This is a genomic window from Agrobacterium sp. 20P9.1.2 (assembly GCF_057799395.1).
On the sequence record NZ_JBYOKI010000006.1, the window covers coordinates 1 to 57,671 of the forward strand.

Annotated in this window: 47 protein-coding genes and 1 riboswitch (1 of these 48 running past the window's edge); of the genes, 31 read left to right on the forward strand and 16 right to left on the reverse strand. The window is 57.5% G+C overall.

Going from position 1 to position 57,671, the window contains the following annotated elements; translation table 11 throughout:
• The first annotated feature begins 301 nt into the window (after window positions 1-301).
• The 5 genes from AC27VJ_RS16865 (at window position 302) to AC27VJ_RS16885 (ending at window position 7,997) form a co-directional block, all read left to right on the forward strand.
• Window positions 302-1,252 (forward strand): phosphoribosylaminoimidazolesuccinocarboxamide synthase, encoded by a 951-nt coding sequence (locus AC27VJ_RS16865; protein ID WP_488685007.1) that lies wholly within the window; start codon window positions 302-304, stop codon window positions 1,250-1,252.
• Between the two features lie 2 nt (window positions 1,253-1,254).
• On the forward strand, window positions 1,255-1,914 hold the full coding sequence (locus tag AC27VJ_RS16870) for a TetR/AcrR family transcriptional regulator (RefSeq protein WP_488685008.1): 660 nt from the start codon (window positions 1,255-1,257) through the stop codon (window positions 1,912-1,914).
• A 153-nt stretch (window positions 1,915-2,067) separates the two neighbouring features.
• On the forward strand, window positions 2,068-3,270 hold the full coding sequence (locus AC27VJ_RS16875) for an efflux RND transporter periplasmic adaptor subunit (protein ID WP_488685009.1): 1,203 nt from the start codon (window positions 2,068-2,070) through the stop codon (window positions 3,268-3,270).
• Window positions 3,271-3,319: 49 nt separating this feature from the next.
• Entirely contained in the window at window positions 3,320-6,409 is a 3,090-nt protein-coding gene (locus tag AC27VJ_RS16880) for an efflux RND transporter permease subunit (RefSeq protein WP_488685010.1), read from the forward strand.
• A 136-nt stretch (window positions 6,410-6,545) separates the two neighbouring features.
• Window positions 6,546-7,997, forward strand: coding sequence for an efflux transporter outer membrane subunit (locus tag AC27VJ_RS16885; RefSeq protein WP_488685011.1), 1,452 nt, complete (start codon window positions 6,546-6,548; stop codon window positions 7,995-7,997).
• Window positions 7,998-8,142: 145 nt separating this feature from the next.
• On the opposite strand, the gene efp is transcribed toward AC27VJ_RS16885, so the two are convergent.
• Entirely contained in the window at window positions 8,143-8,712 is a 570-nt protein-coding gene (gene efp / locus AC27VJ_RS16890; protein WP_113086169.1) for an elongation factor P, read from the reverse strand.
• Between the two features lie 249 nt (window positions 8,713-8,961).
• Here efp and epmA point away from each other — a divergent pair, with 249 nt between their 5' ends.
• The 3 genes from epmA to AC27VJ_RS16905 all read left to right on the forward strand — a co-directional run bounded on the left by epmA (window position 8,962) and on the right by AC27VJ_RS16905 (window position 11,650).
• Window positions 8,962-10,026, forward strand: a complete 1,065-nt coding sequence (gene epmA, locus AC27VJ_RS16895) for an EF-P lysine aminoacylase EpmA (RefSeq protein WP_488685012.1) — start codon at window positions 8,962-8,964, stop codon at window positions 10,024-10,026.
• Window positions 10,023-11,075: a lysine-2,3-aminomutase-like protein gene (locus tag AC27VJ_RS16900; RefSeq protein ID WP_488685013.1), complete on the forward strand. Its 1,053-nt coding sequence runs from the start codon at window positions 10,023-10,025 to the stop codon at window positions 11,073-11,075. Before epmA ends, AC27VJ_RS16900 begins: the two co-directional genes overlap by 4 nt.
• Window positions 11,076-11,458: 383 nt before the next feature.
• Entirely contained in the window at window positions 11,459-11,650 is a 192-nt protein-coding gene (locus AC27VJ_RS16905; protein WP_113086193.1) for a hypothetical protein, read from the forward strand.
• 125 nt (window positions 11,651-11,775) lie between these two features.
• On the opposite strand, the gene AC27VJ_RS16910 is transcribed toward AC27VJ_RS16905, so the two are convergent.
• Window positions 11,776-12,012, reverse strand: coding sequence for an Lrp/AsnC ligand binding domain-containing protein (locus AC27VJ_RS16910; protein ID WP_113086166.1), 237 nt, complete (start codon window positions 12,010-12,012; stop codon window positions 11,776-11,778).
• Window positions 12,013-12,282: 270 nt separating this feature from the next.
• Between AC27VJ_RS16910 and AC27VJ_RS16915 the strand changes: the two genes are divergently transcribed.
• Window positions 12,283-13,566 (forward strand): NAD(P)/FAD-dependent oxidoreductase, encoded by a 1,284-nt coding sequence (locus AC27VJ_RS16915; RefSeq protein ID WP_488685014.1) that lies wholly within the window; start codon window positions 12,283-12,285, stop codon window positions 13,564-13,566.
• 78 nt (window positions 13,567-13,644) lie between these two features.
• Here AC27VJ_RS16915 and AC27VJ_RS16920 read toward each other — a convergent pair whose 3' ends face one another.
• Window positions 13,645-15,327 (reverse strand): tetratricopeptide repeat protein, encoded by a 1,683-nt coding sequence (locus AC27VJ_RS16920; protein WP_488685015.1) that lies wholly within the window; start codon window positions 15,325-15,327, stop codon window positions 13,645-13,647.
• 261 nt (window positions 15,328-15,588) lie between these two features.
• Between AC27VJ_RS16920 and modA the strand changes: the two genes are divergently transcribed.
• The 3 genes from modA to modC all read left to right on the forward strand — a co-directional run bounded on the left by modA (window position 15,589) and on the right by modC (window position 18,227).
• Window positions 15,589-16,383, forward strand: coding sequence for a molybdate ABC transporter substrate-binding protein (gene modA / locus AC27VJ_RS16925; protein ID WP_488685016.1), 795 nt, complete (start codon window positions 15,589-15,591; stop codon window positions 16,381-16,383).
• Between the two features lie 69 nt (window positions 16,384-16,452).
• The gene (modB, locus tag AC27VJ_RS16930) at window positions 16,453-17,154 is read left to right on the forward strand and encodes a molybdate ABC transporter permease subunit (protein ID WP_113086163.1); all 702 of its coding nucleotides are present in this window, start codon (window positions 16,453-16,455) and stop codon (window positions 17,152-17,154) included.
• Window positions 17,151-18,227 (forward strand): molybdenum ABC transporter ATP-binding protein, encoded by a 1,077-nt coding sequence (modC, locus tag AC27VJ_RS16935; protein WP_488685017.1) that lies wholly within the window; start codon window positions 17,151-17,153, stop codon window positions 18,225-18,227. Before modB ends, modC begins: the two co-directional genes overlap by 4 nt.
• Here the strand turns inward: modC and AC27VJ_RS16940 are convergent.
• Genes AC27VJ_RS16940 through thiC form a run of 6 tightly spaced genes read right to left on the reverse strand, consistent with a single transcriptional unit; the run spans window position 18,221 to window position 23,412 of the window.
• A complete protein-coding gene (locus AC27VJ_RS16940; protein WP_488685018.1) occupies window positions 18,221-18,589 on the reverse strand; it encodes a winged helix-turn-helix domain-containing protein in 369 nt (122 codons plus the stop codon). The two genes, modC and AC27VJ_RS16940, sit on opposite strands and share 7 nt — an antisense overlap.
• On the reverse strand, window positions 18,586-19,608 hold the full coding sequence (locus AC27VJ_RS16945) for a P1 family peptidase (protein ID WP_488685019.1): 1,023 nt from the start codon (window positions 19,606-19,608) through the stop codon (window positions 18,586-18,588). The genes AC27VJ_RS16940 and AC27VJ_RS16945 overlap by 4 nt, the downstream gene beginning before the upstream one ends.
• A gap of 40 nt (window positions 19,609-19,648) precedes the next feature.
• Entirely contained in the window at window positions 19,649-20,422 is a 774-nt protein-coding gene (locus tag AC27VJ_RS16950) for a thiazole synthase (protein WP_488685020.1), read from the reverse strand.
• Between the two features lie 3 nt (window positions 20,423-20,425).
• Window positions 20,426-20,623 carry a sulfur carrier protein ThiS gene (gene thiS, locus AC27VJ_RS16955; RefSeq protein WP_488685021.1) on the reverse strand — a complete coding sequence of 66 codons (198 nt, stop codon included), beginning with the start codon at window positions 20,621-20,623 and terminating at the stop codon, window positions 20,426-20,428.
• Entirely contained in the window at window positions 20,592-21,587 is a 996-nt protein-coding gene (gene thiO / locus AC27VJ_RS16960; RefSeq protein ID WP_488685022.1) for a glycine oxidase ThiO, read from the reverse strand. The genes thiS and thiO overlap by 32 nt, the downstream gene beginning before the upstream one ends.
• 1 nt (window position 21,588) lies before the next feature.
• Window positions 21,589-23,412 (reverse strand): phosphomethylpyrimidine synthase ThiC, encoded by a 1,824-nt coding sequence (gene thiC / locus AC27VJ_RS16965; RefSeq protein ID WP_488685023.1) that lies wholly within the window; start codon window positions 23,410-23,412, stop codon window positions 21,589-21,591.
• 98 nt (window positions 23,413-23,510) lie between these two features.
• Window positions 23,511-23,622, reverse strand: a riboswitch (TPP riboswitch).
• Window positions 23,623-23,791: 169 nt separating this feature from the next.
• Here thiC and AC27VJ_RS16970 point away from each other — a divergent pair.
• From AC27VJ_RS16970 to AC27VJ_RS17010, 9 genes are all read left to right on the forward strand, one after another.
• On the forward strand, window positions 23,792-24,043 hold the full coding sequence (locus tag AC27VJ_RS16970; protein ID WP_113086155.1) for an acyl carrier protein: 252 nt from the start codon (window positions 23,792-23,794) through the stop codon (window positions 24,041-24,043).
• Window positions 24,043-25,224: an acyl-CoA dehydrogenase family protein gene (locus AC27VJ_RS16975; RefSeq protein ID WP_488685234.1), complete on the forward strand. Its 1,182-nt coding sequence runs from the start codon at window positions 24,043-24,045 to the stop codon at window positions 25,222-25,224. Before AC27VJ_RS16970 ends, AC27VJ_RS16975 begins: the two co-directional genes overlap by 1 nt.
• A gap of 23 nt (window positions 25,225-25,247) precedes the next feature.
• Entirely contained in the window at window positions 25,248-26,156 is a 909-nt protein-coding gene (locus AC27VJ_RS16980) for an amino acid--[acyl-carrier-protein] ligase (RefSeq protein ID WP_488685024.1), read from the forward strand.
• A 7-nt stretch (window positions 26,157-26,163) separates the two neighbouring features.
• On the forward strand, window positions 26,164-27,150 hold the full coding sequence (locus AC27VJ_RS16985) for a DUF1839 family protein (RefSeq protein ID WP_488685025.1): 987 nt from the start codon (window positions 26,164-26,166) through the stop codon (window positions 27,148-27,150).
• A complete protein-coding gene (locus AC27VJ_RS16990; protein WP_488685026.1) occupies window positions 27,147-29,618 on the forward strand; it encodes a glycoside hydrolase family 2 protein in 2,472 nt (823 codons plus the stop codon). The genes AC27VJ_RS16985 and AC27VJ_RS16990 overlap by 4 nt, the downstream gene beginning before the upstream one ends.
• Window positions 29,619-29,821: 203 nt before the next feature.
• Window positions 29,822-32,539, forward strand: a complete 2,718-nt coding sequence (locus tag AC27VJ_RS16995) for an ABC transporter transmembrane domain-containing protein (protein WP_488685027.1) — start codon at window positions 29,822-29,824, stop codon at window positions 32,537-32,539.
• Window positions 32,540-32,578: 39 nt separating this feature from the next.
• On the forward strand, window positions 32,579-33,034 hold the full coding sequence (locus AC27VJ_RS17000; protein WP_113086191.1) for a cyclic nucleotide-binding domain-containing protein: 456 nt from the start codon (window positions 32,579-32,581) through the stop codon (window positions 33,032-33,034).
• A gap of 350 nt (window positions 33,035-33,384) precedes the next feature.
• Entirely contained in the window at window positions 33,385-34,086 is a 702-nt protein-coding gene (locus AC27VJ_RS17005; protein WP_488685235.1) for an MBL fold metallo-hydrolase, read from the forward strand.
• 170 nt (window positions 34,087-34,256) lie between these two features.
• On the forward strand, window positions 34,257-35,921 hold the full coding sequence (locus AC27VJ_RS17010) for an adenylate/guanylate cyclase domain-containing protein (RefSeq protein WP_488685028.1): 1,665 nt from the start codon (window positions 34,257-34,259) through the stop codon (window positions 35,919-35,921).
• On the opposite strand, the gene AC27VJ_RS17015 is transcribed toward AC27VJ_RS17010, so the two are convergent.
• Both AC27VJ_RS17015 and AC27VJ_RS17020 read right to left on the reverse strand, forming a co-directional pair.
• Window positions 35,918-36,400 (reverse strand): class I SAM-dependent methyltransferase, encoded by a 483-nt coding sequence (locus tag AC27VJ_RS17015; protein ID WP_488685029.1) that lies wholly within the window; start codon window positions 36,398-36,400, stop codon window positions 35,918-35,920. The two genes, AC27VJ_RS17010 and AC27VJ_RS17015, sit on opposite strands and share 4 nt — an antisense overlap.
• Window positions 36,401-36,413: 13 nt before the next feature.
• Window positions 36,414-37,754 carry a nucleotide sugar dehydrogenase gene (locus AC27VJ_RS17020; protein ID WP_488685030.1) on the reverse strand — a complete coding sequence of 447 codons (1,341 nt, stop codon included), beginning with the start codon at window positions 37,752-37,754 and terminating at the stop codon, window positions 36,414-36,416.
• Window positions 37,755-37,879: 125 nt separating this feature from the next.
• Between AC27VJ_RS17020 and AC27VJ_RS17025 the strand changes: the two genes are divergently transcribed.
• Window positions 37,880-38,977, forward strand: a complete 1,098-nt coding sequence (locus tag AC27VJ_RS17025; RefSeq protein ID WP_488685031.1) for a glycosyltransferase family 4 protein — start codon at window positions 37,880-37,882, stop codon at window positions 38,975-38,977.
• Window positions 38,974-39,708 (forward strand): polysaccharide deacetylase family protein, encoded by a 735-nt coding sequence (locus tag AC27VJ_RS17030; RefSeq protein ID WP_488685032.1) that lies wholly within the window; start codon window positions 38,974-38,976, stop codon window positions 39,706-39,708. The genes AC27VJ_RS17025 and AC27VJ_RS17030 overlap by 4 nt, the downstream gene beginning before the upstream one ends.
• On the opposite strand, the gene AC27VJ_RS17035 is transcribed toward AC27VJ_RS17030, so the two are convergent.
• Entirely contained in the window at window positions 39,700-40,659 is a 960-nt protein-coding gene (locus AC27VJ_RS17035; protein ID WP_488685033.1) for a glycosyltransferase family 32 protein, read from the reverse strand. The two genes, AC27VJ_RS17030 and AC27VJ_RS17035, sit on opposite strands and share 9 nt — an antisense overlap.
• 199 nt (window positions 40,660-40,858) lie before the next feature.
• Here AC27VJ_RS17035 and AC27VJ_RS17040 point away from each other — a divergent pair, with 199 nt between their 5' ends.
• From AC27VJ_RS17040 to AC27VJ_RS17070, 7 genes are all read left to right on the forward strand, one after another.
• A complete protein-coding gene (locus tag AC27VJ_RS17040; RefSeq protein WP_488685034.1) occupies window positions 40,859-42,751 on the forward strand; it encodes an ABC transporter ATP-binding protein in 1,893 nt (630 codons plus the stop codon).
• Window positions 42,748-44,649 carry an ABC transporter substrate-binding protein gene (locus tag AC27VJ_RS17045; protein ID WP_488685035.1) on the forward strand — a complete coding sequence of 634 codons (1,902 nt, stop codon included), beginning with the start codon at window positions 42,748-42,750 and terminating at the stop codon, window positions 44,647-44,649. Before AC27VJ_RS17040 ends, AC27VJ_RS17045 begins: the two co-directional genes overlap by 4 nt.
• 1 nt (window position 44,650) lies before the next feature.
• The gene (locus tag AC27VJ_RS17050) at window positions 44,651-45,649 is read left to right on the forward strand and encodes an ABC transporter permease (protein WP_488685036.1); all 999 of its coding nucleotides are present in this window, start codon (window positions 44,651-44,653) and stop codon (window positions 45,647-45,649) included.
• Entirely contained in the window at window positions 45,646-46,821 is a 1,176-nt protein-coding gene (locus tag AC27VJ_RS17055) for an ABC transporter permease (protein WP_488685037.1), read from the forward strand. The genes AC27VJ_RS17050 and AC27VJ_RS17055 overlap by 4 nt, the downstream gene beginning before the upstream one ends.
• 70 nt (window positions 46,822-46,891) lie before the next feature.
• Window positions 46,892-48,100: a glycosyltransferase family protein gene (locus AC27VJ_RS17060; protein ID WP_488685038.1), complete on the forward strand. Its 1,209-nt coding sequence runs from the start codon at window positions 46,892-46,894 to the stop codon at window positions 48,098-48,100.
• 23 nt (window positions 48,101-48,123) lie between these two features.
• The gene (locus AC27VJ_RS17065) at window positions 48,124-49,371 is read left to right on the forward strand and encodes a glycosyltransferase (protein ID WP_488685039.1); all 1,248 of its coding nucleotides are present in this window, start codon (window positions 48,124-48,126) and stop codon (window positions 49,369-49,371) included.
• The gene (locus AC27VJ_RS17070) at window positions 49,353-50,519 is read left to right on the forward strand and encodes a glycosyltransferase family protein (protein WP_488685040.1); all 1,167 of its coding nucleotides are present in this window, start codon (window positions 49,353-49,355) and stop codon (window positions 50,517-50,519) included. The genes AC27VJ_RS17065 and AC27VJ_RS17070 overlap by 19 nt, the downstream gene beginning before the upstream one ends.
• Window positions 50,520-50,529: 10 nt before the next feature.
• On the opposite strand, the gene AC27VJ_RS17075 is transcribed toward AC27VJ_RS17070, so the two are convergent.
• Window positions 50,530-51,762 carry an FAD-dependent oxidoreductase gene (locus tag AC27VJ_RS17075; RefSeq protein WP_488685041.1) on the reverse strand — a complete coding sequence of 411 codons (1,233 nt, stop codon included), beginning with the start codon at window positions 51,760-51,762 and terminating at the stop codon, window positions 50,530-50,532.
• A gap of 21 nt (window positions 51,763-51,783) precedes the next feature.
• Window positions 51,784-52,476, reverse strand: coding sequence for a phosphatase PAP2 family protein (locus tag AC27VJ_RS17080; RefSeq protein WP_488685042.1), 693 nt, complete (start codon window positions 52,474-52,476; stop codon window positions 51,784-51,786).
• A 132-nt stretch (window positions 52,477-52,608) separates the two neighbouring features.
• Here AC27VJ_RS17080 and dxr point away from each other — a divergent pair, with 132 nt between their 5' ends.
• A complete protein-coding gene (gene dxr / locus AC27VJ_RS17085; protein WP_488685043.1) occupies window positions 52,609-53,808 on the forward strand; it encodes a 1-deoxy-D-xylulose-5-phosphate reductoisomerase in 1,200 nt (399 codons plus the stop codon).
• Between the two features lie 65 nt (window positions 53,809-53,873).
• Here the strand turns inward: dxr and AC27VJ_RS17090 are convergent, their stop codons facing one another.
• Together AC27VJ_RS17090 and AC27VJ_RS17095 are read right to left on the reverse strand one after the other, a co-directional pair.
• Complete coding sequence (locus AC27VJ_RS17090; RefSeq protein WP_353578798.1) at window positions 53,874-55,529, reverse strand: OFA family MFS transporter; 1,656 nt, start codon at window positions 55,527-55,529, stop codon at window positions 53,874-53,876.
• A gap of 356 nt (window positions 55,530-55,885) precedes the next feature.
• A protein-coding gene (locus AC27VJ_RS17095) for a cache domain-containing protein (protein WP_488685044.1) crosses the window boundary here: on the reverse strand, window positions 55,886-57,671 show its 3' portion. The gene runs 236 nt beyond the window's last position; only the last 1,786 of its 2,022 coding nucleotides appear in the window; its start codon lies beyond the right edge, outside the window; its stop codon occupies window positions 55,886-55,888.

Consider the following 57,671-nt stretch of genomic DNA (forward strand, 5'->3'; position numbering starts at 1 on the left):
CTCGCCCAATCTTCAGTTTTCTCTAGAACGAAGGACATCGTCGCTAGCAGCGCCGCCGCCCTCGTCAGTGAGCGGACTTATAGAGGACACCTCCCAAACAAGTCAACAGGGCACCTGTAAAAAAATAGACATATTTGATAGGTCATTGGTTTTGTTGGGTAATTTTGGTATTGAGCCTGTGGGCGGGTCTATAAGCCCCTGAAAAGCCCATACTGGTCCTGCATTCTGAAACATGCGATAGGGTAAGCAGTCCCCCGGCCATCCATGCCGGTCATTGCTATACTATAGGATTGGATATCCCGTGCGCATTCTTACAGAAGCCGTCATTCCCGAACTTCCAAAATATTATCGCGGCAAGGTGCGGGAGAATTATGATCTGCCCGATGGCAACCGTGTGATCATCTCCACGGACCGCCTCAGCGCCTTTGACCGCATATTGACCTGCATTCCCTATAAGGGCCAGGTTCTGATCCAGACGGCACACTATTGGTTCGAAAAGACCAAAGACATTTGCCCTAACCATGTCGTCTCATATCCCGACCCGAATGTCGTCATTGGAAAACGTCTGGATATTCTGCCGGTCGAGATCGTGGTGCGTGGATATCTGGCCGGAACGACGGGTACGTCCATCCTCACTCTCTATAAGAAGGGTGAGCGCAACATGTATGGCGTGACCTTCCCGGATGGCCTGAAGGACAACCAGGTCCTGCCCGAGCCGATCATTACCCCCACCAGCAAGGAATTCGATGGCGGCCATGACGAACCATTGACCCCTGCAGAGATCGTGGAAAAGGGACTGCTGAGCGAAGAACAGTGGCAGACGCTGTCTGCCTATGCTCTTGCCCTCTTCAAACGCGGACAGGAAATCTCCGCCGAGAGAGGCCTTATTCTGGTCGATACCAAATATGAGTTTGGCACCGACGAAAATGGCACCATCATCCTGGCCGACGAAATCCACACGCCTGACAGCAGCCGCTACTGGATAGCCGATAGCTATGAACAGGCCTTCCAGAACGGCACACGCCCGCAGAGCTTCGACAAGGATTTCGTCCGGGCCTGGGTGGCGGAGCGCTGCGATCCTTATAAGGACGATATTCCCGAGATTCCTGATGACCTCGTGCTTCAGACGTCCAAAGTCTATATAGAAGCATTCGAGCGCATTACCGGGCAGAGCTTCGAGCCGGATGACAGCGAAGCCTCGCCGCTTGAACGGGTGCGGAAGAATCTGGAGCCCTTTTTTCAGGGAGCGTGATATTGGCGAAAGCAAGCGGTCAGACATCACCGTCACGAACAGACGAAGCGACTGGGCGTAAAACCCGCCCTCGCCGTTCTGCCGAAGAGACGCGTCGCGATATTCTCGCCATGACCGAGCAGCTTTTTCGTGCGCGCGGCTTTGGTGCCGTTTCGATTGCGGATATTGCCGCAGCGCTCAGCATGTCACCCGCCAATGTCTTCAAGCATTTTCACTCCAAGAATGCCTTGGTCGATGCGATTTTTCTCCAGCAGATTCGGCTGCTGGAGCAGAAGCTCGATCCGCTGGATGCAAGCCATCCGCCCTTTGAAAGACTGCGCCACCTTGCACGCAGCCTGATGGAAAACCATCGCCGCGACCTGAACGACAATCCTTATATTTTCGAAATGATTTTGATGACCGCCAAAAGAGAGCTTGCGTGCGGTCGCCATTATGAGAATGTCATTACCGGCTTCTTGGCCAATATTATCAGTGATGGAATTGAAACGGGCATTTATGCCGAGACGGATGTGGAAAAGTCGGCTCTTACGGCGCTCTATGCTTTGACAGGCATATTGCACCCTGCGCTGATTGCCCATGAAGACATCGACATTTTGGCAACACGCTGCGATGAACTCACCCGACTGGTCGATGCTGCACTGCGAAACGGGATTGATAAGTGACGATAGCGACTATACGTCACTTGTCCTATTCTTCTTGAGCCTTGCGGCTATCCAGCCAGTCAGTTGAGCGAAAAACACGATGCCATTCATGCCCTGATTTTTGCCTTGCACCGCGACGCTACTAAAATTTGCCCGTTGAACATGAGAAAAACAATGAAAAGACGTCTTACACCTCTAGTCACCACATTGCTCATGGCGGGCGTCATTGCAGGCTGCAGTGACAGCGGCGAAAACAAGCAGGCAGGCGCGCAGGGCGGTCAGCGCCCGCCATCTCCTGTTAGCGTCATCACCATGAAGACGAGCGAGCATCCGCTGACCACCGTTCTGCCCGGACGTGCCAGCGCGTTCCAGACGGCGGATATCCGCCCGCGTGTCACCGGCATCATCCGCGAAATTCCTTTCAAGGAAGGCAGCGAAGTCAAACAGGGCGACGTTCTATATCAGGTCGATGACGACACCTATATGGCGGAAGTCGCCCAGGCGCAGGCAAGCCTTGCCAAGGCAGAAGCAAGCATTCCCGGCGCGCAGGCCAATCTTGCCCGTTACGAGCGGCTGGTGAACAGCGGCGCGACGCAGATCGAATATGAAAACGCCAAGACGACGCTCGCGCAGGCGCAGGCCGATGTCGCACAGGCAAAGGCGACGCTGGAAACGGCAACGATCAATCTCGATCTGACCAAAATCCGCGCGCCTTTCGACGGCATTACCTCCTCGACCAATTTCAGCATCGGTAACGTCGTCACGGCCAACCAGACCTCGGCGCTGACCACGCTTCGCCGCATCGATCCGATCTACATCGACCTGATGGAATCCAGCACCAATCTTCAGCGTCTCAGAAGCGCGATTGCTTCGGGGCAGCTCGGCAAGCGTGACGCCACCGCTGGCATTCACCTGACGCTGGAAGACGGCACAGAATATGCGCAAAACGGTGTCGTCGATATGGCCGACATGGCCGTCAGCGAAACGACGGGTACCTATTCCATTCGCGCGCTGTTCCAGAACCCGAACGACGTCATCCTGCCGGGCATGTATGTCCGCGCGACTTTGACTATCGGCAGTGAAAAAGGCTTCCTGCTGCCGCAGCGTGCGGCATCGCGAAATGCCAGCGGTGAGCTGACCGCGAAATTCGTGACCGCCGAAAACAAGGTCGAGACGCGCATCTTCCCAACCAGCAAGGAATCCCGCAATTCCTGGCTGGTGACGGAGAATGTCAAGGATGGCGACAAGCTGATCGTCGACGGTTTCCAGTGGATTACCGAGGGCGCGACCGTCGCACCTGTTGAAGCAACGATTGATGAACGCGGTCTGGTAACGGCTCAAAAGCCCGCTGAACCGGCACAGCCGGCAGCGAAGTAAGCTCGTGTTTTTCCGCTCAAAATTTTGCAATATGTAAGGCGCAGTTCATATGGCCCACTTCTTCATAAGGCGCCCCGTTTTTGCGTGGGTCATTGCAATCGTCATCATGCTTGGCGGCGCGTTGGCCATCTCGACCCTGTCGATTTCGCAATATCCCGATATCGCACCGACCACCGTGCGCATCAGCGCCACATATAATGGTGCGAGCGCCGAGACGGTCGAGAAGTCGGTGACAACGGTCATCGAAGACGGGATGACCGGTCTCGATGACCTGACCTACATGACCTCGACATCCTCCACGGGCAGTGCGTCCGTGACGCTGACCTTCGGCAACAGCATCATGCCGGATATTGCCCAGGTTCAGGTGCAGAACAAATTGCAGCTGGTTCAATCGCAGCTGCCGGATGTGGTTCAGCAGCAGGGCGTCGATGTCAGCCGTTCGACATCCAGTATTCTGATGGTCGGCGCGCTGATTTCCACCGATGGAAAGCGCAGCTCCGCCGATCTCGGCAACGTCTTTTCCAGCACGCTGGAAGATCAGGTCAAGCGCCTTGAAGGTGTCGGCTCCATCAACGTATTCGGCTCCGAATATGCCATGCGCATCTGGCTCGACCCGTTCAAGCTCAACAAATACCAGTTGACGACAGCGGACGTGACAGGCGCGATCGAAAGCCAGAACACGCAGGTTTCAGTCGGCTCGCTCGGCGCTCTGCCTGCCGTGGTCGGTCAGCAGCTCAGTGTTACCATCACTGCACAAAGCCAGTTGACGACGGTTGCGGATTTCGAATCCGTAATCCTGAAGGTCGAGAAGGATGGCGCAGCCGTTCGCCTGAGCGACGTTGCCCGCATCGAAATCGGCCAGGAAAGTTACGGTGGCGACTCGCGCTCCAACAGCCGACCATCGGCTGGTTTCGCCGTAAACCTCGCGACCGGCGCGAACGCGCTGGACACAGCTGCCCGCGTCAAGGGCGTTCTGACGGCGGCTCAAAGCTCTTTGCCGGAAGGCGTAAGCATCGAATACCCCTATGACACGACGCCATTCGTGACGCTCTCCATCGAGAAGGTGGTTCACACACTGATCGAAGCGATCATTCTCGTTTTCGTCGTGCTTCTCGTGTTCCTCCAAAACCTCAGAGCCACGTTCATTCCGATGATTGCGGTGCCAGTCGTTCTGTTGGGTACATTCGGAATTCTGGCTTTGACCGGATATTCCATCAATACGCTGACCATGTTCGCCATGGTTCTGGCCATCGGCCTTCTGGTGGATGACGCCATCGTCGTCGTTGAAAACGTCGAACGCATCATGTCCGAAGAAGGACTGTCGCCGCTGGAAGCGACCGAAAAGTCGATGGGTGAAATCACCGGCGCAATCGTGGGCATCGCCCTCGTTTTGACCGCCGTCTTCATTCCCATGGCGTTTTTCGGCGGTTCGACCGGCATCATCTATCGCCAGTTCTCGATCACCATCGTCTCAGCCATGCTGCTGTCCGCCGTCGTCGCCATCGTTCTGACACCAGCGCTCTGCGCCACCATGCTGAAGCCGATCAATCACGAGAAAAAGCAGAGCGGTCCGGCGGCGTGGTTCAACCGCAATTTCAACCGCACGACAAACGGTTATGTTTCCAGCGTCGGATATCTGCTGAATCGTCCGCTCCGCGTGACCATTCTATTTCTGGTCGTCATCGGTGGCTGCGCATGGTTCTTCACGCGCCTTCCGACATCCTTCCTGCCGCAGGAAGACCAGGGTGTGTTGCTGACCATCGTCCAGACGCCGACGGGTTCGACCATCGAGCGGACCAATGCCGTGGTGAAGCAGGTCGAGGCCTATTACCGGGAAAAAGAAGGCAACAATGTCGAATCTGTCTTCGGCGTTCTCGGCTTCAGCTTCACCGGTTCCGGCCAGAACAACGCCATGGTGTTCACCAAGCTGAAGGACTTCTCCGTGCGCACCGACGCTGCCAGCCATGCGGCAGCCATCGTGCAGCGGGCGCAAGGTGCCTTCTTCGGCTTGCGCGATGCGCAGGTCTTTGCCCTTCTGCCACCGGCCATTCAAGGTCTTGGCAACTCCAGCGGTTTTTCGATGTATCTGGTCGATAGCGGCAAGAACGGCACCGATGCGCTGACGGCGGCCTCCAAGGAACTGATCCGACTGGCTGGCACCAACCCCAATCTCAGCTCGCTGCGCAGCAACAGCCGCGACGACGAATCGCAGATGAAGATCAATCTCGATCAGGAGAAGATGGGTGCCATGGGCGTCGATCTCGCATCGGTCAATCTGATGCTGTCGACCATCTTTGCGGGCCGTGACGTCAACGACTTCACGCTGAATGGCGAGTTGCGCCCTGTCTATGTTCAGGGTGACGCGCCTTATCGCATGCAGCCTGAAGACCTGAAATACTGGTATGCCAGAAACACCAGCGGTGAAATGGTACCATTCTCGTCCTTCAGCGAAGTGTCGTGGATCAACGGTCCGCCCACGCTTGCCCGCTATAACGGTACGAGCGCCATTTCCATGGAAGGTGCCGCCGGTCCCGGTGTCGCATCCGGTGATGCGATGAATGAAATGGAACGGCTGACGGCAAGTCTGCCCGGCGGTTATACGGTCGCATGGCAGGGCATTTCCTATCAGGAAAGATTGTCCGGCTCGCAGGCGCCGATGCTCTATGCGCTGTCTGTTCTGATCGTCTTCCTTTGCCTTGCAGCACTGTATGAAAGCTGGTCCATTCCGTTTTCCGTCATCATGGCCGTTCCGGTCGGCGTGCTTGGCGCTCTGCTGGCCGCGCATTTCCTTGGACAGTCCAACGACGTCTACTTCAAGGTGGGTCTGCTGACGACCATCGGTCTTGCGGCGAAGAACGCGATCCTGATCGTGGAATTCGCCAAGGAACGACAGGAGCATGGATTGTCACTTCTGGACGCGACGCTCGAAGCTGCAAAGCTGCGATTGCGGCCGATTATCATGACATCGCTTGCCTTCATTCTGGGCGTCGTGCCTCTGGCGATTGCCAGCGGAGCGGGTTCTGCGGCGCAAAATGCGATCGGTATAGGCGTTTTGGGTGGTATGCTTTCTGCAACACTCCTTGGAATTTTCTTCATTCCATCGTTTTTCGTCATTATTCGACGCCTATCTAAACGTTAACAAACCAAAAATATGCTAGCAAAGCAGAAAGACGCTGATAGAAATGTTGCGATTATGAACCGCATTTTCTTCAGCACGCAGCTAGGCTCGTTTTGACTGAGGGTGCCAAGTGCGCCAAATAAATTGGGATAACTTCATGCTGTCTATTCGCGCTACCATTCCTCTCACCTTGCTCCTGCTTTCGGGTTGCGTTGTCGGCCCGGACCACAAGGCGCCGGAAATGCAGCTTCCGAACAAATTTGCCGAGGGCGGAAAGGCCAGCAACGGCGACGTTGCGACCGTTGCGTGGTGGAACGCGTTTAACGACAGCCGCCTGAATGGATATGTGTCGACGGGCCTTGCGCAGAACCTGACGGTTCTCCAGGCACTCGAGCGTATCAACCAGGCCGAGTCGCAGATCACCGTCGCAGGTGCTGGCGCTCTTCCAAGCCTCACCGGCTCTGCCAGCCACACGACGTCCCAGACCAAGGGCAGCTTCCCAAGCACCAACCGCAGCGTCCAGAACACCTCTAGCGGTGGCCTCGATGCGTCCTGGCTGCTCGATCTGTTCGGCCAGTATCGCCGCTCCAAGGAAAGCGCCGCTGCTTCGCTCGACGCTGCCTACTCCACGGCAGACGTCCAGCGTCTGACGCTGATCTCGTCGGTCGTTTCAGCTTACATCGACGTCCGTTATTATCAGGAACGTCTGGCCATCGCCCGTCAGAACCTGAAATCTCGCCGCGAAACGTTGGATCTGACCAAGCTTCAGCTGGAAGCCGGTGCGGCGTCCCGCCTCGACGTGGTTCAGTCCGAAGGTCTGGTCAACTCCACGCTCGCCGACATGCCGGGTCTGGAAACCAGCTTCCGTCAGGCTGCACACCGAATCGCCACATTGCTCGGCATGCCGGCATCGTCGCTAGTGGTCGAATTGCAGCGCGGCGCGCATCAGCCTGTCGCCCGCAAGACACCGCTCACAGGTATCCCGGCCGATCTCATTCGCAACCGTCCCGATATTCGTGTGGCGGAGCGCAATCTCGCAGCCGCTGTTGCCGAAATCGGCGTTGCTGAATCGCGCCTCTATCCAAGCATCACGATCAGCGGCTCGATTTCGCCAAGCTACGTGAACCTGTCCAACAATGGTTCGCGCGGCACATCGAACTCCTGGTCCTTCGGCCCAAGCCTTGTCCTGCCGATCTTCGACGGTGGCAGCCTGCGCGCCAATGTCGATATCGCCAAGTCGTCTGCTCGCGAGCAGTATCTGGCATGGAAGGAAACCGTGCTGAACGGTATCGAGGAAGTTGAAAATGCTCTTGCTGCGGTAACCCGCGACAAGCAGACGGAAGATGCGCTGCGCAGAACCGTCAAGTCCTATCAGGAAGCTCTCTCGCTCGCGACAGCAAGCTACCGCGACGGTGCGTCGTCCCTGCTCGACGTTCTCGATGCGCAGCGTCAGGTCTCCACAGCCCAGGCCAATCTCGCAACAGCCGTTCAGACTACCGCGCAGGACTATGTACGCCTGAGCGTTGCTCTGGGTGGCGGCTATGCCGTCGGCGGCCCGACGACATCGTCGAACGCCGTTATGGCAGCCAACACGCCAAAGGGCATGTAAGAGCCGCCATCAGCATCTCGATCCAATCAATCCCGCAACGAAAGTTGCGGGATTTTTTTATGCCGTGCTTCTTTCCACGTCGCTCAGACAGCAAAAAGCCCCGGATCACTCCGAGGCTTTTTTCAATAGACCGATGGTCGCGAAATCAGTTCTTCGCGCGCTCGACGTAAGAATTGTCTTCAGTCGCGATAACAACGCGGATGCCAGCGTCGACATGCGGCGGGACCATGGTGCGGATGCCGTTGGACAGGATCGCAGGCTTGTAGGAAGAAGACGCCGTCTGGCCCTTAACGACCGGTTCGGTTTCAACGATTTCCAGCGTGACATGGCGCGGCAGCACGACTGCCAGCGGCAGACCTTCGTGGATGGATAGAACGCAGGTCATGCCTTCCTGAAGATAGGCCTTCTGGTCGCCCATGGTTTCGGAATCGACAACAACCTGGTCATAATTTTCAGGGTTCATGAAGTGGAAGCCTTCGCCGTCCTCATAGAGGAACTGGAAGTTCAGGTCTTCTACGAAGGCACGCTCGACCTGCTCGGTCGTGCGCCAGCGCTCCGATACCTTCACGCCATCCGAGATGCGGCGCATATCGACCTGCGTAACAGGCGTACCTTTGCCAGGATGAAAGTTGTTGGCACTGAGAACGACATAAAGCTTGCTATCCACGTCGATAACATTGCCCTTGCGGACGGATGAGGCGATAACCTTGACCATAGGATTTCCTTGTAACTCAATGAAATGCGTCGTAAAGGACCGCGCGGCTGCACCGACCCGATGGACGTTATGTATGTTTTCTGGGGCGCAACTATCCTAAATTTGCGGGAATTGCCAGCCTTCAACAGCATGGAACCGAAAACTGTGCGGCGGTTTTCGGATAATTCGATAAAAGACAGAAGCGGCAGCGACCCGGACCACATATTTTCGTCCGTTGCGCCAACCAGTTGACCGTAGGAAACGCAGCATATGGGCTCGACCCTCGACACAACGTCCGCATGGTGGACGCCCGATGTCCATCTGGATCGTCGCCCGTTTCTGCTGGGCCGAAACGCCATACAGGCGGCAATGCGCGGCTTTTTCGCGGCACGCGATTTTCTCGAAGTCGATACCGCAACCCTGCAGATTTCTCCGGGCAACGAAGCTCATCTCCATGCCTTTGCGACGACGGGCATCACCACCAGCGGCGAGCAAGCCCCGCTTTACCTGCACACATCTCCGGAATTTGCCTGCAAGAAACTGCTGGCGGCGGGTGAAAAGCGCATCAACTGCTTTGCCCATGTCTATCGCAACCGCGAGCGCGGCCCCTTGCACCACCCGGAATTCATGATGCTGGAATGGTACCGGGTCGGCGAGACCTACGAGATGCTGATGCAGGACAGCGCCGAATTGCTGGCGTTGGCCGCCGAAACGGCAAAGACGAAAACCTTCACCTATCGCGGCCACAGCGTTGATCCGTTTCTAGAGCCGGAAAGGCTGAGCATCGCCGAGGCATTCCAGCGCTACGGCAATATCGATCTTCTGGCGACCATCGACCAGAGCGGCGAAACCGATCGCGAGCATCTGGCCTCAAAACTGAAAGCAGCCGGTATCCGCGTGGCGGATGACGATAGCTGGGCGGATATGTTCAGCCGCGTCATCGTGGAACGCGTCGAGCCGCAGCTTGGCTTCGATCGAGCAACGATCCTCGATGAATATCCCACCAGCGAAGCGGCACTTGCCCGCCGCTCCCCCAGAGACAGCCGTGTTGCCGAACGCTTCGAGCTTTACGCCTGCGGCGTGGAACTGGCCAATGCCTTCGGGGAATTGACGGATGCCGCCGAACAGCGCTGCCGTTTCGAGGCGGAAATGCACGAGAAGCAACGCGTCTATGACGAAACCTATCCGATAGACGAGGACTTTCTGGCGGCACTCGATATCATGCCCGCCGCCAGCGGCATTGCCCTTGGCTTTGATCGACTGGTGATGCTGGCAACCGGCGCACCGCGCATTGATCTCGTCATGTGGGCCCCTGTCACGGGTTACGGCTCATGAGCGCCCGCAGCCTGAAATCGACAGAAGACCTGCTTGAGGCAGGGCTGATCGATGTGGACGCTCTCGATCGCCTGCGCCCGGTGGCCGAGCGTTACGCTGTCGCGGTCACGCCAACCGTCGCAAAGCTGATCGACACGGACGATGCCCAAGACCCCATCGGATTGCAGTTCATTCCGAGCGACGCTGAACTGATCCAAACGCCGGAAGAGCGTGAAGATCCGATCAACGATGAGGCGCACAGCCCCGTCCACGGCATCGTCCACCGTTACCCGGATCGGGTTCTGCTGAAGGCAGTCCATATCTGCCCGGTTTATTGCCGCTTCTGTTTCCGCCGAGAAATGGTTGGGCCGCAGGGCAATGGCACGATGAGCAGTGAGGAACTGTCGGCAGCGCTCGCCTATATCCAGGCGCATGAAGAAATCTGGGAGGTCATTCTCACCGGTGGCGATCCGCTGGTGCTGTCCCCGCGTCGCCTCTCGGCCATCATGGAAGGCCTCAAGGCCATACCGCATGTCAAAATCGTGCGGTTCCACACCCGCGTACCGGTTGTTGATCCCGAACGGATCGATGCAGAATTGGTGGACGCTTTGAAATCCAGCGGCAAGACCACCTATGTCGCACTCCACGCCAATCATCCGCGCGAATTGACGGATGAGGCGCGGGCTGCCTGTGCGCGGATGATCGATGCCGGGATCGCTATGGTCAGCCAGTCAGTGCTTCTCAAAGGCATCAACGACGATCCGCACATTCTGGGCGACCTCATGCGGGCATTCGTGGAAACGCGCATCAAGCCCTATTATCTGCACCACCCCGACCTCGCCCCCGGCACCAGCCACTTCCGGCTGGACATAGAAGAGGGGCAGCGAATCGTTGCCGCTTTGCGCGGGCATGTCTCGGGGCTTTGCCAGCCGACCTACGTGCTTGATATACCGGGCGGACATGGAAAAGCCGTCATCGGTCAGAATGCGGCGACGAAACAGCCTGAGGGTTGCTACTCTGTTTCCGATTTCAACGGCAGGGATCACCTCTATCCGCCATCTGCGGATTAAGCCGACGCGGGAAATTGCGGTTTTTCAGGGCATTTGACGCAACCGGCCCAGGGAAACAAAAATTTCACAATTCCGCCCCCATCCTGTCATCATAAAGAAAAATATTCTACCTATATTGATAATCATTGATTACGCCGCAAATCCGGAGTATCAGTGATTCAACTGGAGAGCGATTCTCCGGTATTCCGGGTCAACACCAACGCAGGGAGAGTGTCATGTCTAAATCGAAACGCATTGCCGCGATCCTAGGTCTGCGGTTTGTGAGTGCCGGATACACAGCCATGTGTTCCCGCTGCTGTCGAATGTGACCTAACGGTCCAGCCTTCTTTCAAAATTCGATTCGACGAAATGCTGTGTCAGAAGCCACAGCGGGAGTATGTATGATGCAAAAGCAAGTTATTGAATTCGCAGGCGAACCTGTTGGTATCGTCGTACCGGACGAAAACCGTCTGAAGTTCATCGCCGTCAAGTTTCACGTTCACGATCTCGATGAACAGCGCTTCGACAGCGCCGACGATGTGCGCCTGGCGATCCGCAACCTCGTGCGTGACCGCAACGTCGCTGCGCTGGTCTGATCCGACGCTGGATGAATAACGGCGTTATGGCAATCAGGCCAAGTGGTCTGAAGAAGATTCAAAAGCAAGAAAAAAGGCGTTGCCTCCACTGGAGATAACGCCTTTCGTGTATCTAAAAACCGCTTTCAGAACGCGGTGAATGTCAGCGTCGTCAGGGACCTCACGATGCCGGGAATGCTGATGATGTTCTCGTTGATGAACTTGCCGATATCCTGCTCCGGCGAAACATAGATCTTCAACAGAAGATCAAACTCCCCACTGGTCGAATAAAGCTCGGAAACCAGTTCCGTCTTGTAGATTGCATCGGCAACGTCATAGGTCTTGCCGGGCGTGCATTGAAGCTGAACGAAAATGGGCTTCATGATCTGTTTCCCGTCACGAATTGAAAGATGCACACATGGCAGACCGCCCTGCGCGCGTGCTGCACTATTGTCGCAGCCGGGCATGTGTTTCAAGCCTGTTTGCGCATCTTGTGACAAGCAGCCACATTCCCGCCCGGCATGACATGATGACGAGATGTCGGTATTCACTTGCAAGGACCAAGGCTAATCTGTCTTGATAACAGATGAAAGCGGTCGCCATCTTTTCAGATATGGCGCAGCACATGCCGTCCACGTCCTTAGGTGACTTCGATGTATAATGATCCGCGCTCTCACGGCCTCTGGGAAAAAACCGCGCCGAAACCACCGGTCACCACATCGCTCGAAAGCCACGAGAAGGCCGATGTGGTCGTGGTGGGCGGCGGCTTTACCGGCCTGTCCGCAGCCCTGCATCTGGCACAGCGCGGCATCCGCGTCATCGTTGTGGAAGGCAAGGAGATCGGCTTCGGTGGTGCTGGCCGCAATGTCGGCCTGATCAATGGCGGCATGTGGGTCATGCCGAAGGAACTGCCCAACGTTCTCGGCCCCGTCTATGGCGAACGCCTTCTCGATCTTCTCGGCAACGCGCCGTTCCTCGTGCGCGAAATCATCGAAAAACACCAGATCGACTGCCAGCTTGAAAAGAACGGTACGCTGCATTGCGCCGTGGGTGATAAGGGGCTGGCCGAAATCCGTGAGCGCTGCGCGCAATGGTCCGCACGCGGAGCCCCGGTTCGGGTTCTAGACGCACAGGAAACGGCCAACCGTATCGGCTCGTCCGCCTATAGCGGCGCTTTGCTGGATGAACGCGCAGGCACACTGCAACCGCTGGCCTATGTGCGTGGCCTCGCAAACGCGGCACAGACGGCGGGCGCAACGATTTATACCTCCAGCCCGGTCATCGACAGCCAGCCGGATGGTGACGGCTGGGTGGTCAAGACAGCAAAAGGTTCGGTCCGCGCAGACTGGATCATCGTCGCGACGGAGGCTTACAGCACAGGGCCATGGAAAATCATGCGCGAAGAGCAGGTCTACCTGCCCTATTTCAATGTCGCGACCAAACCGCTGGGCGACAATCTGCGCAAAACCGTTCTGCCGAACCGCGAAGGATGCTGGGACACGAACGAAATCCTCTCCTCCTTCCGCATGGATCAAGCAGGACGCCTCGTCTTCGGCAGCGTCGGCGCATTGCGCAACACGGGTGCCAGCGTGCACCCCGCCTGGGCCAAGCGCGCTATGAAGCGGTTGTTTCCGCAGCTGGGTGAGATCGAATTCGAATGTGAATGGTACGGCCAGATCGGCATGACCGACGATTCCGTGCCGCGCTTCCACAAATTCGCAAAAAACGTCGTCGGCTTCTGCGGCTACAACGGCCGCGGCATCGCGCCAGGAACCGTATTCGGTAAAACGCTTGCCGCGCATGTTGCAGGCGAGATTGCCGAAGACGCCCTTCCTCTGCCGGTTACAGACCCGCAGGCCCGTAGCTTCCGCGCGTTGAAGGAAGCCTATTACGAAGCTGGCGCACAGGTTGCGCATTTTGCGGGCGAGCGGTTTTGACTATTGAGTTTAGCGTCCGCTCTCTCGTCAGACGCAAGCAGAACTCGATAAAAGCGCATCTAACCGGACACCGCAGCGCTATTGCAATGTGTGCTTTTTGCTGATGCGTACACGCAATTCATCGAGATCAGCCTGAGCGGACATCAAGTCTTTTTGCGAGCCGCTGCGTTCTGCCATATCGATCCGCCGCCTGAAAAAACCTTCCGCCTCATCAGCCCTCTCTATCCTGAAACTTGCAAGTGCCAGATCCCGAAGCGTTAGGAAAATCAGTTCTTTGTCTTCTAGTTTTTCCGCTAACTTGAGGTTTCGTTCATAAAGAGACACAACCTCTTCGTGATTGTCCAAGGCGAATTCGTTCTGCGCGAGATTTGCCAAGGTTCTCACGAGTATTTTTTCGTCGGAGCCCTCCGTTTTTTCAACACGCTTCAAAAGTTCGCGATTCACCTGACGGGCTTCATCAATGTCGCCAGCTTCATGAAGGCAGTAACCGAGGTCGCCAGCAATGGCAAAATGTGCGATCCTCGAATCATCGAGATGAGCTCTGGAAACATTTTCCGCTTCGACCAATGAAGCGATAGCTGGTCGCCATGCTGCGATGCTAATAAAAAGACGGGCTTTCGCATGTAAGAGCGCTGCCTGTTCAAATGGCATGAGGAAAGGATTGTGCTTTTCAATGCCCAGAGCCGCATCAATCCACTCGGCACAGCCGCGATCACCAATCATCCATTGCGCGTAAGCGCCAATGAGTTTCATCTGACCTTCTATGACGGGTGTCAGTTGGCCAGTCTCCTTTAACATTCCTTCAAGCCGTTTGAGTTCATGCAAAAGCGCACGCACACGAAACCGTTTCTTGGGGTTAAATACCATCTGGCGAAACTCATCGATCCGCTCCAGAGGATTTTCCATGTCAGATAGCTGCTGTCCCATCTTTCCAAGAACGCGATCTATCTCCTCTTCACGGTTTAACCCGTCTTCGCCATGTGCGCGCTCATAAAGTACGAGCGCCTTTTCCAAGTCGGGTTCCACCGAGCTGCCGTGTTCATAAGCCAGCGCCAGCAAAGCATTGGATGCAGGATGATGATGATTGGAACCTCGTTTAAGGAGTGAGACGGCCCGACCGTAATTTTGCGGCAGATCACCGCCGAAGTAATAAAAACAAGCGAGATTGTAACAGCCATGCGGTTCATCCGCTTTTTCCGCTACCCGATACCAGTATAGTGCTCTCAGTAAACTTTGTTTGCAGCCTTCACCTTCACGGTATCGATAGCCTAGCGCGACGGCGGCGTTGGCATGACCATGCCGCACAGCTTTCTTGAACAGCAGAAGTGCCTTGCGTTTGTCGGCGCTGAGGCTGCCTTGTCCCCGCCAATAAAAATGCCCAAGATTGTTCATGGCAGCGGCGCACCCGGCTCCAACTGATCTTTCGTAATATTCTCGCGCCCTTTCCATATCCACTTCAAGCACGCCGTCGCCGTGCTCATACATGCTGCCAATATTGTTAAGAGCATCGCCTTGACCGTCTTCGGCGGCCTGATAATACCATTTCAGCGCAAGTTCCCGATCTTGCTGCATACAATTATAGCCTTGGTCGTAGATGTCACCCAGAACAAAGGCTGCGTCGGCATTTCCAGCCTCCGCCAAAGATTCAAGTGTCTCAACCGACTGATCGTAAAGTTCGGCATAGCTGCGCGTTTTCGTCTTCCATTTGACTGTCCATTCGAACACTGCATCCGCAATCCGAGCAAGAGTTTTTGAAATCATTCGCGATATTCTCCCTGAATCTGTTTCATGCACTAGCGGATCACAACTTCCGAGCGATTATTTTATATTCAGTCATGCAGCACTCAACGGCAAGGGGCAGCGCTGTAATCTCGTTGTCCTATTACCGGTGACCACTTTCAGGGAGAAAGCTGAAATCACATATTGTCTTCGCAGAAATCGATATATTCTTGAAAATATAATGCTTGACCTCTATGACCGATATATCGATTGGGATATTTCGAGTGAGAAGGGTTGAGGAGTATGGGAATGTTTCGCCGCACGATTATGACAACAATATTGGCGGTCTTTGCGGGCGCAGGGCTTGTCGCATCCGGGATGTCCTTTCCCGCATTCGCGCAGGACAAGGTCACCATTTTTGCCGCTGCCAGCATGAAAAATGCGCTTGATGCGGCCAATGCGGAATGGGCCAAGGAAACCAGCAATGAGGCCACGGTGTCCTATGCCGCTAGCTCGGCGCTGGCCAAACAGATCGAGGCGGGAGCACCCGCCGATCTCTTCATCTCGGCAGACCTTGCGTGGATGGATTATGTCGCGGGCAAAAAGCTGATCAAAGAAGATACGCGCACCAACCTGCTCGGCAACCGTCTGGTGCTGGTGGCCCCTGCCGATAAGGCGACGCCGGTCGACATCAAACAGGGCTTCGACCTTGCAAAGCTGGTGGGTGATGGAAAGCTGGCCATGGGCGCGGTCGATAGCGTTCCGGCTGGAAAATACGGCAAGGCCGCGCTTGAAAAGCTCGGCGTCTGGTCTTCCGTGGAAGGCAAGGTTGCGGGTGCGGAAAGCGTTCGCGCAGCTCTCGTTCTCGTGTCTCGCGGCGAGGCCCCTTATGGCATCGTCTACCAGACCGATGCTGCCGCCGACCAGGGCGTCAAGATCGTCGGCACCTTCCCGCAGGACAGCCACGATCCGATCATCTATCCGGTTGCCATCCTGTCGGAATCCAAAAGCCCGGCAGCGGCTGCCTATCTCGAATTCCTGAAATCGGCCAAGGCTGCCCCTTTCTTTGAAAAGCAGGGCTTTACCATTCTGAAGTAAGATCGGCTTTCACGATCCTTATGGCTCCGGCAATCGTCGGGGTCATCACCTTTTGACGGGAATGGCGTATTGGACTGGCTCACCCTCAGCGCGGAAGAATGGACGGCGATACGCCTGAGCCTCTGGGTGTCCAGCATCGCCATGTTCGCGAGCCTTCCCTTCGGCATATTGATCGCCCTGGCGCTTGCACGCGGCCAGTTCTGGGGCAAATCGCTGCTCAACGGCATCGTGCACCTTCCGCTCATCCTGCCTCCTGTTGTCACCGGCTTCATTCTTCTCGTCACTTTCGGACGTCGTGGTGTGATCGGACAGTTTCTCGATCAGTATTTTGGCATCGTCTTTTCCTTTCGCTGGACGGGCGCCGCACTGGCCTGCGCCATCATGGCTTTTCCGCTGATGGTGCGCTCCATCCGCCTTTCGATCGAAGCGGTGGATCGCAAGCTGGAGGAAGCGGCGGGCACGCTGGGCGCTAGCCCGCTCTGGGTGTTCCTCACCGTCACCCTGCCGCTCACCCTGCCCGGCATTATCGCAGGCATGATCCTCGCATTTGCCAAGGCCATGGGAGAGTTCGGCGCGACCATTACCTTCGTCTCCAACATTCCCGGCGAGACACAGACCCTGTCAGCGGCCATCTACACCTTCACCCAGGTTCCCGGTGGTGATGCGGGCGCGATGCGGCTGACGCTGGTTGCCATCGCTATCTCTATGGTCGCTCTGCTGGCCTCGGAATATCTGGCGCGCATCGTCGGCAAAAGGGTGAATGCGGAATGACGCTGACGCTCACTGTCAAACACAGGCTGGGTGCCTTCACGCTGGACGCCGATCTTACCGCTGGTAAAGGCGTGACCGCGCTCTTCGGACGTTCCGGCTCCGGCAAAACCTCCGTCATCCGCATCATCGCCGGATTGACGAGGCCCGATCATGGGACTTTGACGCTTGATGGATCGGCGCTGGCCGACAGCAACAAACGCCTCTTCACCCCCTGCCACAAACGCCGCTTCGGCACCGTGTTTCAGGAAGCGCGCCTGTTTCCGCATCTCACCGTCGAGCAGAACCTGCATTATGGTCGCTGGTTCTCTGGCAAAACGGGCGCACAGACGGAAAGCACAAAAATCATCGAGATGCTCGGCATCGGAGACCTGCTGAAGCGCCGCCCGGAAAAACTGTCCGGGGGCGAAAAGCAACGCGTGGCGATTGGCCGCGCGCTTCTGTCATCGCCGCGCCTGCTGTTGATGGATGAGCCGCTGGCCGCGCTCGATGAGGCGCGGAAAACTGAGATCATTCCGTATCTCGAACGGCTACGCGACGAGACAAAAATTCCGATCATCTATGTCAGCCATTCCGTCAGCGAGGTGTCGCGCCTTGCAGACCAGATCGTGGTCATGAAGGATGGCAGGGTCGAGGTCTCAGGCCCGGCAGCCGAAATCCTCTCGCGCCCCGCTTTCACCGCCCAGCTAGAACGCCGGGAGATCGGCAGCATTCTATCTGGTAACGTGGAAGGTTTCGATTCTGCGCACGGCCTCGCCAAGATCAGGCTAGGCAAGGTGGTATTGCAGGTTCCAACACCATCGGCAGAGGTCGGGCACCGCGTTCGCGTTCACATTCCGGCCCGTGACGTGATGCTGGCGACAGTGAAACCCGAGGGTCTGAGCGCGCTCAACATTCTGGAAGGCCGAATTGCAGAGATTGCGCTTTCAGAGGATGGGATGGCGATGGTGCAGGTGGATTGCGGTGGCGATATCATCGCGTCGCGCATCACCAAGCTGTCGGTCGAACGCCTGGCGCTGGAACCGGGAAAGCCGATCTTTGCCATCATCAAATCGGCTGCGCTCGATCCTTACTGATCGGACTGCCGGTTCGCCTCGAGCCAGTCGAGATCGGCTTTCAGTGTATCGTTCAAGCGCTGCTGCATGCCACGATAGCGTTCAAGCAGTTCCTGCCCAAAGGCCGTCAAGCTTGCCCCGCCACCTTGGCTGCCACCGCGCTGGGATTCGATCACCGGTTCCTTGAACATGTGGTTTAGCGCATCTACCAGCAGCCATGCGCGGCGATAGGACATATCCATGGCCCGCCCGGCAGCGGAAATGGAGCCGGTAGAGGCAATCAATTCCATCAACTGGATTTTGCCCCGTCCGAGTCTATCATTTGGCGGAAAATCGATCCGCAAAACCGTTTTTAGCGGCATTTTCTCGGTTTGATCGCTCATTCGGCACCTGCTCCGAAATGATCCCGCCAGGATTTTTGCGCGCCCTCATGCGTCAAGGCCGTGGCCTCATAAACGCCACGGGCAATGGCACGGCTAACGACCATGCCCGCAAGATGGCAAAGCTCGGCAAAGTCACTCGCGGCATTCATGGGTTTCTGACAGGTCGCAGCGGCAAACATGGTGTCGCCATCGCTGGCAAGATGTGACGGCAGAATGGCGCGGGCGAGCCCGCCATGCGCCATGATCGAAAGCCGGTGCGCCTGCGCTTTCGTCAGCACGGCATTGGTCACCACTGCACCAATCGTCGTTGCCGTTAGCGTTACGCCTTTGATGCGCATGGCCGTGTCGGCAGTTGAAAACTGGGGCGGTAAGCCAAGCCCGCCGAATTCATCGTCACGCTCGAAGGGGGCAGCCCAGAAATGCTGGCTTGTTCCCACAGTCGCGGAGCCCATAGCATTAACGGCAACTATGGCCGCAACCTTATGGCCGCCCGACGTAACGGCGCTGGCAGAACCCAGCCCACCCTTGAAGGTCGCCGTGGTCGCGCCCGTCCCAGCCCCGACACTGCCAAGCGCAAAGGGCTGGCGAGTTGCGGCCTTGAAAGCATCATAACCCATATCGCGATAGGGCGAATGCAGGCCCCAATCCTTGTTTCCGCCATTCAGCAAATCCATCAGGATCGCCTGCGGCACGATGGGAATGCGGGTCGATCCGACCGCAAAGCCACGCCCGATCTCGCGAAGGCCCGATTGCACACCGCCTGCAGCATCCAGGCCGAAGGCCGAACCGCCTGAGAGCACGAAGGCATCGACCACCTCTACCGTCATGGATGGGTCGAGTAGCGCCGTATCCCGCCCGCCCGGTGCACCACCGAGAACGGAGCCGGAGGCGATGGCCGGTTGGTCAAAGACGATGGCGGTAACACCCGATCCGAGTTGGAGATCGGTGGCATGACCGACAGCCACACCATCGATATCGGTCAGCAGATTGTGCATGTCTGGGTACCTCTTGAGGCTCATGCCTGCCGGTATCCCGCCCTCACCTCATCTTGTCAACGGCTCAGGAAAACACCGCCTTGCCAATCACAGGCGTGGATGGCACCGCCATGTCGCGCGGCTCCAGCATGCCTGAGAGATAGGCCTCGCGCCCAGCCGTCACCGCTTTTGCAAAGGCGCCAGCCATGATGACCGGATTGCCCGCACCCGCCACCGCCGTATTGAGCAGCACGGCATCGTAACCCAGTTCCATGACGGTCGTGGCATGGGATGGCCGTCCAAGACCCGCATCGACAATCATCGACACATCCGGGAAATGGGCGCGCATGGAGCGCAAGGCGGTGATGTTCAGCGGCCCCATGGCGCTGCCGATGGGTGCGCACCAGGGCATAAGCACCTTGCAACCCGCATCCACAAGCTTTTCCGCCACCACCAGATCATCGGTTGTATAGGGAAAGACCTCGAAACCATCATCACTTAGAATGAGGGCCGCTTCCACCAGTGCAAAAACATCCGGCTGAAGCGTATCGTGATTGCCGATCACCTCCAGCTTGATCCAGTTGGTCTTGAACACCTCCCGCGCCATCTTGGCCGTCAGCACCGCTTCCTTGGCGGTGTGGCAACCCGCCGTATTGGGCAGAATGTTGCGGTCCAGCTCGCGGATGAGCTCGAAAAACTGCCCACCCTGCTTGCCACCCGCCGTTTCGCGTCGGAGAGAGATCGTCAGAATATCGGTCTTGCTGGCGCGCACCGCATCCGCAAGCACGGCGGGCGAAGGGTAACGAGCAGTGCCGAGCAGCAGCCGTGATCCGACCTCGCGTCCATAGAGTTTCAACATCGCCTATCCTCCCTGCATGGGTGAAAGAACTTCGATCCTGTCGAATTCCTTCAGCCGAAAATCATCGCGGTCCTGCGCATGGACGAGATCGCCATTGACCGCTGTTGCCAGCCAGTCGCCTTCGTAGTCAAGCACGGTCAGCAGTTGCGAAAGCCTGTCGGTAGCAAGATCATGCTCTTGCCCGTTGACGAGAATTTTCATGGGAAACCTCCTTTGACATCATAATATCGGCGGCCTGCCGCGCCATGGCTGGCGACAGCAGAAACCCGTGCCGATGGGCACCGTTGATAAACAGCGTGCCGCCCTCTTCCTTGATAGCGGGAAGATTGTCGGCAAAAGCGGGGCGGATGCCGGTGCCCGTTTCGATGATCTGCGCCTCACCAAAGGCAGGGTGCAGCGCGTAAGCCGCATTCAGCAACTCCATCATCGAACGGGCGGTGATCGGCCCCGCCTCATCCGTTTCGATCATCGTCGCGCCCACCATGAAACGCCCCGCTTCCCGCGGCACGATGTAGAGCGGAATGCGCGGGTGAAGCAGCCGCACGGGACGGGAGAGCGTCACCTCACCGGTAGAGAGATAAAGCATCTCGCCACGCACGCCGCGAAGGCCGGTAAGCTTGCCGGTCTGTGCCGCGCCGGTGCAATCAATGACGTGATCAAATTCACCTTCATCCATCGCCTCGCCGCCGAAGTGAAAGCGGACACCCATCGACACAAGACGCTCATACAGTGCCGAGAGAGCCAGTCGCGGATCGAGATGCCCCTCGCCTTCGAAGAACAGTCCAGTCCGAAACCGACTGGCGAGATCGGGCTCTAGCGCCGCAATCTCGTTCTCATCCATCCAGCGATAGCCTGATGTGCGAGAAGCGAAACGCGAAAGTTCTGACTTGTCCCGTGCGGGTGCGACGACCAGTGTGCCGTTTCGTTTGACCAGTCCCGGCGTGGCCTCGTCCCACCAGTCCATTGCCGATTGGCCGAGTGTGACAACGGCTTCCTCGGCGCTTTCCCGCTCACACCAGGGTGCCAGCATGCCCCCCGCATACCAGGACGCACCGCGCCCCGGTTCGCTTGCAAGATCGCAAACCGCGACCTCCATTCCATGTCGGGCAAGCTCCAGCGCAGCCGTCATACCGGCAACACCTGCTCCCTTTATGAGAATGCGCATCTCACTCACCTGCTACCGGCTTTTCCAGCGGCATATAGAGATCACCGCCCTGCTGGAATTTCTGTGCCATGGCCTCCAGACCTTCCTTTTGCGCCTCGGCGCGGATGTCGTGCGAAATGCGCATGGAGCAGAATTTCGGCCCGCACATGGAGCAGAAATGCGCCACCTTATGCGCCTCCTTCGGCAAGGTCTCATCATGGAAGGACCGTGCCGTTTCCGGGTCGAGCGACAGGTTGAACTGGTCTTCCCAGCGGAACTCGAAACGGGCGCGCGACAGCGCATTGTCGCGGATTTGCGCTGCCGGATGTCCCTTGGCGAGATCCGCAGCGTGAGCGGCGATCTTGTAGGTGATGACACCGACCTTCACGTCGTTACGATCCGGCAGGCCGAGATGCTCCTTCGGCGTGACGTAGCAAAGCATGGCCGTGCCGAACCAGCCGATCATCGCCGCACCGATGCCTGACGTGATGTGGTCGTAGCCGGGCGCAATATCCGTGGTCAGCGGCCCAAGCGTATAGAAAGGCGCTTCGCCGCAGACCTTCAGCTGCTTGTCCATGTTTTCCTTGATCTTGTGCATCGGCACATGGCCGGGGCCTTCGATCATGACCTGACAATCTTTCGCCCAGGCGATCTGCGTCAGCTCACCCAGCGTTTCCAACTCGGCAAATTGTGCGGCGTCATTGGCATCGGCAATCGAGCCGGGGCGCAGACCATCACCAAGCGAAAACGACACATCGTAAGCGCGGCAGATGTCGCAAATCTCTTCGAAATGCTCGTAGAGGAAAGACTCCCTGTGGTGATGCAGACACCACTTGGCCATGATCGAGCCGCCACGCGAAACGATGCCGGTAACGCGATTGACGGTCAGCGGAATGTAATGCAGCCGCACCCCCGCATGGATGGTAAAGTAGTCCACCCCCTGTTCGGCCTGCTCGATCAACGTATCGCGAAACACCTCCCAAGTCAGGTCTTCGGCAATGCCATTGACCTTTTCCAGCGCCTGATAGAGCGGAACGGTTCCGATCGGCACCGGCGAATTGCGAATGATCCATTCGCGGATATTATGAATGTTGCGGCCGGTGGAGAGGTCCATGACCGTATCACCACCCCAGCGGATGGCCCAGACCATCTTGTCGACCTCATCCGCCATGGAGGAGGTGACCGCCGAATTGCCGATATTGGCGTTGATCTTGACGAGGAAATTGCGACCGATGATCATCGGTTCTGCCTCGGGGTGGTTGATGTTGGCGGGAATGATCGCCCTGCCCGCAGCAACCTCCTGGCGCACAAATTCCGCCGTGACGAAATCGGGGATATTCGCGCCAAAACTTTCGCCATCCCGCACCAGCTTTTCCTTGGCAGCTTCGCGGCCAAGGTTTTCGCGGATGGCAATGAACTCCATTTCCGGCGTGATGATACCGGCGCGGGCATAGGCAAGCTGCGTTACTGCCTTGCCATCCTTCGCTTTCAGCGGCTGGTGGCGTAGCGGAAACTCAGGCGTCAGGCGTTCGCCCGTCGCGAAACCATTATCCTCCGGTTTGACGTGGCGACCCTCGTAAGCCTCCACATCCCCCCTTGCGACAACCCAGTCATGGCGCAGGCGCGGCAGGCCGCCTTCGATACTGACAGCGTGAGACGGGTCGGTATAGGGACCGGAGGAATCGTAGACCGTAACGGGTGGTTCGCCCGCCGTGGGATGCACGGCGATTTCGCGCATGGGAACGCGGATGTGAGGGTGGATGATGCCCGGCTTGTAGACCTTGGTCGAAGCAGGCAGCGGACCTGTTGTAACGAAAGGAGAGAGATTTTTAGCGGCAATGTTCATCGTGAGGCTCCAAAGCAAAAACAGTGGAGACCCAGTTCGAGCTTGAAGACGAAAAACCACGGGACGAATAGCGATGGATTCGGCAAGGCCGAACTGCTGTTCCCGCGTTTGCACCGTCCCTACGCCAGTATGAACTGGATCAGGTTCAACGGGTCACTGCGCGCTCTAGCAGTATCTCAGCCCCTTGCCGGGACCCCCCTGGTGAATGCCTCAATCAAAAACCTGACATGGAGTTTTGTCAAGTTGGCATCTGCGGTATGTTTCATAAGGGCGGGAAGTCACCACAAATTAACCTCGCCATTTATTGGAATGTTATTTTTTCGCGATTAACTCCAAGAATGCGTTATGATGACGCTCTATCTGAGGGAGACTATTGAGAATGAATTCAACAATTCGTGAAATACTGTCGAAATTCGGCCAGCTCCCTGTGCCTGTCGATACAATTGCAGACGAAGCTGATCTTTATGCAGCCGGACTTTCTTCTTTCGCATCAGTACAGTTGATGCTGGGAATTGAAGATGCTTTCGATATCGAGTTTCCCGACAGCATGCTCAATCGCAAGTCTTTCGCCAGCATCAAGGCCATCGAAGACACGGTAAAAGCCATTCTCGACGGCAAAGAGGCGGCATGATGAACGTGTCCGTTGCCCCACCGGATTCAACGCTGGCTGCACGCGCAGCGCGTGTCGCCTCCATCGCCGCGCAGCATGCGGACGATGTGGACGCCGCAGCACGTTTTCCGAAAGAGGCGGTGGACGCCCTTCGGGCCGAGCGCCTGCTCGGCATTCAGATTCCCGTTCATCTGGGCGGCGAAAGCGCCGATCTCAGGCAGATCGCCGATATCTGCTGCATTCTCGGCCAGTCCTGCTCCGCAACCGCGATGATTTTTGCCATGCACCAGATCAAGGCCTCAAGCCTTGTGGAACATGGCGAGGAAAGCGCGTGGCACACGGGTTTCATGCGGCGTCTGGCCGCCGACCAATTGCTGATCGGCTCGGCCACGACCGAAGGCGGCATTGGCGGAAACCTGCGCAACTCGATTTGCGCCATCCATGTGGATGGCGACAGCTGCACGCTGGAAAAGGACGCGACCGTCATTTCCTATGGCAGCGAAGCGGATGCCATCCTCATCACCTCGCGGGCGCATGCCGATGCAGCGCCTGCCGATCAGGTGATGACGGTGTTTCTGAAAGACCAGTACAGTCTTGAAAAGACCCATGTCTGGAACACGCTGGGCATGCGGGGCACCTGCTCCGATGGCTTCCTGTTCAAGGGCAAAGCGCCGTCTGAACAAATCTTTCCCAAGCCTTTTGCGGAAATTGCGGCGCAATCCATGCTGGCAGCCTCACATCTTTTGTGGAGCGGCGTCTGGTACGGCATTGCAGCCGACGCCGTTTTGCGGGCACAGGCTTTCGTGCGCGCAGCGGCCCGCAAATCCCCCGGCGTGGCACCTCCCGGCGCCATCCGTCTGGCGGAAGTGTCCAACAAGCTCCAGATCGTCAAATCCAACGTCATTGCCGGTCTGAAGGCCTATGAGGATACCAAGTCCGATCCGGACAGGCTGATGTCCATGGGCTTTGCCATTGCCATGAACAACGTCAAGATCTGTTCGTCGGAAACCATTCTGGAAATCATCAATCACGCCATGCTGATCTGCGGCATCATGGGCTACAAAAACGGTACGCCCTACAGTCTCGGACGACATCTGCGCGATGCGCACTCGGCGCAACTGATGATTTCCAACGACAGAATTTTAAGCAACTCCGCCAATCTCCTGCTCGTGCAGAAGCAGGACACAAGTCTTTCGATATAACTCTGGCCTTTCAGGATAAAACCATGGACATGCAAACTACGTTTTTGGATCGCCTGTTCGACAAGGGCCTGCTGATCGATACCGGCGTAGATGGCCTTTATGGCCGCAGCGGCCAGTTTGAAGACGTGATTGTCGCCTTCGAGCGCCTGATCGACAAGGTCGGCGGCGGTGACAAGGCGGAAGCCATCCGTTTCCCGCCCGGCATCAACCGCGCCTACTTTGAAAAAAGCGGCTATATGAAAAGCTTCCCGCAGCTGGCTGGCACAGTCCATTCCTTCTGCGGCTGCGAGCTGGACCACGTCAGCCTGCTGAAAAGCATGGATGAGGGTAGCGACTGGACGAAAGACCAGAAGATCACCGATATCGTGCTGACGCCTGCGGCCTGCTACCCGCTTTATCCGACCATCGCAAAGCGCGGCAATCTGCCTGACAATGGCGGTCTCTACGACATCCAATCCTATTGCTTCCGCCATGAACCATCCAAGGACCCGGCACGCCAGCAGCTGTTCCGCATGCGCGAATATGTGCGCATGGGCACGGAAAGCGACGTCACCGAATTCCGCCAGCTGTGGATGGATCGCGGCGTGGAGATGATGGAAAAGATCGGTCTCGATGTGAAGATCGATATCGCTAACGACCCGTTCTTCGGGCGCGCGGGTAAGATGCTGGCCAACAACCAGCGCGACCAGAACCTGAAATTCGAACTGCTGATCCCGGTTACATCCACGACCAATCAGACCGCTTGCATGAGCTTCAACTACCATCAGGACGCATTCGGAGCCAAATGGGGTCTCAACCTTGCGGATGGTGCTGTTGCCCACACCGCCTGCGTCGGCTTCGGGCTGGAGCGCATTGCACTGGCGCTGTTTGCAAAACACGGACTGGATGTGGAAGCATGGCCGCAGTCTGTGCGGGACACGCTTTGGGGCTGAGGACGGTATGACGAGTATTTTTCCGGCCTTGAGCGCTGACACCTATGTTCAACATTCGCTTCATTCATTGGAGCGCATGTGGCCGGAAACCAATTGCTATGTCGATCTATGGATCGAGCTTCTGGCCGCGAGCAATCTGCCGCCGGAAGCCATGCTCGGCTTCACGCTCACCCAGGATTTCGAAGGCGACCAGTTCACCTTCTTCAAGGTACCGCTGGAAGATCTTGAGGCGCTTTATGGCATCCGTGTCACCGAACTGGCGATCTTCGACAGGCTCGAAAGCCATATCGAAACGCAGTTGCGGCGCGGGCGCATCTGCCTGATCGAGATGGACAGTTTCTACATGCCGGATACGCACGGCACCGCCTATCGCAAAGAGCATGGCAAGACCACCGTCGCCATCAACCGGATGGATCTGGAAAACCGCAGGCTGGAATATTTCCACAATGCCGGTTACTTTGCACTGGAAGGCGATGATTTCTCCGGCATTTTCCAGCACCACCTGACAGAGGACGATCTTCCCTTTCTGCCCTATACGGAATTCGCCAAATTTCCCGAAAAGCCTGTTGGCGACAAGGAAAGGCTAAGAGCGGCGGACCGACTTCTGCTTCAGCATTTCGAGAGACGCCCGAAGAGCAATCCGATCAGGGCTTTCGCTCAAGTCTTTCCAAAGCAGGTGGAAAACGTGGCTGACCGGCCCTTCGGCTTTTTCCATAAATATGCCTTTAACACGCTTCGCCAGCTCGGTGCCAATTTCGAACTCGCCGCCAGCCATCTGGAATGGCTGGGTGGCGAACAGCGCTTTGGCCAGGCACCGGCCCACGCGCTTCGCATTTCGGAAGTGGCAAAAACCGTGCAATTCCAGCTTGCCCGCGCCATTGCCCGCCGCAAGTTCGAAACACTCGCAACCGTGCTCGACCCGGCCATCGCAGCCTGGGACGAGATGATGGCGGAACTGGAGAGCAGGCTCAGCAACACAAGCGAGGCGGCGTGACGGCAGCATCCGTTTTCCACGCTGCGAATGGCCAATCGCTCAGCGAGGGATGGACCTTAACGCTGACGGAACGCGATGCCTATCTGACGCCGGTCGATATTCCCATCGATGCCGACGAGATGACGGCACCCGTTCCCGGCACAGTTGCGCAGGCGCTGGAAACGCTCGGAAAATTTGATCGACTCAATCCACAGCCATTGAATACGCAGGACGCATGGTACCGGCTGACACTGGTGTCTGATGTGGTCGGTCCAGCCAGATTGCATTTCGAAGGACTGGCGACGATTGCGGAGATTTTCCTCAATGGAGAGCTTCTCGCCCATTCCACCAGCATGTTCGAAGCGCTTGATATCCCTTTCGAACAGACCGGCGCGGATGAACTCGCCATCTGTTTTCGTGCCCTTGCGCCCCGTCTGGAGCGACCCGGCCCACGGGCGCGCTGGCGTCCGCAGATGATGAATTCGCAAGGCCTGCGGCTGGTCAGGACGACAGCGCTTGGCCACATGCCCGGCTGGTGTCCGGAGATCCATGCTGTTGGCCCATGGCGTCCTATCCGCCTGATCCGCGAGAGCGAGCGCGTTTTCGACGTGCTGTCATCTCGATCGGAGCTTGAGGCCGATGGAACCGGAACTCTGCAATTGGCTGTCCGCTTGCAACGAGATGCTTCGGCTGTCGAGATACATTGCGCAGGCCATTCCGGAAGGATGGACGCGAAAGGCGATGGCACCTTTGAAGGTCAGTTGCGATTGGCGGACATCGCACCTTGGTGGCCGGCAACGCATGGCACGCCTGCCCTTCACGACGTCGGTCTTCGCATAGAAGGGCAGACATATCCTCTCGGCAAGACGGGGTTTCGCCGCATTGAGATAAACAACGGCGCAGATGGCAAAGGCTTTGGCCTGAACATCAACGGTGAGCCGATTTTCTGCCGGGGTGCGGTCTGGACCAATGCCGATATCGTGCGGCTGCCCGGCACCACCGGAGATTACGAGCCCTGGCTGCGACTGGCTGCTGAGGCTGGCATGAACATGATCCGCATTGGCGGCACGATGGCTTATGAGACGCCGGACTTTTTCAAGCTTTGTGATCGATTGGGCCTCATGGTCTGGCAGGACATGATGCTGGCGAATTTCGATTACCCGGCTAAGGATGAGGCATTCCTTGCCCATATCGAAGCGGAAATCTCGCAGCTTCTCACGAATACCGCACTCTCCCCCTCGCTGACCGTGCTGTGCGGTGGCAGCGAAATGTATCAGCAGGGCGCGATGCTGGGGCTTTCCGAACAGTTCTGGAAAGGTCCGCTGACAGAAGAAATCCTGCCCGCCCATGTCCGGCGGTTGCGGCCTGATATCGCCTATGTCCCCAACTCCCCTTTCGGTGGAGCTCTGCCCTTCGTTCCGAACGAGAAAGTCGGTCATTACTACGGTGTCGGTGCCTATTGCCGGCCGCTGGAAGATGCGCGCCGTGCCGATCTGCGCTTCGCCGGAGAATGCCTCGCCTTCGCCAACGTCCCGCAGCAACGCACGCTGGACAAGCACCTGCCCGCAAAGCCGGTGCACGACCCGCAGTGGAAAGCCCGCGTGCCCCGGGACCGCGGCGCGTCGTGGGATTTCGAGGATGTACGAGATCACTATCTCAAGCTGCTTTACGAGGTGGAGCCATCCACCCTGCGCCGTGAGGATGGTGAGCGATATCTCAACCCTTCGCGCGCCGTCAGCGCTGAAGTCATGGAAGCGACATTCGCGGAATGGCGCCGCAGCGGATCGTCCTGTCAGGGCGCTCTGGTCTGGACATTGCAGGATCTGTTGCCCGGCCCCGGCTGGGGCGTGATCGATGCGACGGGAGAACCGAAGGCGGCATGGTATGGGCTGAAACGCGCCTTCCGCCCGCTACAGATCACGCTTCTGGATGAGGGTACGAACGGCCTCGATATTCATCTCATCAATGAAAGCCCTGATGATGTGGACGCCGTGGTCGAGATCACCTGCCTGCGTGATGGTCTCCAGCCTGTCGTGACCGGCAAGCGCGCCCTAAACCTGGCTTCACGCGGGAAACAGAAGATCGCCGCCACGGATTTGTTCGGCGCATTTTTCGATACGACCTATGCCTACCGTTTCGGCCCACCCTCCCACGATGTGACGGTTGCGCGGCTGATCGACCAGAAAACCGGCGCGCTTCTGGCAGACGCGTTTCATTTTCCGATTGGCCGCAAGACAGCCATGCATTCCGCCACGCTTCACGCCGAAGTGTCGCGCGAGGGCGAGCGCTGGATTGCGCATCTCACCACCGATCGTTTTGCACAGTCCGTGCATATCGACGCGGAAGGCTTTCGACCAGCTGAGGACTGGTTTCACTTGCCCCCCGGTGAGGGTCGCCAGATAGAACTGATACCCTTGGACCAGCAGTCGGCAGATGCACCGAAGGGCGAAATTCGCGCGCTTGGCAGCAGCCGTGTATTTCGTTTCTGAAGAAATACGCTATAAGGCTCGTATTCCGCCGAATTCGTGACTAAATGGACCACGCCGATACTGGGCGTCATGTTCCGTTTCGTTCACCGCAGCACGCATACTCTCTCCATTTTCGAAACGACATCTGCCTGCATTCAAGAGCGGCTTTGACGCAATCGAAAACATCAATTACCTTCCAGTCTGGCAAGGCACAGAAGTCCTACATGGAAAAAAGTTTAACCCGCTATATCTGGAATCACACGCGGCGGCAGCAGCTTTTCATTCTGCTGATCGTCGCGTTTTCGATGATCCCATACTTCCTCGCCTTTGACCTGCCCAAACAGATCGTCAACGGCCCGATACAGGGGGATGGTTTCGAGGGCGTGAACTCCACGCAGCTCTTCATGCATCTGACGCTTGATCTACCCTATATGGGAAAGATCACGCTGTTTCCGGGCATCGAGCTGACCCGCCTTGGCATGTTGATGGGGCTGAGCCTGACCTTTCTGGCGCTCGTCATCATCAACGGCCTCTTCAAATATTACATCAACACCTATAAGGGCCGCCTTGGCGAACGCCTGCTGCGCCGCATCCGCTTCCAGCTGATTGATCGTATTCTGCTGTTTCCTCCGTCCCACTTCAAACGTGTGAAGGGCGCGGAAATCTCCAGCATGATCAAGGACGAGGTCGAGCCGCTGGGTGGTTTTACCGGTGACGCCTTCGTTCAGCCCGCCCTTCTGGGTGGACAGGCGCTGTCGGCGCTCTTCTTCATTCTCGTGCAGAATTTCTGGCTTGGCCTGATTGCCGCCTTCATGGCCGCCATTCAGGTCGGCATCATCCCCAAAATGCGCCGTCGCCTGATCGAACTCGGCAGACAGCGCCAGCTGAGCGCCCGGCAGCTGGCAGGCCGTATCGGTGAAATGGTCGATGGCATCGGCACGATCCACGCCTATGACACATCCAACTACGAGAGAGCGGATGCCGCCCACCGGCTCGGCGAAATCTTCAAGATTCGCTACGATCTCTACCAGTGGAAGTTCATCGTCAAATTCATCAATAATTTTCTGGCGCAGCTGACACCCTTTTTCTTTTACGCGCTGGGCGGTTATCTGACGCTGCGCGGCAGCCTCGATGTCGGTCAGCTGGTGGCCGTGATCAACGCTTACAAAGAACTTCCCGGCCCGCTGAAGGAACTGATCGACTGGGATCAGGCCCGTCAGGACGTTCAGGTCAAATACGAGCAGGTTTTCGAGCAGTTCGATTCGCCCACCATGATCGACTCGAAAATTCAGGCCCTTTCGCCAGAAGCGGCAGCAGCCATTACCGGCCCTATCGTTGTTGCCGGGCTGTCGCTGGACGACGATAGCGGCACGCGTCTTCTCGATCAGGCATCCCTGACCATCAATCCAGGTGAAAGCATCGCGATCGTCGGCGGCTCGGGAGCGGAAGCGCTGGCAGATGCGCTGGGGCGTACCCTGTGGCCAACCTCAGGCAAGATAACATTCGGGGATACCGACCTTCACGAATTGCCGGAATCCGTCACCGGACGGCGCATCTCCTATGTGTCTGCCGACACCTATTTCTTCCATGACAGCCTCAAGGAAAACCTCGTTTACGGCCTGAAACACGCCCCTTTGAAGCCGCGTGAGTATGAAGGTGCCGAACTCGAACATCGCAAATGGGAAATCCGCGAAGCCAAACTCGCTCAAAATCCCGATATCGATATCAACAGCGACTGGATCGATTACGGATCCAGCCCCGCCGGAAGCGATGAAGAGGGAAAATTCCTGAAAGCCATGCTGTCGGTTCTCGATACGGTTCAGCTATCGCAGGATGTTCTCGATTTTGCGCTGCGCTCGTCCATTGACCCCCTGACCGATCTGCATCTGGCAGCGCGGATCGTGGAATTGCGTCAGGCGCTGCGCGTGGAGCTCGACAAGGAAAATCTCAGCGGCCTGATCGTGCCATTTGAGCCCAACAGCTACAATGCCGAGGCGACGGTTGGCGAAAACATCATGTTCGGAACGATGCGCGATTCCGCGACCGGCAGTAGCATGATCATCAACAGCGACTATTTCCGCTCTTTGATGCGCGGCACCGGCCTGTCCGAAACCCTGTTCGCCATGGGTTATACGATTGCCGAAAACGTCGTGGAAATCTTCAGCGACCTGCCGCCCGACCACCCGTTCTTCCAGCAGCTCACCTTCATGACGGCGGACGATATTCCCGGCTATCAGCAGATGCTGCAACGCCTTCAGGGCAAGGGCTACAAGGATGCAACCGAGGCGGAGCGGCGCGCCATGTTGCGGCTCAGCTTCTTCTACATCGAACCGCGCCAGCGCTTCGGCCTTCTGACGCAGGAGGTGATGGATAAGATCGTGGAAGTCCGCCACATGTTCCACGAAAAACTGCCGGATGACCTGCGCAGCTGGATCGAGCCCTATGATCCGGAAAAATATGCGACATCGACCAGCCTTCTCGACAATATCCTGTTCGGCAAGATCAGCCATCGCTATGCCGATGCGTCCCGCCGCATCACGAAGATCGTTGCCGATGCGATGAAGAAGCAGGGCCTTTATGACAAGGTGCTGGCCGTTGGGCTCGAATTCAACCTAGGCGCAGGCGGCAAGCGACTGGGGCCCTTGCAGCGACAGAAGCTCAATCTGGCCCGCGCGCTGATCAGAAAATCGGACTATTACGTTCTCAACCGTCCGCTCCCCGGCCTCGACCATCGCATGCAACAGGAAATCGTCGACAATGTCATGGCCTTCGTGAAGAGCGATGGCGCCAATCCCGGGGTGCTGTGGGTGCTTTCCAATCCATCTCTGTCAAAAATGTTCGACCGTGTTATCGTTATTAACCATGGATCGGTGGTCGCAGATGGAACATACGAGACTCTTTCAGAAGAAAACGGTACATTCAAAGAAATGATCGCAGCGTAGTGTATGGCGATCGAACTGGAACACGGACAGGAAAAGGCAATGCTTTTCAAAGACGAAATTCAGATGCTGAAACGCGTTCCCTTCTTCAGCGAAATGGAACCTTCCAAGCTGAAGTTGCTGGCATTTGCATCTGATCGGGTTTCCTACCATGCCGGAGACGAATTGTTCCGCCAAGGTGATCTTGGCGATGCTGCCTATGTACTGCTGACGGGCAAAGTGGATGTGCTGATAGACTCCCCATCCGGCCAGATAAAGCTGACCGAAATGAGCGGTAACGCCATCGTCGGTGAAATCGCCATTCTCTGCGACAGCGTCAGAACCGCAACCGTGCGCGCCTCGACGTCCGTGGAAGCATTGCGGATCGGCAAAGAACAGTTCTTTAAGCTGATGTCCGATTTCCCCGATGTGACGATCAAGGTGATGCGGGTACTTGCCGAGCGTCTGACACAGACGACGTCGGAACTCAGCAAAGCGCGGTCGGGATCAAACGCTTAAAAGAAACACCATTCTCCAGCGCCATTATTCGAAAGAAAAATAAAAGTGGTGCTATTGTAATAAAACTGAAATGCTGGGCGTACTAATGGCGGAGACATAGCTGTCTCCCGGAAGGCTGGGGCAAAGACAGGAAAGATAGCACGGTGCCCATAGGAGGAGCTTGGGGCGCTCGTGGTAAATTGGGGTGTATCATGGCGTTGCATTCCGACGATCATCGTCGGGACAATAAACAGGAATTTCGGGTCAAGATCTGGGGAGCAAGAGGAACGCTTCCCGTCTCAGGAGAAAAATTCCAAAAATATGGTGGAAACACGATCTGCATCGAAGTGAGGTGCGGAGACCACGTCTTGCTGTTCGATGCGGGCTCGGGCCTCTTGCCCGCCGGTCAGGCGCTGAAGGCTGAGGGCATCGGTGATGTCAACATGTTCTTCTCCCATTGCCATTACGATCACATCGTCGGCTTTCCCTATTTCAAACCCTTCTTCAATCGTGAGAACGATGTGCGCATATGGTCCGGCCATCTTGCCGGGCAGAAAACCACGCGGGAAATGCTGGCTGAATTCATGAGCCCGCCATGGTTCCCCGCTCCCCTCGATATCTGCTGCGCCCAGATCATCACCAAGGATTTCAAGGCCGGTGATGTGTTGCCGGTTCACTCCGAACTCAACATCACAACCGGCATGCTGAACCATCCCGGCAATGCCATCGGCTACCGCATCGACTGGCAGGGCCGCAGCTTCGCCATTATCACCGATACGGAGCACGAGACCGGAAAGCTGGACAAGTCGGTTCTGAAGCTGATCGACAATGTGGACCTGTTTCTCTACGACGCATGTTTCACCGATGCCGAGATGGAAACCTATCGCGGTTACGGTCATTCCTCATGGCAGCAGGCCGTTCTTCTGGCCAAGCATGCCAATGCCAAAAGCGTCGGGCTGATCCACCACGCGCCTTTTCGCACCGACGGCGAGCTTGAAATCATCGAAGCGGATGCAAAAAAGGAATTCGCCGGTGCCTTCGCTGCGTGGGACGGCCAGACCATAGAGCTTTGAAGAGGCGCGTCTGGCCCAGCAGTCTCACGCGTTTCAAAATGCCGATGACGTGATCATTGATCTATTCTGCTTTTCAAAGCATTAGAGTATAGCAGCGAGCGGCTTTCTGCAGGGACGTCTCCCCTGGCATATTGCCCCATGGTGAACACAGCCAACCGGAGACAGGAAGCATGGCCCATATCGTGTCGGAAACGTCGCTCAGGCGTGCACGATTGCTGTCCGGCCTCATCATGCTATCCTTCGTCTTCACGCATCTATCGAACCACGCGCTGGCACTGGTCTCGATAGAAACAGCCGAATATGGGCGCATGTGGTTCAGCCTCCTCTGGCTCAACCCTCTCAGCAGCCTCATTCTCTATGGCGCGGTTCTCACCCATATCCTACTGGTGCTGCGCTCCATCTATGTCCGCCGCACGCTGAAAATGCCGGTGCGCGAAGCGCTGCAAATCTTCATCGGGCTCATCATACCCTATCTCATTATCGACCATGCCAGCGGCATACGACTGTCACGCATGCTCTACGGCATCGATGTCAGTTATGAGACCGTCATTTACAATTTCTGGATCCGTAACCCTCTTCTCGGTCTGCGCCAAAGCGTAGCCTTGGTGCTGATATGGCTGCACGGATGTCTGGGAATATTCTTCTGGCTGCGCTACCGCGACTGGTACAAGCGCATTTCGCCCTATCTGCTGACGGTGGCCGTGCTGATGCCAATCCTTGCTCTTCTGGGCTTCAGCGATGCAGGTCGGGAGATGGAATATAACCCGCCGCCGCCGCGTGTTGTGCATGCCAATCAGGCCAAGCTTGAAGCCGCCATAGACACCTTTACAACAGCCGCAAAGGCCACCTTCGGCGGAGCGGTTCTGCTGGTCTTCGTTCTACGTGGCGTGTGCAGTCTGCGGCAAAGATCAAACTCCATCGAAATCCGCTATGATCACGGCGCGATGGTGCGTGCGCCTGCGGGTCTCAGCGTGCTGGAAGCCAGCCGCTCGGGCAATGTTGCCCATTTTTCGGCTTGCGGCGGCAAAGGACGTTGTTCCACCTGCCGGGTACGGATCATCGAGACGCAGGGACCTCTGCCGGAACCATCCTCGATGGAACGCGCGACACTTCAGCGTATCCATGCCGATTCCGACGTGCGGCTCGCCTGCCAGCTTCGTCCGAAGCATAATCTCAACGTGGCCCTGCTGCTGGCATCCAAACAGCAAAGCGATATTCCAGCCAGCGGCGAACCGATCCGCCCCGGTCGCGAAGAAGAAATCGCCGTCCTGTTTTGCGATCTTCGCAATTTTACGGCTCTGTCAGAAGCGCGCCTGCCCTATGACATGGTGTTTCTGCTCAACCGCTATTTCACCGTGGTGGGGCAAGCCGTGGAGCAGGCGGGCGGACGGCTGGATAAATTCATTGGCGATGGCGCCATGGCGCTGTTCGGCCTAGAGGGCAACAAGGAAACGGCAAGCCGCGATGCGCTGAAAGCCGCGGCACTCATCCTTCGCAACATTGAAACGCTCAACGAAGAACTGGAAAATCAGTTTGCGGTGAAGCTGCGCATCGTCATCGGCATTCACGCAGGCCCGTCGATCGTCGGCGTCATGGGTTATGGCGGCGCGAAGAACCTCACGGCAATTGGCGACACCGTCAATGTTGCCAGCAGGCTGGAAAGTGCGGCCAAGGAATTCGACACGGCCATCGTCGTTTCAGAACCCGTGCTGCGGCAATCCGGCCATGACGTCAAAACACTGCAAAGCCGCACGATCCCCATTCGCGGCAAAAGCTCGCAGATGAAAATCTTTCTGATCTCAGAGGCCGAAAGCCAGATTTTTCTACCAGCCTAGATTTTCCGGTAAAGGAAATACCGATCTTGGGGAACGGAGGTCGGGATAGGCAGCGGGTTGAGGCTTTTCTCTTCCAGCGGAAGACCGCTGACGGCGACCCCGCCCTTGGCCAACATTCCCGCCACAAGCTGCGGCAGCCATGTGAGCGTGATGGCATCCTTCTCAGGATAACCCGTGCCGATATCGGCATGCACAAGGCCCGCCTCGACGCCGACATAGGCCTGCGCCGTCTCGGCGATCTCACCGATCACCAGATTGTCGTCCTCCGGCACCGAAGAGGCATGCGCACCCATGGCCCGGTCGAAAGCGACGATACGACGATCCGGGAAAAGCTCGCGCAGATGATTGAAGGTGCGCCCATTGCCAAGCCCGATTTCCATGACGGGACTGCCGGCTGGGAGGTTCAGATCGGCATGGACATGGTTGAGAATGTCCCGCTGCGCCGTCAGGCGGCGAATGAAGCTGTCCAGTCTGCTCATCTCTTCTCTTCCATCAGGCTTTGATGATGTGGCTTGCGACGATGCCACGCTTTGCAAAGGCATTGCGCGTATCGATGATCAGCGGCGACCACTCGCTCAGGCTTTGGTAGTCGATATTGTCGTGATCCGTCGCGACCAGCACCGCGTCGAAAGCGCTGATCGTCTGCTTGTCCCATGCGACAGACTTCATCCCCAAGAGATCGCCATATTCGCGGGTCTTCGGAATTTCAGAGACATAAGGGTCGAAATAGGATGGTTCACCACTGCGCTCGATGATGAGTTCGATCAGCTTCAGCGAAGGGCTTTCGCGAATATCCGGCACGTTTTTCTTATAGGCCAGACCCACGATCAAAACCTTGGAGCGGCTGAGCGCCTTGCCGCGATGAATATCCAGCGCTTCTGCCAAACGGCTGACGATATGGCGCGGCATGCCGGTATTGATCTGGCCCGCAAGCTCGATGAAGCGGGTGGGAAGATCATACTCGCGCGACTTCCACGTCAGATAGAATGGGTCGATCGGGATGCAATGACCGCCGAGGCCGGGGCCTGGATAAAAGGGCATGTAGCCAAACGGCTTGGTCTTGGCCGCATCGATGACTTCCCATATGTCGATGCCCATGGCCTCGTAGACGACCTTCAATTCGTTGACGAGTGCGATGTTGACGGCTCGAAACACGTTTTCGGTAATCTTCACCGCTTCAGCCGTCGCATTGGTAGAGACGGGAACGACGGTTTTGACGACCGCACCATAAAAAGCCACCATCATCTCTGCCGCATCCGCACCATCGCCGGATACGACTTTGGGAATGGTCGAGGTCTGGAAATCGCGATTACCGGGATCTTCACGCTCAGGCGAGAAGCCGAGGAAGAAATCCGAGCCCGATTTGAGGCCGGTCTTTTCTAGAATGGTTTTCACCACACCATCCGTGGTGCCGGGATAGGTGGTGGATTCCAGCACCACGAGTTGGCCGGGGCGCAGCGTCTTGGCAATTTCCCGGCAGGTGTTTTCTACATAGGAAAGATCGGGATCGCGATACTTCGTCAGCGGCGTGGGAACGCAGATGGCGATGACATCGCAATCGGCAAGCTGCGCGAAATCGCAGGTTGCGACAAAGCCACCGTCCTGACGCGCGTCGTTCAAAACATCGTGTGAGACCGCTTCGATATAGCTTTCACCGGCGTCGATGGCGGTAATCTTGCCGGGGTCGATGTCAAAGCCGACGACTTTGAAGCCGGAATGGGCAATGGTCATGGCCAGCGGCAGACCGACATAACCGAGGCCGATGACGCCTGCTTTGGCCTTTTTCGACCGGATAAGCTCTAAAAGTTGCTGTGCGTTTGAAGAGGAAGTCAAAGCTGATTGCGCCCCGCGCATGGAAAGAGATGCCCATCAGTTGGGCGAGAACAGCCACAGTGTCAAGGTTTGGCCACCGCAAATTCCCATTGACGAAGCCTTGAGCGACAAAGCAAAACGGACGGATGAAAATCGCCTTCTACTCCCCGCTGAAATCTCCCAACCATCCCGTCCCCTCCGGTGACCGGCTGATGGCACGCCAGTTGATGAAAGCGATGCAGATGGGCGGGCATGAGGTGGCGGTCGTGTCGGAGCTCCGCAGTTTCATGCGCGACCCGGACGGGGAAGAACACCGCGAACTGGTACAGGCAGCGGAGACGGAGCGCGAGCGCATCGCCACCGCATGGGACCGCGAAGGCACGCCGGATATCTGGTTCTGCTATCATCCCTATTACAAGGCGAGAGACCTTCTGGGACCGGAGCTTTGCCAACGCTTCGACATCGCCTATGTCACCGCCGAGGCTTCCTATTCACCAAAGCGAAATGCCATGGGCTGGGGCGAGATACAGGCGGCACTCCTCGCCGATCTGCGTTTCGCCGCCGTCAATATCTGCTTCACGCATCGAGACCGGGAAGGGCTGTCGAAAGCGGATGCGAATATCCGCTGCGCCATGCTGCCACCCTTCATCGATGCCTCTGCATTTACAAGCACCGCTCCCTTCCCCACCCGCTATCGCCTCGCAACCGTTGCGATGATGCGAGCGGGCGACAAGCTCAGCAGCTACCGGGCTTTGGCCGAGGCGCTGAAACGTCTACCCCATGATTTACCATGGACCTTGGACATCATCGGAGATGGACCGGAAGGTGGGACGGTCAAAGGCCTGTTCGCCACATTCGATGATAACTGCATCATCTGGCATAGTGAGCAGACTCCCGAAGCGATTGCCGGCATTCTCTCCCGCTCTTCGATTTATGTCTGGCCGGGGCATGGTGAAGCTTATGGGCTTGCTTATCTCGAAGCACAGGCGGCGGGATTGCCGGTCATTGCCGAACGGATCGCAGGTGTACCGGAGGTCGTGACGGATGGTGAAACCGGCATTCTGACCGAACCCGGCAATATCGAAGCCTATGCCGAGGCATTGGTAAGGCTGATGAGAGATGACGATCTGCGTCAAGCGATGGCAGCGAATGCCCGCCTTTTCGCGACTGTCGAACGCTCGCTTGAAAATGCAGCGGTCACGCTGAACACCATTCTCCTAAACCTGCCGGAGCGGACATTATGAGTGAAAAACTGCTTCTGGAAACGCTGGATGATTTCGCCAGCAGAAACATCGTCGCGGATTTCTGGTTGCGGGATGACGACGCGACGGAGCCGAGCCCGGCCTTGGACCGCCTGCTGGAGTTTTCCGATCAATTTTCCATCCCCATGACGCTGGCCGTCATTCCAGAACCGACCGGCGACGCGCTGGCAAAGCGGCTTGAGCAGACGACTGCAATTGACGTCGCCGTGCACGGCTGGGCGCACCAGAACCATGCCGGGCCTGACGAGAAAAAGCGCGAGCTGGGGTTACACAGGCCGCTCGAGATCGTGCTTGGAGAATTGCAGCAAGGACTGACCAAACTGCAATCCCTGCACGGCACATGTTTCGTTCCAATGCTGGTGCCACCATGGAACCGCATCGATCAGGGGGTGATCGAGCATCTGCCGCAACTGGACTACAAGGCCCTTTCCGTCTATGGCCCCGAAGCTGCGAACAGTCTTCCGCTCCTCAACACCCATGTCGATGTCATAGACTGGCGCGGCACACGCGGTGGCAAGGACCATGATCTGCTGTTTGCGGAAACGGCAGAACGTATGCGACAGGCACATGAAACCGGCGGGATGACGGGGATACTCACCCACCATCTCGATCACGATGAAAGTGTCTGGGCCTTTCTCCGCTCACTCTTCACACTCACCGCCAGTCATCCCGGTTGCCGCTGGCGCTCTTCGCGCCAATGGCTGTCACCATGATTTCCAGGCAATCAGCAGACCGTCATCCGCATCCGCGCGGGCGCGCGCCGCTTCAACGTCACTGAAAGGTGCCCGGTCCGGCAAGAGAGCCGCAACGAAATGCGCCGCCGCCAGAGACACCGAGCCAGCCCTTGCCACCACGGTGAAAATCAGCGGACCGGTTGCCCACCAAGCGGGTGCCTTCGGCAGCGTTGTCAGGATTTCCGGAAACGCCTCCAGCATCCGGCTAAACACAGGGTGGCCGGGCGGGGTGGCGATAAAGGAATTGGCCAGAAGCAGGGTGCCCTGCCCCGTCTTGCGCGGCACGTCTTCGCCAAAGGCCGTCAGCCCCATCATCGGCAAGACGTCGAAAAAGCTGAGATCGTCGCGCGCCGGGTAAAAATCACAATCCAGATAAATGCCGCCGAATTTCGCCAGAATGATGTAGCGCGCAACATCTACCGCACCGGGATAGTCTCCCTGCGCCAGCATTCTCGCGAAGATCGGATTTGAGCTTATCCCCTCCCGCTCGAGATCAGTTTCCCGCCACAGACGATAGTCCAGCCCGTTCGTCTTCGCATGCTGCGCCCATGCACCCGTCGATATCGGCACCGGCTTATCGCCGATCCATATCTGGTGAATGCATTTCGGCACGGCTTGGCGGTTCTTCGCTGCGATCAACCGGCGCTCTTCCGTCGAAAAACGGCCATAGGGCGCAAAGACGTCCGGTGGGGGAACCAGCAGATATTGATATCCGGTGCGGCTGACCGCATTGCCTTCAGCTTTAGCAAGCCGGAGAAAAGCGGAATGAAGCCTGCGCGGCAGTCCAAGCGCGGTCGTCTCGCCCATCAGATGCCGGTCGCTCTCTCGCGAAAGCTGATCGAGAATATTGCGCGCGTCGCTGAAATTTTTATTCGCCAGCAATTGCCGCGCCTCAGCCAGTTTTCCATCGAAATAAGCCTTGTCTGGCATGGTGGCTTCCTCTGGGTTTAATAACTCGGACACATCTTCCAAATACATGTTTTCACGCAAGCCTGCGACATTCGGAACATCCTGAAGTTTTCGATGTTTCAGGAGCATAGACAGAACTACAGGCCTGCGATAACGTAATGTACATGGCCCTTAAATAACTGCCCTAGGCAAAATAAGAAACGGTGAGGACACCCTTGGCATGAGTTCAGGCGCCGATTTGCTTCGTATCGAAAACCTTCAAGTTTCTTTTTCCTTGATGGGCGGTAAAATCGATGCCGTCAGAAACACCAGCCTTCGTATTTTGCCGGGCAAAGTCACCGCTTTGGTAGGCGAATCCGGCTCTGGCAAATCCGTCATCGGCCAGACCATCATGGGCATTCAGCCGCGCACAGCAAAGGTCAGCGGTCGCATCCTGTTTTCAGATCCGGCACGTCCGGAACGTGGCGCGGTCGATCTGCTGCAGCTGGAACCAGATGGCAAGCCCATGCGGGCCATTCGCGGAAACCGCATCGGCCTGATTTTTCAGGAGCCGATGACGTCCTTTTCGCCGCTGCACACCATCGGCAACCAGATCGATGAAGCCCTGCGAATTCATTCGGTTCTGACGCCCAAGGAACGCCAGGAGAAGCTCGAAGAAACGCTTGATCTCGTCGGCTTTTCCAATCCGGCCAAGATTTGCAACATGTATCCGTTCGAACTGTCTGGCGGCATGCGTCAGCGCGCGATGATTGCCATGGCGCTCATCTGCCGCCCGGCACTTCTGATTGCCGATGAGCCGACGACCGCACTGGATGTGACGATACAGGCACAAATCCTCAAGCTGCTGCGCGACCTGCAAAGCAGGCTCAACATGAGCATGCTGCTGATCACTCATGATCTCGGCGTCGTTGCCAATATTGCCGATGAAGTCGCCGTCATCTACCAGGGCGAAATCATGGAAGCGGGACCGGTCGATGAAATCTTCCGTGCCCCGGCCCATCCCTACCTCAAGGGCCTGATGGCCGCCGTACCGCATTTCGACATGAAGCCCGGCGAAAGGCTGAAGGCGCTTCGCGAAGTGGTGGTCGACAAGGAAAGCCTGATCGGCAAGAAGTCCAGCCATGTGGACAAGGCAGATGGCGTTCTCCTGAGCGTCAACAATGTCAGCAAAACCTTCACCACCCGCAAATCCAGCTGGTTCACTTCAGGCAAGTCAAGCGCGACCAAAGCCGTTGATGGCGTGAGCTTTGAGATTCGTCGCGGCGAATGTCTGGGCCTTGTCGGCGAAAGCGGCAGCGGCAAAACCACCGTCAGTAAAATCCTGATGCGCGCCGTGCGCCCGGATGAGGGCTCCATCACCTTCCACAGCCGCAATGGCGATATCGACGTGATGAATGCGAGGGACGGCGATCTGCGTGAATTGCGCACGAAGATACAGATGGTGTTTCAGGACCCGATCTCCTCGCTTTCGCCCCGCATGACCGTCAGCAATATTCTGAGCGAACCCCTACAAATCCATGGTCGCGGCGACGCCAAATACCGCTCCGAAAAAGTGCGTGGGCTGCTGAGAGCCATTGGTCTGGGAGACAGTGCGCTCAACCGTTACCCGCATAGTTTCTCCGGTGGCCAGCGCCAGCGTATCGGCATCGCCAGAGCCTTGGCGCTCGGGCCTGAGCTGCTGATCTGCGATGAGCCCGTCTCGGCGCTCGACGTTTCGGTTCAGGCGCAAATTCTCAATCTTTTGAAGGATTTGCAGAAAGACCTCGGCCTCACCTATCTCTTCATCTCGCACAATCTGGCCGTGGTGGATTATATGGCAGACCGTGTGGCGGTGATGTGCGAAGGCAAGATCGTGGAACTGGCCCCGCGCGAGACACTGATGCGCAACCCCGTCCACCCCTATACCAAATCCCTGCTGGCCGCCGTCCCCTTCCCGGATCTGGACAGGCCACTCGATTTCAGCACCATCGCCAAGATCAGCGCCACCGGCAAATTCGACTGGGGCAAGCAGTTCCGCGATAGCGACGACGGCGGGCTCATCACCGCCGATCTCGGTGGCGGTCACCTCGTGCTGGCCAATGGAAATGTGGATGTTGCGGAGTTACGCTCGTGATCACGCGCAGAACGACACTTGCCCTTCTTGCCTCCGTCTTCGCACCCTGGAAGGCGCTGGCGGCCTATACGGATTCCGATTTTTTCAAGGAAAAACGCGAGAAAGGCGATCTGCCGCCCGTCGATCAGCGCCTGCCGAAAAATCCACGCGTGATGAACCTGAAAAACCTTGGACGCGAGCCCGGGAAACACGGTGGTTCCGTGCGTATGCTGATCGGTGGCCAGCGCGACATCCGCCTGATGCCGATCAACAGCTATGCACGCCTTGTCGGTTACGACGAGAAGTTCGAATTCCAACCGGATATTCTGGAAAGCTATACGGTCGATGAGGAGCGGATTTTCACGCTGAAACTGCGCGATGGCCACAAATGGTCAGATGGCAGCGACTTCACGACCGAGGACTTCCGCTATTTTTGGGAAGACGTCGCGCTCAACCTCGAAATCCACAAAGGCGGCCCGCCCATCGAGCTGCTGGTCTACGAGAAACCTCCGAAAGTGGAGGTCATCGACCGCCTTAGTGTTCGCTACACATGGGAAGGCCCGAACCCGGATTTTCTGGCCAAGCTCGCCGGTGCCTCGCCCGCGCGCCTGTTCCTGCCCGCTGCGTATATGAAGCAGTTCCACATCAAATATCAGACACAGGAAAAGCTCGCCAAGCTGATCAAAAAGAACAAGGTGGATGACTGGAGCAGCCTGCACATCAAGATGTCGCGGCAGCTGCGCCCGGAAAACCCCGATCTTCCAACGCTCGACGCATGGCGCAACATCACCGCGCCGCCTGCCGAACAGTTCATTTTCGAGCGCAATCCCTATTACCATCGCGTCGATGAAAACGGCCTGCAACTGCCCTATCTCGACCGCTTCCTGCTGAATGTCACCTCATCGGAAATCATCGCCGCCAAGACGGCGTCCGGGGATAGCGACCTGCAATTCATGGGGCTCGATTTCAACGATTATACCTTCCTGAAGGATGCGGAAGATCGCTACCCGCTCAAGGTCAATCTGTGGACACGCAGCCAAGGCTCGCGCGTCTGTCTGCTGCCGAACCTGAATTGCGGCGACGATGTCTGGCGCAATCTGTTCCGCGACGTACGCATGCGCCGTGCCCTGTCTATTGGCATCGACCGGCATGAGATCAATATGGTTTGCTTCTATGGTCTGGCCAAGGAAAGCGCCGATACGGTTCTGCCGGAAAGCTCGCTCTATCGCCCGGAATTTGCCAAGGCATGGTCCGACTTCAATCCCACCATGGCAAATGCGCTCTTGGACGAACTGGGGCTGACGACCCGCAACGACCGAGGCATTCGCCTGCTGCCGGATGGGCGCGCGGCCCATATCATTGTCGAAACCGCCGGCGAAAGCACGCTGGAAACGGATGTGCTGGAACTGGTGACAGACCACTGGCGCAAGATCGGCATCTCGCTGTCCAGCAGACCAACCCAGCGCGATGTCTTCCGCAAGCGCGCCATGGGCGGCGAAGTCATGATGTCGGTCTGGTTCGGCATGGACAATGCCGTGCCGACACCGGATATGCTGCCTGCGGGCCTTGCACCCACGGGTGACGACCAGCTTCAATGGCCGGTCTGGGGTGTGCATTACCTCTCGGGCGGGCGTGAAGGCAAGGAACCGGATCTGCCGGAAGCCGCACATCTGCTAGCGCTTTTGAAACAATGGCGTCGCAGCGTAACAGAAGAAGAGCGCCGTGACATCTGGCTGGAAATGCTGAGCATCTATTCCCAGCAAGTCTTTTCCATCGGCATCGTCAACAGCGCGCTGCAGCCCATCGTGCATGTGACGAAGATGCGCAACGTGCCGGAAAAGGCGCTCTACGGTTTCGAGCCCACCTCCTATCTCGGTGTCTATATGCCAGACGCGTTCTGGTACGACGGAGACGCATGACATGCTCAGATATATTCTAGGGCGCCTGCTCGTGATGATCCCCACTCTGATCCTGATTTCGATGCTGGTTTTCACCATCATCGAATTGCCACCGGGGGATTATTTCGAGAGCTACGTCGCAGAGATGCGGGCCATGGGCGAAACCGCCAATCTGGCCGAAATCGAGGAACTGCGCGCCCGTTACGGCTTCGATCAACCGGCACCGATCCGCTATTTCCGCTGGGCGACCGGCATGCTGGTGGGTGATTTCGGCTTCTCGTTCGAATACCAGCTGCCCGTCAACGAGGTCGTCGGCGACCGTCTGTGGCTGACCATGCTGGTCTCCTTCGTGACCATCATCGTGACATGGGTGCTGGCTTTCCCTATCGGCATCTATTCCGCCACGCATAAATACAGCTGGGGCGATTATGGCCTGACATTCATCGGGCTTTTGGGCATTGCCATTCCCAACTTCATGCTGGCGCTGATCCTGATGTATTTTGCCAATATCTGGTTCGGCACGTCCATCGGCCACCTCATGGATCGTGAATATCTGAACCAAGCAATGAGCTGGGCCAAGTTCAAGTCCATTCTGGAACATCTCTGGATACCGGTTCTCATCATCGGCACAGCGGGAACCGCGGGCATGATCCGCCGTTTGCGGGCCAACCTGCTGGATGAGTTGCAGAAACAATATGTGGTGACGGCACGCGCCAAAGGCCTGCATCCGTTCAAGGTTCTGACGAAATATCCGCTGCGCATGGCGCTCAACTTCTTCATCTCGGATATCGGCTCCATTCTGCCCGCCATCATCTCCGGCGCGGAAATCACCGCCGTCGTTCTCTCGCTGGAAACGACCGGCCCGATGCTGATCCGCGCGCTGCAAAGTCAGGACATGTATCTGGCCGGTTCCTTCCTGATGTTCCTCGCATTTTTGACGGTGATCGGCGTGCTTATCTCCGATATTGCGCTTGCCATTCTCGATCCGCGCATCCGCTTTGGGGGTGGTAACATAAAATGACCTCCTCGATTCCAAAGCCCGGCGAACCCTTGCCGCACTATGTCTCCACTTCACCTTTCGATCCCAATCTGGTGGAGCCAACGACCTCTGGTGCTGCGGCCTTCAGCAAGGCGTCACAGTTCAAGCTGATGTGGTGGCAGTTTCGGCAGCACAAGCTGGCGGTCTATTCCGGCGCGTTTCTGCTGTTCGTCTATCTGTCGATCCTGATCTGCGAATTTCTAGCACCCTACAATCTGCACACGCGCAACGTCGAAAACATCTATGCGCCGCCGCAGGCCATCCATCTCTTCCACGATGGCCAGTTCGTCGGTCCCTTCGTTTACGGACGAAGCATGAGCCTCGACATGGAAAACCTGCGGCGCGTCTATACCGACGTGCCGACGGATGTGCAGAAAATCCGCTTCTTCTGCCGTGGTGATAATTATACCTTCTGGGGCCTGTTCGACAGCAATGTGCATCTGGTCTGCCCTGCCGAAAATGGCCAGATGTATCTGCTGGGCACAGACCGTCTGGGTCGCGACGTTCTTTCGCGCATCATCTATGGCGCCCGTATTTCGCTGACCATCGGCCTCTTCGGTGTCGCCATGAGCTTCGTTCTCGGCATCGTGATCGGTGGTCTCGCCGGTTATCGCGGCGGCGTCTTCGACCTCATCGTCCAGCGCATCATCGAGGTGCTGCAATCCATTCCCAGCATCCCGCTGTGGCTGGCGCTGGCCGCCATCATGCCGGTGACCTGGAGCCCCATTCTTGTCTATCTCGGCATTACCCTCATCCTTGGCCTTCTGGACTGGACCGGGCTTGCGCGCGCGGTGCGCTCCAAACTGCTGGCGCTGCGTGAGGAAGACTATGTTCTGGCCGCCCAATTGATGGGAGCCAGTACCCCGCGTATCATCGGCCGGCATCTCATTCCCGGCTTCATGTCGCATCTCATTGCCTCAGCGACGCTGACCATTCCGGGCATGATCCTGGGCGAGACGGCACTCAGCTTCCTTGGCCTTGGCCTTCGTCCGCCGATCACAAGTTGGGGTATTCTGCTCACAGAAGCGAGAAGTGTGAGCGTGATTGCCCTGTATCCATGGCTTCTTCTGCCCACCGTGCCGGTGGTGCTCGTCATCTTGGCCTTTAATTTCTTTGGCGATGGACTACGTGATGCGGCAGATCCCTTTAAATAACCACGGACCGTCCAGTGACATATCGACCCTATACGACGCGCTATCAGAGCCTGGACAAGAGGTGCCGCCCGTGAGTACCCGTCTGAACGATGTCCGTATTCTCATGTATAGCCATGATAGTTTCGGGCTGGGGCATCTGCGCCGCTGCCGCACCATCGCCCATGCGCTGGTGGAGGATTATCGCGGACTGAACGTCCTGATCATTTCTGGCGCGACCATCGCCGGTGCGTTCGACTATCGCGCCCGGGTCGATTTCGTCAAAATCCCCAGCGTCATCAAGCTCAGAAACGGTGAATATACGTCGCTCGACCGGCATATCGATCTTCAGGAAACGCTGAAGATGCGCCGCTCGATCATCTACCACACCGCCGAAAGCTTCCAGCCGGACATCTTCATCGTTGATAAGGAGCCCATGGGCCTGCGCGGCGAGGTCGAGGAAACACTGACCTATCTCAAGGAGAAAGGCACGAAGCTCGTCATCGGTCTTCGCGACGTGATGGACGCGCCGCAGCTTCTGGAAGCCGAATGGAAGCGCAATGATGTGTTGAGCAAGATCGAGCGCTATTACGATCACGTCTGGGTTTATGGCCCGCCTGATTTCCACGATCCGCTGATGGGGCTGGATGTGCCGTCCAAGGTGCGCGACAAGATGGATTTCGTCGGCTTCCTGCAACGCTCGAAGACGCAGTCCGAAAACCCGTCTCAGCGCACAGATGGCGACTACATTCTGGTGACGACCGGCGGCGGCGGCGATGGCAGCGAATTGATCGATGACGTCATCAATGCCTACAAAGCCGACCCGGAACTGACGCAAAAGGCGCTCATCGTGCTCGGCCCATACATGCCGGGCGAACAGCGCCAGCGCTTCATGCAGAACACCTCCGATATTCCCTATATCGAGATCATCGAATTTGATAATCGCATGGAAGATATCGTTGCGGGCGCCAAGGCGGTCGTGTCCATGGGCGGCTACAATACGGTTTGCGAAATCCTGTCTTTCGACAAGCCAGCCCTCATCGTGCCGCGTATTGTGCCGCGTGAAGAGCAGTTGATCCGGGCAAGCCGTGCGTCGGAACTCGGGCTGTTCGACATGCTTCTACCCGAGGAAGCCGAAGATCCGAAGAAGATGGCGCAGGCACTCAAGGATTTGCTTCACCGCGCACCACCTTCGGCCAATGGCAAAGACCTCAAGCTCGACGGGCTGGAAAACATTTCCAAACGCATTGCCGAGTGGCTTCAGCCGGAAGATGCTGTCAAAGTTCTTCCCGCCACCGCCTGATTTCAGAAAGAGACGCGGATATCGTGACCGTCAAAAAGAAAATCATGGTTCTTCTGAAAGGATATCCGCGCCTTTCGGAAACCTTCATCGCGCAGGAGCTTCTGGGCCTAGAAAAGGCAGGGCTGGAGCTGGAACTCGTTTCCATGCGCCGCCCGACGGATAAAAAACGTCACCCCGTGCATGATGAAATCCGCGCCAGCGTGACCTACCTGCCGGAATATCTGCATGAGGAGCCGTTGCGGGTGCTGAAAGCCCTCTGGGCCTGCCGTCGCAAGCCCGGATTCGGCTTGGCGCTTCGTCGTTTTCTCCACGATCTGCGCCATGACTTTACCCGCAACCGCTTTCGCCGCTTCGGACAGGCCGCCGTGCTGGCACACGAATGGCCAGCCGATGCAGGCTGGCTGCATGTTCACTTCATCCATACCCCCGCCTCGGTTGCCGCCTATACACATCTGATCACGGGCATTCCCTGGACAATCTCGGCGCATGCCAAGGATATCTGGACCTCCAGCGACCGCGACCTTGCCGACAAGCTCGACAGCGCCCGCTGGGCTGTTACCTGCACCGCGAGCGGTTTCAGGCATTTGCAAAATCTCGCAAGCGACAAGGAAACGGTGCACCTCAGCTATCACGGCCTCGATCTCACACGCTTTCCCCATTTCGAAGGCCCGCGTGACCCGCGCGATGGCTCCGATCCCAATGATCCGGTGCGCATTCTCAGCGTTGGTCGCGCCGTGAAGAAAAAGGGAATCGACATTCTGTTGCGTGCCCTCGCCGCTCTGCCAGCGTCGCTGCATTGGCGCTTCACCCATATCGGCGGCGGTGACGAGTTGAGCACCTTGAAAGCGCTGGCAGACGAACTCGGTCTTTCCGACCGTATTGTCTGGACGGGTGCCATGGATCAGAAACAGGTGCTGGAACACTATCGGCAAGCCGATCTCTTCGCGCTTGCCTGCCGCATTACCAGCGATGGCGATCGCGATGGATTGCCGAATGTCTTGGTGGAAGCTGCCAGCCAGAACCTTGCCTGCATTTCCACCAACATCTCAGGCATTCCCGAATTTTTCATCGATGGGGAAAACGGATTGCTGACGGAGCCGGAAGATGCGACTGCTTTTTCGCAGGCTTTGCAAGCGGCGATCACCGATCCCAGCCTTCGGGCACGTCTTGGAGCGGCTGCGGAAAACCGCGTGCGCACCTCGTTCGATCACCGCAACAGCATCACCGAACTGAAAGCTCTGTTCGAGCAGGAATGGGAGAAAGCCGTTTGACCGTCGCACAATCCGCGCCTCGCGTTTTTTTCTACGTTCAGCACCTTCTCGGCATCGGCCACATCGCCCGTGCAAGCAGGGTGGCGCGCGCGCTGGTGGCGGATGGTTTCGACGTGACGCTGGTCACCGGCGGCACACCCGTTCCCGGCTTTCCGGGCGAAGGCATCCGCCACATCGAACTGCCGCCGATTGCCGTCAGCGATGGCAGCTTTTCCGGGCTGGTGGATGCGACAGGCAAGCCGGTGGATGATACCTTCAAGGATGACCGCACGAGCATGCTGCTGGGTGCCTATCGCGGGGCAAGGCCCGATATCGTCATCATCGAAGCCTTTCCCTTTGGCCGCAGACAGGTGCATTTCGAACTCATGCCGCTTTTGAGTGCCATCGAACACAGCTTGGAGCGTCCGCTGGTGATGACATCCCTGCGCGATATCCTGCAGGAACGTGCCAAGCCCGGCCGCGACGAAGAAACCATTGCGCTCGTCAAAACGCATTTCGACACCGTTCTCGTGCATGGCGACCCGAACTTCGTGCGGCTGGAAGACACCTTTCCGCTGGCCGACCAGATCAGCCAGCGCATCGTTTATACCGGCCTTGTCGCCCCTTCCAAGCCAGAACCGCCGAAAGAACGTTTCGATGTCGTGGTTTCCGCAGGTGGCGGAGCCGTTGGAGCGACGCTGATCCGCGCCGCTCTCGACGCTGCCCCTATGATCGATCAGGTCAAAAGCTGGTGCCTGATCACCGGGCCCAACATGCCGCAGGCGGATTTCGAGGCGATTTCGGCGCGGGCTGGCAATGGCATATCGGTCTTCCGGTTCCGCAAGGATTTTGCCAGCCTTCTCTCGGGCGCGAAACTGTCCATCTCGCAGGCAGGTTACAACACGGTCTGCGACATCCTGCAGGCGAAATGCCGCTCGCTGCTCATTCCTTTCGCGGCAGGCGGAGAGACGGAGCAGGGCGCACGCGCGTCCCGCCTGGCGAAACTGGGCCTCGCCCATGTGCTGGAAGAAAGCGCCATATCACCGCAATCCATGGCACAGGCCATTGACGATGCACTGAAACTGCCGGAGCCGGGCAAGATCGATCTTAATCTGGATGGCGCAGCCGGAACCGCCAGAATATTGCGCCGCCTCTACGACGAGCGATAATTCCGCACCATCAATATTTGAGCTTTTCCCGCCGGAAGCCAAGCCCGATCAGCCTGCCCGCCAGATGTGCGAGCAGCGGAAAACGCATGATGGCAAGGACGAAGGCGGGCGGGCCTTTTGCCCGTTTTGCATCCGCCTGATCTTTCTTGTTCTTGCTGCGCATCATCAATTGCAGGCGCTGCGTGGCTTTGGTGGGGAAGGAGCGGCGTTTCTCGATGGCGGCCAGATCGACATCGGTGATGGACCGCCCGGACGATAGAACCGGGACCAGAACATTCGCTGTTGCCACCGCATCCTGAATGGCCAAATTGACGCCCACACCGCCAATCGGCGACATGGCGTGGGCAGCATCGCCAATGCAGATCACCCCCGGCTTCCACCACTGTTTCAAGCGGTCGATGCGCACCGTCAAAAGCTGGGCGTCATCCCAACTCTTTATCTCCGACAGGCGTTCCCGCGGCAGCGGGCAGACTTCGGCGACCCGCTCGCGAAAAGCCTCCAGCCCCTTGGTTTTGATGTCCGCGAAAAAGCCTTTGCGCACCACATAACCGCACTGCCAGTAATCACCACGGTCTATCAGCACGAAACCCTGTTGCGGACCCGCATGGCCCATGGTTTCGGTCGGATCACCCGGCTGTTTCGACAGGCGCATCCACAGCACTTCGGTCGGCACGCCAAAACGCTCAATCTCCAGCCCCGCCTTGTCCCGGATGACGGAATTGCGCCCATCCGCGCCAACCACCAGATCCGCTTCGATGGTGAGCGGACCATCCGGCGTCTCGACCCGAAGGCCATGAACCCTGCCGCCTGTTTGAAGCAGGTCCGTGACCGGCGCGCTCATCAACAACCGGAAATTCTCATATTGCCCTGCCTTCCCGGCGATGAAATTGAGGAAATCCCATTGCGGCATAAAGGCGATGAAGCGGTTCTTGACCGGCAGCCAAGAGAAATCGGCAATCGTCACCTTCTGATCCCCGATCTCCGCATGCAGCTGCCTTGCTTCGGTATGGGGAAGCGCCAGAAACTCCTTAATGAAGCCCAGCTGCTCGATGATCTCGAGTGTCGAGGGATGGATGGTATCGCCACGGAAATCCCGAAGAAAATCGCTGTGTTTTTCGATGACGGTCACGTCCACATTGGCCCGCGCCAGAAGAAGACCAAGCATCATCCCGGCAGGCCCGCCGCCCGCGATCACGACGGTCGTTTTGATCGACCGCACCGCTTCCATGTCCCTATTGTCCATCGGCGATCCTCCTGCAACCGCTCAAAGGGCGGGGCGTGATGCGTTTTTCGGATGCGGCCAGCCATGTTCATCGAAGCGGAACAGCCATTCGGAGCGCGCGAAGATAAAAGCGAAGGCCATTGCCGTCCATGTTCCCAGAAGCAGACCCGCTGCCACGTCGCTAGGATAATGCGCGCCGACGATCACGCGCGATACGCCGATGACCAGGGCCAGAGCCATGAAAACGAAACGGAAGCGCGGCACCAGCATCAGGAACGCACCAAAGAACGCGCCTGCCGCCGCAGAATGGCCGGACGGAAAGCTTTCATAGAGATTGTCGCCGGTGAAAGGTGTGAGGCTATAGGCACCCATTTGCATCAGCAATTCAGGCCGCGCCCGACCGATGACGAATTTGAGCAGATGCACGAGAATACTGGCGGTGCCAATCGTCAAAAAGAAATACAGCAACAGCCGCCACGCCGTTCTTATACGGCTGCCATAGGAACTGCTCGCCAGCACCCGCGCCCCGATATAGGCTATGATTGCCAGAAGACCAGTGCTGTAGAGCATCCAGCGAAACGTGCCAAAGTCGGTGATCGCATTGTTGAAGCCGACAATAGGGCCGGGAAGCGCCTGGGCGCGCTGTGAAATCAGCGGATCAAAAGGAATGAAGACCAGCACCAGAACGAAGGTTGCTGCTAAAATCCAACCGCTGGAAACAAAAAAGCGCCGCATACCGTTCCTGTGCCTCAACTGCTTGAAATATGTGGGCGCAGGAAGGCAAACACAAGTGCGGCTTTCTCCTTGTTATGCTCATCTTTGACTTGTAAACGCTTCGATGACCTCATTGAGAAGAACCGGATTGATATGACGCACCCGCAGGGCCCGAATTCACCCGAAAAACTGACCGTACTGGGCTCCACCGGCTCCATCGGCACCAGCACGCTGGATGTCATAAGCCAGCTTGGCGGGCGGGAACGGTTCGATGTCATGGCACTGACCGGTGCGGGCAATATCGCGCTTTTGGCTGAACAGGCGCGCGCCGTGGGTGCCCGCCTTGCCGTAACCTCGGAAGACAGCAATTACCAGGCCCTGAAAGACGCATTGGCTGGCAGCGATATTTCCGTTGCAGCAGGCCAAAGCGGCTTGCAGGAAGCCGCCAGCATGGAAGCCGACTGGGTGATGGCCGCGATTGCCGGAACACCGGGTCTGGAGCCAACGCTAACGGCGGCCAGCCGTGGCGCAAATATTGCGCTTGCCAACAAGGAATGCCTTGTTTCCGCCGGTGACGTTTTCATTCGCACCGTAGCCCAGGGCGGCGGCCAGCTGATCCCGGTGGATAGCGAACACAGCGCCATTTTCCAGTGCCTGGAACCCGCCAACAAGACGAATGTCGAACGCATCGTTCTGACAGCGTCCGGCGGTCCCTTCCGCACATTCACGCGCGAGCAGATGGCGGGCGTGACGGCAGATATCGCCCGCGCCCACCCCAACTGGTCGATGGGCCTGAAGGTCTCCATCGGCAGCGCCTCGATGTTCAACAAGGCGCTGGAAATGATCGAGGCGAAATATCTCTTCGATCTGACACCTGACCAGATCGAGGTCATCATTCATCCGCAGTCCATCATTCATTCCATGGTGGCCTATACGGATGGATCGGTCATCGCCCAGCTGGGCTGCCCGGATATGCGCACGGCCATCGCCTATGCGCTGACCTATCCCGCCCGCGGCGAGATCGATGTCGAGCGGCTAGACTTCGCCAAGCTCGCACGGCTGGATTTCGAAGCACCCGATGAGACGCGCTTCCCGGCACTGAGGCTGGCCAGAACCGCGCTGGAACGCGGCGGTGCGCAGGGTGCAGTGCTGAATGCGGCGGATGAAAGTGCGTTTCACGCTTTCGTAGACGGGCAGATCGGCTTTCTCGATATGGCTGATATCGTTGAGATCGTCATGGATCGCATGACTGACGGGCGCTCGGCGCAGACGATTGAAGACGTTCTTGCCGCCGATCAGCAGGCGCGCACTTACGCGCAGGAAACCATTCTGCAAAAGCAAAAGGCCGCATGAAGCGGCCTTTCGTCTTTCGATAAGCCCACCGAGTTCGGCGGACCTATCTTTATGGAAACATCCTATCAGGTGAACAGGACGAATGTCTTCTGCAGGGTGATCCAGATACCCCAGACGATCGGGATACCGACGACAGCCCAGGCAATCGCAGCCTTGGCGTCGAAGCCGCCCTTGCCGATGCCGAAGGAGCCTGTTGGGCCGCTGCTTGCAGCAGATGTCTTGGCCTGAAGCGCTGCCACTTCCTCATCAGACATGTACCACTTTTCTGCGAGCGGCTTGACCATGAGGTTGGCGATGAGGCCGAGAACCAGCATGCCGGCCAGAATATACATCGTGAAGTCATAGACCTGCGCGCGCGGAATGCCCGCAGCGATCTGTGCTTCGCGGATGTAGTTCACCACGACCGGACCGATGATGCCAGCCGTTGCCCAAGCCGTTAGCAGACGACCATGGATCGCGCCGACGAACTGCGTGCCGAAAATATCTGCAAGGTAAGCCGGGATGGTTGCGAAACCACCGCCATACATCGAAACGATGATGCAGAGCATGCCGACGAACAGCGCCTTGTTACCAAGACCTGCCGCCCACGGAGCCGATGCGTAAAGCACGATGCCGAGTGCGAAGAAGGTGAAGTACGTCGCCTTGCGGCCGATACGGTCGGACAAAGAAGCCCAGAAGAAGCGACCGGCAATGTTGAAGACCGAGAGCAGACCGGTGAAACCGGCGGCAATGGCTGCAATCTGAGCCAGCTGTTCAGGCGTCAGGTCAGCGAACTTCACATCGGGAAGACCGATCAGAGAACCGGCGAAGATTTCCTGAAGCATAGGCGAAGCCATGCCGAGAACGCCGATACCAGCCGAAACGTTGAGGCACAGAACGAGCCAGATCATCCAGAACTGCTTGGTCTTGTGCGCATTGTTGAGGTGAACGTGGCGGGTGGTGATCATCGAGTTCTTCGCCGCAGGTGCGGTCCAGCCCTCTGGCTTCCAGCCTGCTGGCGGAATGCGATAGCCAAAAGCACCAGCCATCATGAACACGAAGTAGATTGCCGCCATAACGAGGAAGGTTTCCCAAACGCCGATGGAAACATCCGTGCGGAAGTGGCGCATCAGCGCATCCGCAAGCGGTGCACCAATCATCGCGCCGCCGCCAAAGCCCATGATGGCCATGCCGGTTGCCATGCCGCGACGGTCCGGGAACCACTTGATCAGGGTGGAGACCGGGGAAATGTAACCGAGGCCAAGGCCGATACCGCCGATGACACCAGCGCCGAACCACATCAGCCACAGCTGGTGGGTCATGATGCCGATGGCAGCGATGGTCATGCCGCCGCACCAGCAGATGGCGGAGACGAAGCCTGCCTTGCGCGGACCAGCGCGTTCCAGCCAGCCGCCCCAGATGGCCGCAGAGCAGCCAAGCAGCACGAAGAACAGCGTGTAGATCCAGCCGAGGTCACTGACGCGCCAGTCGCAGGTCGTCGTGAACAGGGCAGATGCCAGGTTGAGATCGGCGCAGGCGACGGTCGAGGTGATGCCGATTGCCTTGGTGAGCGGCAGCCAGAATACCGAGAAGCCGTAAGCCATGCCGATGCAAAGATGGATGGCCAGTGCTGCCGGCGGAACCAGCCAGCGGTTGAAGCCAGGTTTTGCGATAATTCTTTCGCGGTCCAGAAGACCGGCACCCGCAGCCACTGGCGCGAGCGTTTCGTTGGTCGCAGTCATTGTGTGTCCCTCCATTCACCGCAACAGCCGTGAATTTCGATGTTATTGTTAGCCTCGGGTTTCAGGGCGCGGCCTGCAGCTGAACTGTGCAGACCGCGCCCTGATTCGTCCGAAACAATGTCCCAAGCCCACGGGCCCAGATGCGCGGCGGCTCCTTCTATGGGACGCTCTCACGCAAGGGCCTGATGTGTTGCCTCTTACGCTCCAGCAATTCACGTGCCAGACGGGAAATTGTTATTTATCAAAAGGATAAGAAAACCAGCATCTGCGCATGAGACAAAATGTCCAGCCCGGAGCGACAAAATGTCCACAATTCCGCTTTCTTTTCGCCATGTTCTAACGAACTGAAATGCCGCTTAGAGCGCTTGCGGAAGCCAGATGGTGAAGGCCGTTCCAGCGCCGAGCGAACTCTCCACGGTGATCTCCCCACCCTGGCGCGCGATCAGCATCTGACTGACGGAAAGGCCAAGCCCCGTACCTTCCTGACGTTTCGTCGTGAAGAAGGGGTCGAAGATACGCGCCACCACATCCTCGCTCATGCCCACGCCCGTATCTGCCACGGTCATGGCCACACCTTGAGAACCATGGCGCTCTTCATTGATACTGCTCAGCGTCAATGTGCCACCTTCCGGCATGGCATGGGCGGCATTGACGATGAGGTTGACGAGAACCTGTTGCAGCTCCGTGCGGTTCATCGCCAGAAGACCGGTCGCATCGTCTTGCCTGATGACCTCGATACCGGCGCGGTTCAGGACGTGTTTGACCAGCGGCATGCAATCCGAAATCACGGTTTCGGGGCTTTGGCGCTCCACATAACCGGCAAACTCTTCGGGCCTAGCAAATTGCAATAGCTTGCCGACGATCCTGCTGATGCGGTCCACCTGCTCATCGATGAGATTGAATTCGGTCTTTGCGACATTCGCCTGATTGCCCAGCATCGAACGCGCCACTTCGAGATTGCCCTGAATGACGGCAATGGGATTGTTGATCTCATGCGCCACACCTGCGGTAATCTCACCGATGGTCGCCAGCTTCTCCGACATGACAAGTTGCTTGGTCGTTGCTTCCAAACGAAGATTGGCGAGCTGCAATTCCTGCGTCCGCTGCTCGACGCGGACATTCAGCTCTTCGTTCCAGGCCCGAAGCTCACCCTCGCGCTGCTGAAGCCTCTCCAGCAACTCATCCAGATGCACGGCTACCTGGCCAATTTCATCACCCGTCGGCGGCAGGCCCGTGCGTGCGCCGAGATCACCGTCATCGACCTGCGAGATGGTCTGCGTCATGCGTTCCAGCGGTTTGAAGATGCCCCTCGCCCAGCGCAAAAACACGGGAATACTGCTGATCGTTATACCCAGAAAGGCCGCGATGACGGACCCGAGCGTTTCATATTTCGCCTGCGCAAAGGGTGCTTCCAGAAAGCCTACATAGAGCATGCCGACACGTTTGCCATAGCTATCGACCAGCGGCTCATAAGCGGAAATATACCAGTCATTGACGACGAAGGCACTGTCCAGCCAGACCTGACCGGCCCCGAGAACCGCGGAATGCACCGCCTCCGAAACCCTCGTTCCCAGCGCTCTGCGGTTTTCAAACAAGCGGACATTGGTGCTGATGCGCACATCATCCAGAAACAACGTCGCCGTGCCCTGGCTGCCTTCCGGCAGGCTGGCCTGTCGATAGACCAGATCATTGATCGTATCGATGAAATCGAGGTTCTGATTGAGCAACCTGCCGCCGACCAGTGCCAGTGCCTGAGAACCGGGCAAACGTAACGGGCTAGCAGCATGGATCATCATGCCACGCGTTTCGACGGTTCGATCTTCCTGATGGGCATTGGGTGTCGGCACGAGATCGAGACGCGCTCTTTGCGCCAGAGACGGAGAAAGGGCGACAAGATCCTGCTCCGAAAAAATATCCATCGCATAGGATGCTTTGCCGCCGAGGGCCGCGGCACGAACCGGCCAGTCTACGCGGGTCTTGCCCGCATCCGTGCCGGCACTGGCCGACACATTGCCATTGGCATCCACGAGGAAAAGAAAATCGAGGCCGAGCTTTTCGCGGTTTTCTTCCAGAAATCCCTTCAACGGGGCTTGGTCTTGCTCGCTGACGATCTCGCGAATACGCGCGGAATTGCTGATCGCC

Bases quoted from the DNA above. Each gene is read 5' to 3' on its own strand.
- AC27VJ_RS16875 (WP_488685009.1), top strand. From the start codon at position 2,068: ATGAAAAGACGTCTTACACCTCTAGTCACCACATTGCTCATGGCGGGC.
- AC27VJ_RS16880 (WP_488685010.1), top strand. From the start codon at position 3,320: ATGGCCCACTTCTTCATAAGGCGCCCCGTTTTTGCGTGGGTCATTGCA.
- AC27VJ_RS16885 (WP_488685011.1), top strand. From the start codon at position 6,546: ATGCTGTCTATTCGCGCTACCATTCCTCTCACCTTGCTCCTGCTTTCG.
- efp (WP_113086169.1), bottom strand. From the start codon at position 8,712: ATGGTCAAGGTTATCGCCTCATCCGTCCGCAAGGGCAATGTTATCGAC.
- epmA (WP_488685012.1), top strand. From the start codon at position 8,962: ATGGGCTCGACCCTCGACACAACGTCCGCATGGTGGACGCCCGATGTC.
- AC27VJ_RS16900 (WP_488685013.1), top strand. From the start codon at position 10,023: ATGAGCGCCCGCAGCCTGAAATCGACAGAAGACCTGCTTGAGGCAGGG.
- AC27VJ_RS16905 (WP_113086193.1), top strand. From the start codon at position 11,459: ATGCAAAAGCAAGTTATTGAATTCGCAGGCGAACCTGTTGGTATCGTC.
- AC27VJ_RS16910 (WP_113086166.1), bottom strand. From the start codon at position 12,012: ATGAAGCCCATTTTCGTTCAGCTTCAATGCACGCCCGGCAAGACCTAT.
- AC27VJ_RS16915 (WP_488685014.1), top strand. From the start codon at position 12,283: ATGTATAATGATCCGCGCTCTCACGGCCTCTGGGAAAAAACCGCGCCG.
- AC27VJ_RS16920 (WP_488685015.1), bottom strand. From the start codon at position 15,327: ATGATTTCAAAAACTCTTGCTCGGATTGCGGATGCAGTGTTCGAATGG.
- modA (WP_488685016.1), top strand. From the start codon at position 15,589: ATGGGAATGTTTCGCCGCACGATTATGACAACAATATTGGCGGTCTTT.
- modC (WP_488685017.1), top strand. From the start codon at position 17,151: ATGACGCTGACGCTCACTGTCAAACACAGGCTGGGTGCCTTCACGCTG.
- AC27VJ_RS16940 (WP_488685018.1), bottom strand. From the start codon at position 18,589: ATGAGCGATCAAACCGAGAAAATGCCGCTAAAAACGGTTTTGCGGATC.
- AC27VJ_RS16945 (WP_488685019.1), bottom strand. From the start codon at position 19,608: ATGAGCCTCAAGAGGTACCCAGACATGCACAATCTGCTGACCGATATC.
- AC27VJ_RS16950 (WP_488685020.1), bottom strand. From the start codon at position 20,422: ATGTTGAAACTCTATGGACGCGAGGTCGGATCACGGCTGCTGCTCGGC.
- thiS (WP_488685021.1), bottom strand. From the start codon at position 20,623: ATGAAAATTCTCGTCAACGGGCAAGAGCATGATCTTGCTACCGACAGG.
- thiO (WP_488685022.1), bottom strand. From the start codon at position 21,587: ATGCGCATTCTCATAAAGGGAGCAGGTGTTGCCGGTATGACGGCTGCG.
- thiC (WP_488685023.1), bottom strand. From the start codon at position 23,412: ATGAACATTGCCGCTAAAAATCTCTCTCCTTTCGTTACAACAGGTCCG.
- AC27VJ_RS16970 (WP_113086155.1), top strand. From the start codon at position 23,792: ATGAATTCAACAATTCGTGAAATACTGTCGAAATTCGGCCAGCTCCCT.
- AC27VJ_RS16975 (WP_488685234.1), top strand. From the start codon at position 24,043: ATGAACGTGTCCGTTGCCCCACCGGATTCAACGCTGGCTGCACGCGCA.
- AC27VJ_RS16980 (WP_488685024.1), top strand. From the start codon at position 25,248: ATGGACATGCAAACTACGTTTTTGGATCGCCTGTTCGACAAGGGCCTG.
- AC27VJ_RS16985 (WP_488685025.1), top strand. From the start codon at position 26,164: ATGACGAGTATTTTTCCGGCCTTGAGCGCTGACACCTATGTTCAACAT.
- AC27VJ_RS16995 (WP_488685027.1), top strand. From the start codon at position 29,822: ATGGAAAAAAGTTTAACCCGCTATATCTGGAATCACACGCGGCGGCAG.
- AC27VJ_RS17000 (WP_113086191.1), top strand. From the start codon at position 32,579: ATGCTTTTCAAAGACGAAATTCAGATGCTGAAACGCGTTCCCTTCTTC.
- AC27VJ_RS17010 (WP_488685028.1), top strand. From the start codon at position 34,257: ATGGCCCATATCGTGTCGGAAACGTCGCTCAGGCGTGCACGATTGCTG.
- AC27VJ_RS17015 (WP_488685029.1), bottom strand. From the start codon at position 36,400: ATGAGCAGACTGGACAGCTTCATTCGCCGCCTGACGGCGCAGCGGGAC.
- AC27VJ_RS17025 (WP_488685031.1), top strand. From the start codon at position 37,880: ATGAAAATCGCCTTCTACTCCCCGCTGAAATCTCCCAACCATCCCGTC.
- AC27VJ_RS17030 (WP_488685032.1), top strand. From the start codon at position 38,974: ATGAGTGAAAAACTGCTTCTGGAAACGCTGGATGATTTCGCCAGCAGA.
- AC27VJ_RS17035 (WP_488685033.1), bottom strand. From the start codon at position 40,659: ATGCCAGACAAGGCTTATTTCGATGGAAAACTGGCTGAGGCGCGGCAA.
- AC27VJ_RS17040 (WP_488685034.1), top strand. From the start codon at position 40,859: ATGAGTTCAGGCGCCGATTTGCTTCGTATCGAAAACCTTCAAGTTTCT.
- AC27VJ_RS17050 (WP_488685036.1), top strand. From the start codon at position 44,651: ATGCTCAGATATATTCTAGGGCGCCTGCTCGTGATGATCCCCACTCTG.
- AC27VJ_RS17055 (WP_488685037.1), top strand. From the start codon at position 45,646: ATGACCTCCTCGATTCCAAAGCCCGGCGAACCCTTGCCGCACTATGTC.
- AC27VJ_RS17070 (WP_488685040.1), top strand. From the start codon at position 49,353: ATGGGAGAAAGCCGTTTGACCGTCGCACAATCCGCGCCTCGCGTTTTT.
- AC27VJ_RS17075 (WP_488685041.1), bottom strand. From the start codon at position 51,762: ATGGACAATAGGGACATGGAAGCGGTGCGGTCGATCAAAACGACCGTC.
- AC27VJ_RS17080 (WP_488685042.1), bottom strand. From the start codon at position 52,476: ATGCGGCGCTTTTTTGTTTCCAGCGGTTGGATTTTAGCAGCAACCTTC.
- dxr (WP_488685043.1), top strand. From the start codon at position 52,609: ATGACGCACCCGCAGGGCCCGAATTCACCCGAAAAACTGACCGTACTG.
- AC27VJ_RS17090 (WP_353578798.1), bottom strand. From the start codon at position 55,529: ATGACTGCGACCAACGAAACGCTCGCGCCAGTGGCTGCGGGTGCCGGT.